Source organism: Haladaptatus ordinarius, from assembly GCF_054177595.1.
This window is the reverse complement of sequence record NZ_JBPEHH010000024.1, coordinates 1-54,034: the sequence shown is the minus strand read 5'-3', so window position 1 is coordinate 54,034 and position 54,034 is coordinate 1. Positions and strand designations below refer to the sequence as shown.

Below are 54,034 nucleotides of genomic sequence, written 5' to 3'. Positions count from 1 at the left end.
CCGCGATGTGCGAGAGGTCGAGCGGTAACTGCACTGCGGCGGCGAACCCGAGCAGGATGGCGACCTCGGAGAGCGCGGTGACGATCATCGGCAGTGCGACTTCCCGCTTGCCGTAGCGGACGAAGACGGTGCCACTCATTGCGAACACGGCCGCAAGACCCGCGACGAGCGAGTAGGTCTTGAACTCGGTCGCGAGACTCGGCGCGAGGTAGGTCGTCGTTCCCGCCTGCGTGTCGAGAGCCGCCGGAAGCGCACCGGCGCGCAGGTTAATCTGGAGGCGGCGGGCCTCGGACATGTTCGTCGTCAGCATCCTGAACGTCGGTTGCTGTTTGAACTGACCGTTCGCTATCTGCGGGGCCAGGTCCGAACCCATCGACGCACCGTAGACGACGCGACCGTCGACGACGGTGTACAGACAGTAACCGCCCTCGCTCGCGTTCGTTTGCGGGTACTGACAAGCCTGTATCCCCTCGTCGCTCGTGAATCCCTTCTCGTTCATCACGCGGACGAATCTGTCAGCGGCCGAGTCGGTGAGCGTCACGGAGACGGACGTCTGACCGTTGGGGTCTTGCTGTGCTTGCCCGACGGTGGTAAACGACTGCTGGGTGAGTATCGTCGTGTTCTCGTACGACCCGTTGCCGGTCGGATAGTGGGCGAGGACGGTCACCTGGCCGCGTTCAGTGACCAGTTGTTGCATCTCGGACTGGTTCGCGTTCGGCATCTCGACCTGGATGAAGTGCTGGCCGGTCGCGGTCTCGACCTGCTGGACGCGCCCGCCGGCGAGTCCTGCCCTCGAAATCTTGTCGCTGAGCGTGCGAACGATTTCGGTGCGGGTCTGTGCGGTCACACCCTCCCGGACGGTGTCGTAGTCGATTCCGACCGTGTCGAGCGCCGATTGCAACTGGTTCGTCGTCACGTTCTCCGCGAACACCTCGATGGTCGTCCCCGACTGGCTCCGGCGAATCATCACGTCCTGTTGTGCGACCCCGGAGACGTTTCCGGCGACGGCCTTCTGGACGCTGGCGTCGCCCATGCCGCGCGGGACGGTCACCTTCTCTGCAGTGACGCCCTCGATGGGGGCGCGGATGCGCGTCCCGCCTGCGAGTTCGAGCCCGTATTTCAAGTTCGTCGGCCCGTCGCTCGTGGTGAGGGTGCCGTTGTCCGGACTTCCGCCCACGGTTCCCTGCGGGACGAACAGAGCGAACGTGCTCCCGATGAGGAGGAGAACGAGGAGGCCGACGCGCCACTGGTCTCGGACGTTCATCGTGCCACCCCCTCGAACTTGTACCAGCGGAGGAGACTCAGATTGAGCATGTACGTGTTCATCAGGTCGGTCGCCAGTCCCATCACGAGCACGATACCGATGGACGTGAGCAGGTCGACGCCGAAGATGAACGCCACGAGAGCCATCACCGACATCGCGGAGAGGGACGTGAGCGTCATCGTCACACCGGTCCGCATCGCACGATACGTGCTCTCGTAGAAACCACCCGACCGTCGCAGGACGTGGTTGTTGAGCAGGATGTCGGAGTCCACGCTGTAACCGATGAGCATCAGGAGGGCGGCCACCGTTCCCAGCGAGAGTTTGATACCGAAGACGTTCATCAGCGCGAGTGGAATCACGATGTCACTGAACGCCGAGATGACGACGGCGATGGAGGGGACGAAGGTCCGGAACATGAGGAAAACGAGGATGCTCATGCCCGCGAACGCGGCGACGAGGCCGTACAGTGCGAGTTGCTGGGAATCGTCACCGAAGCTCGGAGACGTACTCTGCACCGAGAGGACGTCGTAGCCCGCCTGTTGGGCCTGCGATTCGAGCGCATTCGTTTGCGTCTCCTGGAACGTCACGATGTAGACGTTCTCGGCAGACTGCGCGGGGGTGACCGAGACGGGGTCGAGCGTCGACTCGATCTGAGATTGTGGTGCGGTCGTCTGGATTCGCATCTCGGTTCCGCCCGTGAACTCGATACCGGGCGTCACTGGCGCGCCAGTGGTCAACCACCATCCCGCGAGGACGAGGAGGGCCAACACGAGGACCACGAGCGGCACCGCCGCGAGTTGCCGGTTCGAGTACCGGGTGTAATCGACCTCCGGTACTTCAAACTCTACCATGGTCGTTGGGTGCGTGATGCCCCTGAATAAGCCTTCTTAATTACTGTGGCCCAACGTGTCGTTCGAAACCGCGCGGGAATACATAAACGGCTCGCGTCCCTACCGGTAACTATGGCGACCGAAGAAGCCGTCACAGAGGGCCAAGCCGCGACCCGCGTCGTCGTCTCGTATCCCGAAGACCTGAGCGACTGGGGACGATTCCAGGTAGAGGGAAGCCCGTTCAGGGCGTACCTCCGAAAGACGAGGGGACGCGTCCGCGAGGGAGAACAGTGGGAAGAGTTCGTCGGCGTCGGCTGCTGTGGCAGTACGCTGGACGTCCCGCTCCGCATCGAGCGCGTCGAAGGCGGCGACCGGATGGGGCCGGACACCGAGATAGTCTACGAAGTGCGCGAGGCCTGTGGTATCAGAGGCGGATGGCAGGTCCAGAGCGCCGACGGCCCGAACGAAGTTTAAAACTGGTCGTCGAGAAACGCCTCGACTTGCTCCCGAGTCGGTGCGCTACGCGCTCCAACCGCCATCGACGCCAGCGCGCCACAGGCGTTGGCGAACTCCAGTGCGCGTTCGTAATCGGTCGTTTCGAGGATGGTGGCGATGAATCCGGCGGCGAAAGCGTCACCTGCCCCGGTCGAGTCCACCGATTCGACGCCGAATCCCGGATGCGTGTACGCGCCCGTCTTCGTGTCCACGCGTGCACCGTTACGTCCGTGTTTGATGACGACGACGCGGCCGTGTAGTTCCGAACACGGGTGTTCTAGATCCTCGTCTAGGAGCGTCGCGGCCTCGCGGTCGTTCAGGAAGACGATGTCGGAGTAGGCGAGCGCCTGCGAGAAGTTTCGCTCCGCGAGGCGGCGACCGGGGTCGAAACTGACCGTCGTCCCCGCTTCGGTCGCGACCTCCGCGAGTTTCGCCGCCGTGTCGGGGCGCTGGCTGGTGAGGTGGAGGTGGTCTGCCCGCGTTACGTACTCGCCGTCCACGTCGTCCGGCGTGACGGCCTCGTTCGCCCCTTCGTTCCCGAGCACCATCACCTCGCCTCGTTCGTCCACGATGAGGTACTTCGTCGTCGTCTCGACGCTCTCGACTTCGATGACGTGGCTACAGTCGACCCCCTCGGTGTCCAGTTCTCGCTGGACGAGTAACCCCTGTTCGTCCGCGCCGACGCTTCCGACGAGACCCGTCTGCACGTCCATTCGAGCGAGGGCGACGGAGACGTTCGCGGCGCTTCCGCCGCCGGACCGTCGCTGAGACGTGATACGCGCCTCACCGTCGGGGTCCGGCAAGGAGTCCACGCGGAGGGTCACGTCCCAGTTGACGTGTCCGGCGGTTACGACTCGGACCATAGCAGTCTCCCAGAGCGGTTCGCGGGCGGCATACCGCTGCAGTAAGTTACCGGCGATAAAAAGTCCTGAGGAATCAGCCCGTGATGGCGAACAACAGGAGGTTGTGTGCGCCCGGCCCCAATCCGACGGCGGCGACCACACCGAGCAGGAAGTAGCCCTCCGCCGGTTCGGTGGCGACGTAATCGGCGAACAACAGGACGACGAACTCCGCGATGGCGAGTTTCACGAGCACGAACAACCAGCCGACGCCGATGACGTCGGCCGTCGGAAGCACCTCGGCGAATTCGAGGATGGCCCGCGAGATAGGTGTTCGTTCGCCGAAGTTTAGAACGTCGATGCCGACGGCAGTCGAGACCGAATCGAGCGCGTGACCGAACAGAGTGAGTGCCCCGACTGCACCGGTGATGACCGCTGCGTCCGGGGAGAAATACTGCGTCGCAATCCAGAGGACGCCGGTCAGCAAAACCGCCACGACGAGTGCCACGAACGGCCAGAAAAGCCGGAGACTGTCGTTTTGGATGCCGTATCCGAACGCCACGAGAACCACGAGTGCGACGCCGACGGAACCCACGCCGGCGAGGACTCGTGGACTCGGTGCCCGAAGTCGGTAGAGTGCGAGCAACCAGACGACGCCAGCGACGACGAACGTCGTGAGATACACCGAGGGCGTTCCGAACAAGGGAGCCACGCTCTCGGGAATCGTTCGAACCTGGTAGAGTGCGTGCAGTCCGGCACCGACGACCATCCACGGTGCCAGCGCGACCACGGTGCGTTCCGAGATGGCCGGTTCAGCACGCCAAAGCAACCACCCGACGAGACCGACCGCCAGTAAAAGTGGAAGAAGATAGGCCAAAGACGGGAGTGTGAACCCTTCCGGCAGTACCATACCACGACACGCGAACGGAAGTGTCGAAAGGTTTGCGGTCTACCCGCTGTCGGCGTGCGACCCGGTGTCGCGCCTACTCCCGACTGTGTACCATCCAGACCAGCGGTTCGGGTTCGCCGTCCGGGTGGTCGACCGCCTGGTCCGCCACGTCGAACCCACAGGTCTCGTAGAAGGGAACCAGCCCTTCGCGGGCCAACAACGACGGGGAGACCTCCTGCAAGCGAGGGTGCTCGCGGACGGCGGTCAGGAGCTCCTGTCCGATTCCCTGACCACGATGGTCAGCCGCGACGATGACGTCGTAGACCATCGCGTAGTAGACGTAGTCGGTGAGAATCCGGGCGGCGGCGATAGGTTCGCCTACACCGTCTTCGTGTCCGTCACGGAGGAGGACGACCTCGTCCGTGTTTCGAAGGGCGCGGCGAACGTCGGACTCGTCGCGGTCTGCCCACCACTCGTACTCCCGGTACAGCTCGAGCAACTCCTCGGCAGTCGCCCCGTACTCGACGGCAGTCATGTGTCAACGTTCGAATAGGATAGCCAAGAAGGTTCGGACGGAGGGTGCGTCGCGTGAGGTCAGGGCGGTAACCTGAAGCGACCAATTCGACGGGAGAATCCGAGTCAGTTCCCCGGGCCGGCCGTCCTCACGCCACCTTCTCGTCCCACGGTTCGCCGCCCTGCTGGTCGCCGAACAGTTCACGCATCAGGGTAACGATGCTCTCGGGCGGGAACTGCCCTCGTTCGGTGACGATGGCGTCGACGTACCGTGGCGGGGTCACGTCGAACGCCGGATTCTCGACGGTCACGTCGCCCACTTCCGAGCGTTCTTCGTCCGGCAGTATCTCGCGTTCGTCGCGCATCTCTATCTCGACGGTGTGGCCCGTCATCGTCCCGGGATGGAGTTTCAGGGTCTGTGCCGCGACCATGATGGGGACGCCGCGTTCGCGGGCGTTGACCGCCAGGCCGGAGGTTCCGATTTTGTTAATGACGCTCCCGTCAGCGGCGATGGAGTCCGCACCGACGAGCACGTGGTCCGCGTCGTTGAGGTATCGGCGGGCCGCGTTGTCCACGACGAGCGTGACGGGAACGCCCCACTCGCGCAGTTGTCTGGCAGTGATGTGTCCCTGCTTTCGAGGGCGGGTCTCCTTGACGATGGCATTGATATCCTTGCCGTCGTCCAGCGCGTGACGAACGCAGGAGAGTGCATCCGTCGAGTGACAGTGGGTCATGATGGTGTCGCCGTCGCGGAGACGGTTCGCGCCGATCTGTCCGAGGTTGGCTTGCGCCTGGCCGAGTTCACGACGGAACTCCTCAACGCTCGCCAAGACGCTCTCGCGGAGTTCGTCGACGCTGTTGCCCGCCATCCCTCGGAGAACGTACCGGAGTGCGTTCGGGAGGCTCACCGCAGTCGGGCGGGTTTCGTGAAGTTTTCGGGCGGCAGCGCGAATCTCGGCCCGGAAGGCCTCCGGCGATTCGGCGTCGCTCGCCGTCGCTTGTTCCCCGAGGGCCGCCGCTGCGGCGTCCGCGATGGTCGCCGCGCCGCGAATCTCCATCTCTGCGATGTCCGCCGAGACGTCGGTGATCGCGGGGTGGAGGTCTGGTCGTTCCATACACCACGATAGACGGGAAGCGGTAAAAATAGTCGTGGGGTGAGGGGGTCGGGACGCACGGCGACACTCGAAAGACGGGGCGGACGAAGATATACCGACGAGATACGATAGAAATATGTCAACCAGAGTGAATTATATCGTCGATGACCGTCGAACGAAACACCAGCGTCCGATACCCCGGCGGGAAAAAGAGCCTCTGGGGTGCTGGCGCGTACCTCGTGGGATACGTGCTCACGCTTCCGTTCGCTGCGACGCGGCTCACGAATGCGACGGCGGCGACGGAGATTCCACTGCTCGTGAGTAAATCGACGACGCTCGCGGAACTGCTGGAGGGGGCGGCAGTGCCGACCTGGAAAGGGGCTGGCCGGCTGTTCCACAACGCCCACCTCGTTCCGGTGACCGTTCCATGCGAGATAGCACGACTACCACCGGTGTCGCGCAACGTCGTGGGGGCTGCCGATGGGGCACTGTCCATCCTCTTTCTCGTTCCACCGGTGCTGTTGGTACTCGCGGGGAGACTCGCGGTCGGGGAAGGCTAACCACGGACGACCGGCCAGTGGATGCTCTCGGAGAGCACCATCGCGCTGGGTTACTTCCCGCTCATGGTCGTCGGGTCGATGCTTTTCTCCGTGCGTCTGTCGGGAGTCGCACTCGCGCCCGACGTGCTGCTGAGCAGTTTCGTCGGCGGACTCGTCTACCCGGTCGCGTTCGGCGCACTCGGCGCACTCCACGCCCGGCGAGGAACCGAGGCTTCCGAACCGGTGCGGACGTTCGGCGAGGAGTGACAGCGAAGAGCGGTCGAAAACCGGCGGAACTTCTACGTTCGTCGCGGTTGCACGACTCCTATGGACTTCGACGCCCCAGTGGCGTACTCGGAGTTGGTGATGCGCGGCGCCGAACTCGTCGCCGCCTTCCTCCTGGTCGGACTGTTCATCGTCGGTCTCGTCGATTTCGGCGTCCTCGCGGTCGACCTCGTTCGGTCTGGCCAAATCACTGACCCCCGAACGCTCATCCAACTCCTCGACGTCTTTCTGCTTTTGCTCATCGTCGCCGAAATCTTTCGAACGGTCATCGCATACGTAGAATCGGAAGGTGAGGTGCAAGTCGTCAGGGCGGTCGTGTACGCCGCAATCATCGCACTCGTTCGGAAAGCCATCACGTTCCGAACCGACGACTTCCCGACGTACGTCGACGCCTTCCTCGCGGCCTCGGCCTACGCGGTCTTGCTCGTCGGTCTGGCGCTCGTCTTGCTGGTCTCGTCGCGTCGATAGCGGGGATTTTTACCCGGTGACGACATCTGCCCCCTATGAACGACGCAGAACTCGCCGGAAAAATCGACCACACGGTGCTCGGGCCGGAGACGACGCCATCCGACGTACGACATGTGCTGGACGAAGCCGCCGAGTACGGGATGAACGCCTGCATCCCACCGTGCTACGTTTCGGAGGCAAGCAAGCACGCACCCGACGTGACGCTCGCCACGGTGGTCGGCTTCCCGCACGGCCAGCACGCGACCGACGCCAAACACGAAGAAGCGGTCGGTGCCTGGGACGACGGTGCGGACGAACTGGACATGGTCATCAACGTCGGGCGGCTGAAGGCGGGCGAACACAACGCGGTCCGAGCGGACATCGAAGAGGTCGTCGCCGCCGTTCCGATTCCCGTGAAAGTCATCGTTGAGACCGCACTGCTGACCGACGACGAGAAACACGATGCGTGCCGACTGGCGAAGGAAGCGGACGCCGCGTTCGTCAAGACTTCCACCGGGTTCGCCGACGGCGGTGCCGAAATCGAAGACGTCGAACTGATGGCCGAGTATCTCCCGGTCAAGGCCAGCGGTGGCATCGGAGACTACGAGACGGCGAAAGCGATGCTCGACGCTGGTGCGGAGCGAATAGGGGCGAGTAGCGGCGTGGAAATCGTGGACGATTTCAACGGATAGCCGCCTTCAGGTGGTCGTCTCCACCGTTAGTCGTCGTCACCCGGTTGCGGACTCGGCGTTCCCTCACGGGCACTGCTCATCCAGCCGTCGATGTGGCCAGCCACGTAGTCTCTGCCACCCCATCCGAAGGCGACACCGACGCCGATAGCGATGGCGGCGGCGAGGCCCCACGCGAGCGCCCTCGCGAAGACGAACAGTATACCCACCTCGATGCCCATCGTGTCGAGACCGATGACGAGGGCGGTGAAGTAGAGGAAAAAGCGCGTCCCGGTGGCGAACCACGACGTGTACGCCGTCTGGGTCGCGGCACGAGTCCGTTCGATGGCGTCGCCGATGAAGTCGGCGACGACGAAGCCGAGGACGATGACGAGCAGTCCGGCGACGAACGCCGGGAGGTACGAGACGGCGGTGGCAACCCACTCGGAGAGAGTCGGAATCGCCAGCACGTTCGCCGCTGCGAGGATGGCGAGTGCGTAGACGAACCACCCTCCGAGTTTGCCGAAGGCGTTCGATACCGCACTCTCAGTCCCGCCGAGCATTCGTCCGAGTGGTGTGTCGAGCACCATTCTGTCGAGTTCGACCCGGTCGGCGACTCGACGGACGACCGCCGCGACACCCCGTCCGATAACCCACCCGATGAGCAGGATGACGACCGCGCCGACCAGTCGGGGCAAGAGCGCGACGAGCCCCGCGATGGGGTCTTGAAGCCACTGTGGAAGTCCTCCGCCTAGCTGTAGTACTGTTTGCGTGTATGTCATAGTCGTTCTCCTCCGGGCGTGAGCCACCCGGGGTTCTTGGGAAAAAGGGACTACAGCTAGTTTGTTGTTGACCCCCTGAATCGGGCCGGCGACGCGGTAACGAAGGATGAACGACGTGACAATAAGAATATAGTTTCTGCGTCGGCAACAGAGAAAAACCGACTGAATTTGCGGCGAAAAGTTCGTGTACAAACTCCACAGCGGGTGATTTCCCGAAATCGACACGAACGATTAACTCCCCAAATCAGCTACCGTTTCACAGGGGCTTCGAGCGCGTACAGCATCGACGACTCCTCTAGCGGTTCGCAGAGCGAACAGCGTCTCAGCCACTACCGTGAGACTCTCTCGACCGCACGCCAATGCCGTCCTCCGCACCGAAAGCGGGTCCGTCACCGAGTACAACCGTCGCCCTTTTTGCCGCGTAGCCGAAACTCCCGCACGAATGGCCCGGTATCACATCGAGACGTACGGGTGTACCTCGAACCGCGGCGAGAGCCGTCAGATAGAGTCCGCGCTCCGCGACGCGGGCCACTACCCTGTCGAGACACTCAAGCAGGCGGACGTCGCCATCATGAACACCTGCACCGTCGTCGAGAAGACGGAGCGCAACATGGTTCACCGGGCCAAAGAACTCGAAACGGAGACGGCAGACCTCATCATCACGGGGTGTATGGCACTCGCGCAGGGCGATGAGTTCCAGAGCGAGGGCATCGACGCTCAGATTCTCCACTGGGACGACGTTCCGACGGCAGTGACGAACGGTGAGTGTCCGACGCCGGGGCCGGGCGTCGAACCCGTCCTGGACGGAGTGGTCGGTATCCTCCCCATCGCTCGCGGTTGTATGTCCGATTGCTCGTACTGCATCACAAAGCACGCGACGGGGAAAATCGACTCCCCCTCGGTGGAAGAGAACGTCGAGAAGGCTCGCGCGTTAGTCCACGCGGGCGCGAAAGAGCTCCGAATCACGGGACAGGACACGGGCGTCTACGGGTGGGACACGGGCGAACGAAAACTCCACGTCCTGTTGGATCGCATCTGCAACGAAATCGACGGCGAGTTCCGCGTTCGCGTCGGGATGGCGAATCCGAAGGGCGTCCACGGCATCCGTGACGAACTGGCACGGGTGTTCGCCGAAAACGACGAACTCTACAACTTCATCCACGCGCCGGTACAATCGGGGTCGAACGACGTGCTCGGCGACATGCGCAGACAGCATCAGGTGGACGAGTACGTGGACATCGTCGAGACGTTCAACGAGCATCTCGACTACTGGACGCTCTCGACCGACTTCATCGTCGGCTTTCCCACCGAAACCGACGAGGACCACGAACGGAGCATGGCGCTCCTGCGCGAGACCCGCCCCGAGAAGATAAACGTCACCCGGTTCTCGAAGCGCCCGAACACGGACGCCGCGAAGATGAAGGGATTGAACGGCACGGTGAAAAAAGAACGCTCGAAGGCGATGTCCGAGTTGAAGATGGACGTCGTCGGTGCCGCTTACGAGGCGATGGTCGGAACCGAAAAGCGGGTGATGGTCGTCGAAGAGGGAACCGGCGATTCGGTCAAGTGCCGCGACGAGGCGTACCGACAGGTCATCGTGCAGAACGCCTCCGACCACGGCATCGAACCCGGCGACTTCCTCGACGTCGAAGTGACGAGCCATCAGACGGTATACGCATTCGGCGAACCGGTCTGACGGAGAAAGCTATCTCCCCCGTCGAGACGACAGATGACCGCGAAAGCTCGACGAACCGCTACCCAGTCACCAGATTCCTTGCTCTCTGTCGAGGAGCGTTACGACGACGACGTGCGGGAGCGTCAGTCCTGCGATAAAGACGAGATAGAGACCGACCGCTTCCGGCACCGTCTCCGGCGGGACGGGTACCACCACTGCGACTCCTGCCAGTAGCACCAGTGCGCCGACGGTCAACGGTGTTGCGTCGTAGACGAATCGCCGTAGTGGTGACCGCACGTTGCCGTCGGCGAGGTCCCGAACGCTCGCCTCGTCCAGACAGACGATGCGAGCGATGTGCCGAAGCGAGTGCCAAACGCAGAAGTAGACGCCGATCGCGAGAATCGGCGGCACGGCCGCGAAGTAGACCGCGAGCAGCGTGGTTTCGATGGCGTCGAGTCGCCACAGTCGTCGATTTCGTCGCCAATCGAGAACAAGCGTTGCGAACACGAACAGAAGAAATCCGACGCCGAGAACGAGTCGCGTTCCCGGTCGAAACAGCCAGTCGACGTGGGCGACGCCCCCCGTTCGGAAGTTTCCGACGAGGAGCGTTGCGACGTGCCGATAGATTCGAGGAAACGCGAGCAGTGGGACGAGCATCGGGAGGCCGCCACGAACCACGACCAGAAGGACACGATGGACGGGGGACAATCGGACGTCCGGTGTCATCGCGGACAGAACGTAGAGGTCGCCTTGTCCCCAGTGGAACCACGTGAGGAGAACGAACGCGACGAACGACCAGACGGGGACGGCGAACCACGCTGCGACGAACGCGCCGCCGAGGACGAGATAGAGTGTCCCGACGCCAGCGAGTGACCGCGGCGTCGCTGGGCGATGGTTGGCGCGAGGAATCGCCAGGTGGTCGATAGCACCGTGTGGTAGACCGAACAACAGGACGCTCGCGAGCAACGGTACGTATCGCCACCGAGCAGGTACCGAAACACCGACGGTCGTGACGAGTGTGAGCGACCCGAGAACCAGCCACGAGGGTCGCACGACGCGTGCGAGTGCGGCCCGAACTGCGGGGGAAATCTCCATCGACGTTATCGCCATCGGTCAGTCACCCTCAAAAACAGGACGAACCCCTGTACCAGGAGGAGGTTCGTCAGGAGGAAGAACGCCCCCTCCTCGATCGGGAGTCCGCCGACTGCCACGCCCGTCGTGAGCGACGGTGAAATGTGCCAGATGCCGAGTTCGATCGCGATTCGGTCCGAGATGCAGAGATAGAGCGTCGGAGCGAGAACACCGAGGGTCCAGCGTCGTTTCGTCGCCCAGAGGTAGCCACCACCGTAGGCCCACTGCACTGCGAGCACCGGCGCGGCCCACAGCAAAATTGCACCGAGATAGTATCCGCGGGGATACTGGAGCGAGAGTGCCCCCGCGAGTGCGACGAGAATCCACGCCCCTGCGCCCGGAACGTGGGCACGAACGTCGTACTCGTCGTCTTCTGGGTTTGCGAAGCGCGAAACCCAGAGCCCCGTCAGCAGGGATTGGAGCAGGATGAAAAGATACTCCTCGACGGGGGCGTTCCAAATTCGGAACCGGACTGTCTGTTCGCCATACCACCAGACGTCCTGTCCGACGAGATAGTTGTCCCACGGGACGGTGTAGCCGAGCGCGACGAGTGCGAGAATCGTGATTCCGACACCAGCGATTCGTCCACGACCTGCGAGTGGTCTCGGCGTCGTGATGGCCACGACGACGAGGAGCGGGACGACGAACACCGACAGGAACTGGAAGTACGTAAGTGGGACACTCATCGATGATTGCTGCCGAAACGCGGTTCGAACAGGGGGATCAGGCGGGTGCCCGTTCGGGTAGTTCGGTCGGTTCGCGAGCCGCGGCGAGGACGCTTCGGCTCCGGAGGAGGATGAATCCGAAGCCGACCTTCGCACCCAGGTCGAGAACCATGAACGCTGCAGTCTCCCAGTATAGCGGGAGGAGCGAGAGTGTGCTCTCGGTGCCGACGACCCACACGATGGGGTACAACACCCACAGGCCGATGGTCAGGTTCCGAAGCCGCCAGAACAGACTGCTGACGGACTCGTCCTGAGTCGCCGCCTGTGACGTGAGCGTTCCGACGAGGAAGTAAAGAAGCACCAACAACGCCCCGGAACTAACCCCCCACCAGAGGAGACGGAACGAAGCCACGGTCGTCAGTGCCGCTATGAGTCCGGTGGCAATCATGAACACGTCGATTCCGATGAGCGTCCCGGTCGTGTTTCGGTCGGCACGCGCGAGGAGCGCGAGGTCGAGTAGCAACAGTGGCGTGGTGATGAGCCAATCGGCGTATCGCGCCCAGTAGATGTCGAGGGTTCGGCCATCGACCGTCACCTCAGTGAGACCGAATCCCGTCGCCATCGCCAGATACGACGCGAAGGCCGTCGTGGTAATGAATCCGGTGACGATGAAGAACGCCTGCTGTTCTTTCTCCCTGACACCCCACCCCCGTGCGATGAAGTAGATCGTCCCGAGTGCCATTCCGATAGTTCCAATCCAGAGCCAGATGGCTTCTTGACCTGGTTGCGACATAACATCTGTGAGTTACGATGCGACACACTTATAGCATTCTTATCATATCTGGCTAACAATTTCTTGATTTAGCCCCACTAGTATCGGCCTTTTTGCTCAATTCGACGACACTCGACTCTCGGCTCGTGGAACTCCAGCGTCAGTTCCCGTCGCCGTCTCTGAATGGTGTTTCGGCCAGTCTGTCGGCTTCGGCGTCGGGTTTCCACTCGCCGAGTTCCTTCGGGTCGACGTGGACGAACACGTCGTCTACCTCTGGGATGTCACGAATCGACTCGATGACCTCGGTTTCGATGTCGTGTGCTTCGATGAGCGTTCTATCACCTTCGACCTCGATGTGCATGCTCACGTCGATTTCCGGGCCGACGTAGTGGGCGATGACGTCGTGAACGCCCTCGACCTCCGGGTGAGCGAGCGCACGCTGGACGATGTTCGCTCGGAGGTCTTCCGGGGGGGCTCGACCGACGAGGTAGTCCACGTTGTCCTCGACGATTTCCCAGCCAGTGTAGAGGATGCCGAGCGAGACGACGCCCGCCGCGATAGGGTCGAGTACTGGAGCGCCGAACCGAGCGCCGAGTACGCCGACGAGGGCCGCGCTCGCAGTGAGGATGTCGTTGCGGTTGTCCAGCGCCGTCGCAACTACTGCCGGGGAGTGGTACTCCGCGCCGACGCGGAGACAGTAGCGGTAGAGACCGTACTTGACGATGGCAGTGCCGACGAGTACGCCGACCGCCAACGGACTCGTCGTCACCGAGATGTCGCCGGAGAGAATCGAAGTCGTCGCGCGCCAGAGCACCAGCGCGCCCGCCGCGAACACGCCGAGAGCGACGAACAGCGAGACGAACGGTTCGATTCGTTCGTGACCGTGCGGATGTTCGAAGTCCGGCGGTCGCGTCGTCAGGTAGAGTCCGGTGAGGACGACGATACTGTACACCGCGTCCGAGAGACTGTTGACGGCCTCGGAGCCGACCGCGAGACTTCCCGTCTGGAGCCAGACGAACCCCTTGGCGAACACCAACACGACGTTCGCCAGAAGGACGATGATGCCTGCTGCGCGGACGGCGCGAGACCGGTTCATCACGCTCGAATTGGGAGGCCTGCGGTATGGAGATGTCGGTTAGTCTGTTCGACGGAGACCGCACCCACCGGGAACACCTACTCGGACGCCGACTCGAACGAGACTGCGCCACTCGCGCCCGCGGCGTCAGCGTCAGAGGCGCCCTCGTCGGAAACCGTCGCACCTTCTTGATCGGCGAACGCTGCGTGAACTCGGTCGTAGGTGTCTTCGAGTCCTTCGACGATGACTTTCGTATCGGCGATGACGGGCATGAAGTTCGTATCGCCCGTCCAACGCGGGACGACGTGGGTGTGTAGGTGGTCGATTGAGCCACCGCTCCCCTCGCCGACATTCAAACCGGCGTTGAACCCATTCGGCGAGAGGGCGGTTTCGAGCGCGTCGAAGGTTCGCTGTTTGAGTCGGGCGTGACCCAACAACACCTCCTCGCCCAGTTCGCGGTAGTCGGCCGTGTGCTGGTCGGGGATGACCATGACGTGACCCGGATTGTAGGGGTAGTTGTTCAACATCACCACGGCGTGGTCGTTACGTGCGACGACGAGATGTTCGCGGTCGGCACCGCGATGGGGGAGTTCGCAGAAGACACAGTCTCCGTCTCCGTCCCCTTTCTCCCGTTCAACCCACTCGATTCGCCACGGCGCGAAGACCTCTTGCATGGACGGGTATGTGCGTGGACAGGGCTTTATGTTTTCAGTCTACTCGCCAGAAGGGCGCGTAGTCGTCGTAAACAAACGTGAACGACTGCACGGAATCACACGCCCGCACAGCGCACGCGAGCAGGACCGTCTTCCGGTGAACGACCGTAGGGAAGAGGTTGGGAGGACGAGGTGCGGTTGCGGTACTGTCTGGGTGGACTGAAATGTGTCGGGGAGAAATCACCCACAGATACACGCCGACGAGCAGTCGTTCACGGACACGGAAATCCCGTGTCGAATCCAGTATCGGCGGTTAGAGCGTGTTTAACGACTCCATAACCGTGAACGACTCGAATCTCAGTCGTGATAGCGACGGGCCTCGTCGTCCCTTTCCGACGGTTCACACGACACGTTTCGACGTTCGCACAACAGTATCTTTTCAAATGCTGGCTTCGGACAGGGGGGTAACGAATGTACCTCATCATCGTCGGCGCGGGCGACATCGGTTCGCAACTCATCAGCATTGCGACCCAGAACGACAACGACGTGGTGGTCATCGAGAAAGACGCGGAGCGCGCCGAGCGCGCTTCGATGCAGTTCGACTGTCTCGTCCTGAACGACGACGCGACGATTATCGACACGCTCGAAGAGGCGGGTGCAGACCGGGCCGACGCGCTCATCAGCACGACCGACCAGGACGCGACGAACATCATGGTCTGTCTCCTCGGACAGGAACTCGAGGTACCGTCGCTGGTGTCGGTCGTCCACAACCCAGAGCACATGAACATCTTCCGGCAGATCGGCGTGAACGTCATCGAGAACCCCCAGCGCCTCATCGCGGAGTACCTGTATCGCGCCGTGAAACGTCCCTCGATCAAGGACTACATGAAGATCGGCGACGAGGCGGAAGTGTTCGAGATCACGGTCGATTCCTACGCTCCAGTCGCCGGTCACACGCTTGCCGAGGCGGCGGACGAAGGCCTATTCGACGACGGCATCCTCGTGGTCGCGCTCGAGCGCGACCACGAGGTCGTCACCCCGCGTGGGAACACGACGATAAAGGGTGGTGACCTCGTCACGGTCTTCTCCGAACGGGGTGCGACGCCAGAGATGACCGACATCTTCGGTCACTACGAGGACCACGACTGACATGGTTCGGCGCACGACGGTCGCCGGAGTTCCGGTAGACCTCGCTATCATCCTGCGAGACATCGGCGCGCTCGTGCTGATGCAGGCCGCGTTGATGGGGTTCACCGTCCTCCTCGCGCTCGCCTTCCGCGAGTTCTACGTAGCGCTCGCCTTTCTCGTGGCGGGGGTCATCACCGCAACGGTCGGCGAGGTGGCCCGCAGAGCGTTCGAAGACGCGCCGAATCCAGTGATGAAACACGGGATGGTCATCGCCGCCGGTGGGTGGTTCGCCACCGCCATCGTCGGGTCGATTCCGTTCTTGCTCGCGGCGCATCTGACGCCCGTCTCGGTGATGAACTCGTACGTGCCCGCCGGAGCGAGCTACGAACCGATTCGCGTCGGGGGCGTGACGACGATGTCGAGTCTGGCGTACTTCCAGCATCCGCTGCACGCGCTGTTCGAGAGCATGTCCGGGTGGACCGGGAGCGGGTTGACGATGGCCGTCCACGAACCGTCGCTCCCGCGAGCGATTCAGTGGTGGCGGTCGCTCATCCAGTGGGTCGGCGGCGTGGGCGTCATCGTCCTCACGACGGCCATCCTCGCACGTCCCGGAAGCGGGAGCTACGCCCTCTACCGGGCGGAGACGCGCGAGGAGCGAATCCACCCGAGCATCATCCACACGGTACAGACGGTGTGGCGCATCTTCCTCCTCTACACCGCGCTCGCGGTTCTCGCGTTGTTCGTGGCTATTCGCTGGAGCGAACCGCGGTTGAGCCTCTTCGAGACGTTCTGGCAGGCGTTGAACCACGCCATGACCGCCCTCTCGACCGGTGGGTTCAGCGTCACCGACAACTCCATCCAGTCGTACGACTCGCCGCTCATCGAGGGCGTGCTCCTCCCCATCATGACGCTCGGAGCTATCGCGTTCCCGATTCACTACGCGTTGCTCCACGACCGAGACGTAGACGCGTTGCGCTCGGACCTCCAGACCCACTGGCTGTTCGTCCTCCTGGTTGGCGGTGCCATCGTACTGTCCCTGCAGAACATCTTCGCGCTCCCCGTGGCGAGCGGCGCGTTCACCGACACCGGCTGGGTCGGCCTCCAGACCCTCGGACTGTCACCGTTGTCTGGCGATGCAGCCCGTGATTCGACGTTCCAGTTCGTGAGCGCACTCACCTGCACCGGGTTCCAGTCGTCAGACATGGGTGCGTGGAGTCCGGGCGGCAAACTCATCGTCAGCGGAGCGATGGTGCTCGGCGGGGCGGCGGGGAGCACCGTCGGCGGTATCAAAATCATCCGCGGATACATGATCAGTAAGGGTATCCAGTGGGAGTTCTCGCGGGTGTTCCTCCCCTCGTCGGCGGTCGTCAACACCCGAATCGGGAATCGCGTCCTCGACCGCACTCAGATGTTCGAGGAGTTCGGCGAGGCGGCCATCGTGAGCATGCTCTGGATTATCCTGCTCATCACGGGGAGCGTCGTCCTCGTGAACGTCGCCCCCGACTTCGGCTACGCGGACGCGCTGTTCGAAGTCGCCAGCGCACAGGGGAACGTCGGTCTCTCGACCGGAATCACCGGACCGTCGATGTCGCCGCTCGCAGAGGGAATGCTCGTCCTGAACATGTGGATCGGCCGGCTCGAAATTATTCCCGTCCTCGTATTTTTCCGCTCGATGCTGTTCGGCCTCAATCCCTGACCACCTATATAATGTATTCGGCTGTTGTAGAGCGTTGCGCCCTCATTAACGGTTCTCAATCCACGATAAACGAAATGGGACACTCTCGTGGCCCGAAAGGAGTAAATCGCAAGACTGCGGTCGAATAAACGGTTCGAACGCCCTCCAACAGAGAGGGGTTTTTATGCTCTTGTCAGGGGAAGAAAGGACTGAACAGGAAGTCACCATGGCAACAAAAAATCAGGGGTTCCAGGCAATCGTCGAACTGTGCGAAAACTGCGGACGTGAAACCTCACACGAGGTTTCGGTCGAAATACGGACGGAAAGCAAGAAAAAGGAGAACGCCGAGTTCTCACGCGAACCATACCGCGTCACGAAGTGCGAGACGTGTGGCGAGTCGAAGAGCCAGCGGATGAACAACGCTTGAACGGGCACGTACCTAGTCGATATTCCACGAACGAGTTTTCAGCGAGAAATCGCAGCCCGTCGACGGCAAGCTACCAACTGGATGTGATTGACAACGCAGTGTACTATTGTGTGAACACTTCGCATCCATCGTCGGTGACGATGACCGAGTGCTCTTTCTGACTGACGAGACGGCCCTCCTCTTCTTTGAGCACCGGGTACCCGTGGACAACGTTTTGCATCTTCAACCGCCGAAGCGCCATCTCGGGTCGAGAGACGTCGAGCCACCGAGTGGCGAACGGGAGCGTGCGGAACTCGTCCGTAATCTGGTCGAGGGCCTGACGAGCGCTGCGGTCACGAACTGACGCCTCGTGTTCGAGTGCGAAGATTTCTTCCTCAGCGCCCTCGCCGACCTTTCCACTGCCGTCCGTGGCGAACGGTTCGATGGCCACCACGTCACCGACCTGCAACTCGGCGCTCTGTGGCACGGCACGGTTCGGAATGTTCGGTTCGGTGTGCTGTTCGTAGTGGGCGAGACCGTGGCCCGAGAGATTGACGACGGGATTGTAGCCGTAGCCCTCGATGACGGACTCGATTTCGGCTCCGATTTCGCCCGTCTCGACGCCGGGACCGACGACTTCGAGGGCGGCGTCGAGCGCCTCCGCGCTTGCTTCGACGAGGTCGTCGTGACCCGAGAGGTCGACCGTGATAGCGGTGTCCGCGAGCCAACCGTCGACGTGGACGCCGATGTCGAGGTTGACCATATCCTCGCCGAACGTACTGTCGTCGTCGATGCCGGGTGTCGCGTGGGCCGCTTCCTCGTCGATACTGATGTTCACAGGGAACGCCGGTTTACCGCCGAGTTCGCGGATTCGGTCCTCCGCGAATTCGGCGATTTCGAGGTGGCTCACACCGACTTCGACTCGGTCTGCGGTCTCTTTCCGCACCTGTGCGAGAATCTCACCGGCCTCCCGGTGTTTTTCGTACTTCTCCGTCGAGAGGTCGATATCCACTTCGCTCATGGCACATACTTTGCCCGAATACCGGAAAGAGTTTGCGTTACACGAAGCCGCTAAGTCGAGATTGACGACCGTCCACCGACGGTAATCGTCGTGAAACACAGGAAACACGTCATCGAAGTCTCGAACAGTCGACTCGGTTTATCACCCTCAGTAGGGACATAGCCTCTGTCTATGCGGAGAGAAATCGGTGCCGTGCTCGCAACGACACTCCTGGTGTTCGCCAGCCTCACGCTGGGAATGCCGGGGAGTGCGGGGACAACGACAGACGAAGGGGTACTGTTAGAGAACGTCACGGTCGAGGAACTCGAACTGGCGAACGTCACGGTCGAGAATGCGACTATCGAATCGATGAGTGTGGATACGGTCGAAATACGGGACCGCGACCGAACGTTCCGGAACGCGAGACTCCAGAATGTCGAACTGGAGCGACTCGCGGTCGAAGGCGTCAACGCCACGAACGTAGAGAGCAGAGAGCTGGATAGACTCGACGAGGAGAACGTCCCGTCGAGCGCCACTATCGAAACCGTCACCATCCGGGAGATGGCGGTCGATACACTCGTCGTCGAGAATCTCTCAGTCGAGGGAGAGGGTGAGACGGCGACCACGACAGAGACGACGATGGAAGAGACGACCACGGCAACCGGTGCAAGCAGCCAGGGGTCGTTAGGAAGTATCGTCGTCGAGTTCGTCAACGTTGATACGATGACCATCGGGTCGCTCACCGTCGAGAGCATCTCTGTCGGTGCCGTAGAGACGACGACAGCAGCGGAAGAGACCACGCCGACAGAGACGACGATGGAAGAGACGACGGTCGCCGCCGAAGGAACGACCACCGAGGAGACAACTGCTGCCGAAACGACTGCAACAGACGGTGAGACGACCACGGCCAACGAGACGACTGCGGTCGAGGAAACTGCCGAAACGACCGCAGCAGACGGTGAGACGACTACGGCCAACGAGACGACAGCCGCCTCCCTGGGACTTCAAGAGATGCTCGTCATCGACGGAATCGCAGCAGAGAACGTGACAATCGATACGGCGACGGTCGGCGCTGCCAGCGCGGAGAACGCAATCGCCGCGGAATCGGCGACCACCACCACCGAGGAGACGACAACGGAAGAGACCACGACTGCGGCCGAGGGCACCGAGACCACCACGACCACCGAGACGACCACCACGACCGAGGCGTAGCATCCTCGACCCGAGCGACCGTCTCTGCAATCGACCCGGAATCGCTACCGACTCACAGCGATCTGCATGGCGTCGCTGTTGAACGCGCTTCCCGCGTTACCGTCGCGGTCGAGGACGATGACGCCCGCACTCGACCCGGTGAGTTCGGCGAACTCCTCGATGGCGCGGTCGGCGGCCGCCTGTGCATCGAATCCGGATTCGAGGTGGCGCACCGCTCGTCGGGTGAGCGTTGCTTTGGCGATGTCTTCGCCTGCACCCGTCGAACTGGCCGCACCCGCAGGGGCGGCGTAGAAGCCGCTGCCGATTTGTGGCACGTCGCCGACTCGGCCGGCGAGTGCGAGCCATCGTCCGCCGGTCGACGTGGCCGCCGCGAACTCCGCTCCGTCGAACGCGACCGCACCCACCGTGTCCGCCCCACCGAACTTCTCGCGGAGCCAGGTGAGATGCTCGCCCGGCGTTCCCTCGGGCGCATTGAGGTCGTTCCAGCGCTCGTGGTTCTTTTCGGTCCAGAGGTCGACGTCGGTCTCGACGCCATAGTCGGCCGCGAGCGAGACGGCGTGCTCACCGCTGACGAGGACGTGTGGCGTCTCCTCCATCACCACGCGCGCCGCGCTGACGGCGTGTTCGACGCCGGCCATCGAGCAGACCGCACCTGCTTTGCGGTCGCTCGTCATGATTCCCGCGTCGGTTCGAATCTCGCCGTCGCTCTGGACCGCGCCACCGACACCAGCGTTGAATCGGGGCGACGATTCGAGGACGTGAACCGCCGTCTCGACGGCCTCGACGACCGTCTCCGCCGTTGTGCCAGTTTCTGCGGCTTCGTCGAGTACCGCCTGCCGAGGGGTCGGTTCGTCCGGTTCGCTGCCAGCACCGCCGTGTACGATGAGTATCATGCAGAATGCTTTCGGATGTGACGGCTTAAGTTCCCGTCAAACGGCAGTCTGGACGGAGAACGATGCTCGGGTCCCGTCGGGAGTTCGACTGCCATCGTCACACGGTCTTCGAGCACGGGTGAAACAGTCCCCACCGAGCACGACTCGAACGCAAGACCCCGGTGGTTCCGCCGACGAGACCGACGAGTCGAACGACCGTTACGCGCACTGCCACCGGGTCCGCTCTATTATTTAAGGGTGTACTAGGACCATACGGGGGACAAACGGCAGGTCTTATATTCACGTCGAAACGAAGTTCGAACGTTCATGAGCTACGATTTCGACAAGGTAGACGTACCTGAAGACGGTGAGAAAATCACGTACGACGAGGAGACGGGGGAGCTTCGCGTCCCGGACAATCCCATCATCCCCATCATTCACGGGGACGGCATCGGGACGGACGTCGGCCCAGCAGCCCAGAAAGTGCTGGACGCCGCGGCCAAAGCGACGGGGCGTGAAATCAACTGGATGCGCGTTTTCGCGGGTGCGAGTGCACGCGAGAAGTACGACGAGAACCTGCCGGACGACACCGTAGAAGCCATCAAGGAGTTCAACATCGCTATCAAGGGCCCGCTCACGACGCCGGTCGGTGCCGGATTCCGCAGTCTGAACGTCGCGCTCCGCCAGAAACTCGACCTGTACGCGAACGTTCGCCCGACGTACTACATCGATGGCGTCCCGTCCCCGGTCAAGAACCCGGAGGCGATGGATATGGTCACTTTCCGTGAGAACACGGAAGACGTGTACGCCGGCATCGAGTGGGAAGCCGGAACCGACGAAGTTCAGAAGGTCAAGGAGTTCGTCGAAGACGAGATGGGTGCCACGGGCGTCATTCACGACGGTCCGGTCGGCATCGGTGTCAAACCCATTACGGAGTTCGGAACCAAGCGTCTCGTCCGCGAAGCTATCGAGTACGCCCTCGAGAACGACCGCGATTCGGTCACGCTCGTTCACAAGGGCAACATCATGAAGTTCACCGAAGGTGCGTTCCGAGACTGGGGCTACGAACTCGCCGAAGAGGAGTTCGGCGACGTCATCATCACCGAAGACGAACTGTGGGACGAGTACGACGGCGAACAGCCCGACGACAAACTCGTCATCAAAGACCGTATCGCCGACAACATGCTCCAGCAGATTCTCACTCGGACGGGCGACTACGACGTCGTCGCCACGATGAATCTGAACGGCGACTACATGTCCGACTCCGCCGGCGCACAGATCGGTGGTCTCGGCATCGCACCGGGTGCGAACTTCGGTGCCCACCGCTGTCTCGCCGAACCGGTTCACGGGTCGGCACCGAAGCACGCGGGCAAAGACAAGGTCAACCCGACCGCGATGATTCTCTCGGGTCGCCTCATGCTCGAGTACATGGGCTGGAAAGACGCCGGTCAGCTCGTCCGTGACGCCGTCGAAGAGACGATTTCGTCCGGTGCGGTCACGTACGACCTCGAACGCCAGATCGAGGGCGGCAAGAAACTGGCGACTAGCGAGTTCGCCGACGCCATCGTGGAGAACATCGAGAAACTCGCGTAAGACGACCCTTCTCGGCGACCGACAGGAGAGCCCGCTTCTCCGGTCCCGTCCTCAGTTCGACCTCGACTCTTCGAGTCCGTCCGAAAAGGTTCGGTGGACCGCCGGATCCCCCGAACGGACGGTGTTCACGACCCATCCGATACGTTCTCGAAAACCGCTCAGCCGAAACGAACGTTGCGAACGCGGGTTGCGCTCGGTGGCCGAATCGCGGTTCGCGATTACTCCTCCCACGGCACGTCGAGTCGCGGGGGACTGAACACGTCGATACCACGGACTGGCGTGTCGGTTCGGTTCTCGGCGGCGTGTGGTTCGTTCCCCGGAATCGCGTAGGAATCCTGCTCTTCGATGACCCGCTCTTCGCCATCGACGACGAACGTCAACGCGCCGCTGTAGACGAATCCCGTCTGTTCGTGGTCGTGGCTGTGTTCCGGTACGGTCGCACCGGGTTCGATGTGGAAATGCTGGACGCTCATCCGTTCTCCGGCGGCGAGTTGCGTCAAGAAAACGCCATCTGTCGCTTCCGCTACGTCACGGTCCGAGAGTGCAATCGACTCCATGCCATCTTCTTGCATGCAGAGACCGTAAACGTCGGGGTGGAAGTTTAAATACGAAGACGAGACCAACGTCGATGCGATGGGACTCGAATGGCTCTGTGTAGCGGTCGTCGCGTTCTCCTTCGCAGACCCGAAACTGGTCGGAGGGCAGTGGAATCCACTCGACCTGAAACCCGCTATCGACGTCACCCAGCGTCCGAACACCATCCTCACATCGGGGGTGCGAGCGACCGCCCGACCGAAACCGCCGCCCGAGCGCAGGGTTGAACATGGATGCCAACGGAGATCTCTGTATGTACAGCGTCGTCGGGTGTAACGCGTGTAGTAACCTGTGGATAGTCGACGGACGCCCGGAGACGACGCAGTGTTCGCGCTGTGGGAAACGACGCACGTTCCGGAAGTTGAAGAAGTTCGTCGAGACGGACGACGAAGACCACGCGCGAGAGGTCCGTGCCTCGATGCTCGCCAACCGACAGGGACACGGCGACGCCTTCGCCGAACTCGACTCGTTCGCCGAGATGGATTCACGGGTCGAAGACGCCGGAATAGACGAAGAAGAGTTCCTCGACCGTTCCGGCATCGACACCGAAGAAGTGGCCGCCGCCAGCGACCGCTCCCGGCGAACCGAGAGCAAGAGCAGAAAGCAGGTCGTGCTAGATGCACTCTCTACGCTCGACAGGCCCGACGAGAGCGACGTCGTCGCGTACGCACGCGAGCGAGGCGTCTCCCGGGAATACGTGGACCGAACACTGGAGAAACTCGTTCGACGCGGCGAGGTCAGCGAAAATCGCGGACGCTATCGGCGCCTCTAAAAATCGGGGGGAGGGGTCGATTCCCGCGTCAGGGAACGACACCGTTCAGTCCCTTCCATACGGCGACGACCAGCGTGACGACGGTGAGCAACAGCTTGAGGAACTTGAGGACGTGGTACGCCTGGGAATCGGTTATCGGTGCGTCCCCGTCGGAGGTGGATGCAGCCATCAGAGGTCACCATCGGACGGCACAGTACGAGGAATCCAACCCTCGAACGTGCCAGTTGCTTATCCTACGGCACCAGTAATAAATTACTAGAATTGTTTCTATAATATATCTTCCTCAAGGGGTGATTACCGACCGAGTTCCGCGTGGGCACTGGAGAGATGACGCGACGCCAGCGCTGCGAGAAGCGAGAGTTCACCCGCCAGTGCACCGACCGCGATGACCTCTGCGAGCGCGTCAGCGTTGCTTCCAGCGGGGTTGCCACCGCCGCGGAGCCCAAGCACGTCGAGTGCCTCCGCCTGGGTGGGGAGTTTGGTTCCGCCGCCGACGGTGCCGACTTCCAGACTGGCGAGACTGACGCTGGCGTACAGTTCGTCGTCACGGGCCTCGACGGTCGTGATCGCGTTACTCCCCTCGACCACTTGCGCGGCGTCCTGCCCGGTGGCGAGATACGCGGCAGCGACGACGTTCGCGGCGTGGGCGTTGAAACCGAGGCTTCCGGCTTTCGCGCTTCCGACGAGGTTCTTTCGAGTGTTCGCCTCCTCGATGGCCTCCGGCGTCGTGTGGAGACGGTCTTCGACCGTCTCGCGTGGGATTCGAACGTCCGCCGTGACGCTTCGCCCGCGACCTTCGACGGCGTTGATGGCGGCGGGCTTCTTGTCGGTACAGAGGTTGCCCGAGAGTGCGACAAGGCTCGCGGGGGTTTCTTCTTCGACCAGCGAGGCAGCTTCGCCCGTCGCGATGGTCGCCATGTTCATCCCCATCGCGTCCTTCGTGTCGTAGACGAACCGCAGGAAGACGGAGTCGCCGACGACGTAGGACGTCACGTCGAGAAGTTCGCCGTGGCTGGTCGTCGATTCCGCGGCTTCGGCGAGTCGCTCGCGGTTGTCTCTGACCCAGTTTACGACCGCTTCGGCCTCGGCGACGCCCGCCACGCGGAAGACGGGAGCGCGGGTCATCCCAGTCTTCGTGACGCGCGCGTCCGCACCCCCGGCAGTGCTGATGACCGAACAGCCGCGGTTGACGCTCGCCAGCAGGGCACCCTCGGTGGTCGCCAGCGGGAGGTAGTACTCACCCTCGGCAGCCCCACCGTCGACGCTCACCGGTCCCGCGACCCCCAGCGGAATCTGGGCGGCCCCGACCATGTTCTCGATGTTGGATTCGGCCAGTTCGGCGTCGAAGGCGTACTCACCGACGGTGTCGAGGTCCACGTCCGTTTCCGATTCGAGGAGGGTTCGGCGGGCCTTCGCCGCGGTGTCGTGGTCTGCGTGGTCTTCGAGTTCGTGCAAGCGCAGGTCGCCCGCCCGAACCTGCTCTGCGAGTTCGTCTGCGTCGGTCATGGTTCGGAGGTTTCGCTCCCACCCCCTAACAGTTGCCTATTCGGAGTAACCATCAAGGATATATCGTCCCTGCGTCAATATCGACCATGGAAACGAGACGCGCAACGGCGACCGATATCCCAGCGATTCGTCGCGTCTCACACGAGACGCTCGATGCGGCGTACGATTTTTTCTCCGAAAGAGAACGCGAGGCGACGGTGAGAAACCGGTTCAGCGACGAGCGTCTCGGGACGGCACTGTCGGACGACGACGCGATACTCATCGCCGCAGAAGACGGCGGCGAACTCGTCGGCTGTGCGCACGTCGATACGAGCACTCACGTCGACGCCATTGGTGAGGCGGTTCTCCGAGAACTCTTCGTCGAGCCGACCCACTGGGAGGAGGGTATCGGAACCGCCCTTCTCGAGGCGGTCGAGAGTGCGATTCGAGAACGTGGATTGACGCGACTATCGGCCCCAGTCGTCGTCGACAACGAGCGAGGAAGGCGGTTCTTCGAGGCGCAAGGCTTCGAACGCGTAGAAGAGCGAGTCGAAGACCTGTTCACGGGGGGAACCGCACATCAACTGGTCTACTATCACGATTTCGCGTAGGAACCGATTTCACCGACTCGTGACGTTCTGCCGGTGGACGGCCTCCCCGTCGTGGACGACCGTCAGCGTGAACTCGCGGTTCGGGCCGCCCCGTGGAACCTCGATGGTCGCGGTGTAGTTCGCCACCGCCGCACAGCCTCGTTTCGGTTTTTTCGTCGCTCGGTGACTGGACACGCGAAGGGTGTAGTTTCGGACTCCGGTTTGTTCGAGTTTCGAGACGTCGAGCACGTAGGCGGCGTCCGGAACGCTCACGTCGCCCGAAACGACGAGATACCGACTCCCATCTTCGTCTTTCGTCTCGACTTCGACGTGGTGTTCGGTCGACTGGACACAGTTGCCGCCGGTGCTCGACGACCCGACGAGCGTCGGTTCGGCGGGCGTCTCCTCGGAGACGACGTCCGTCTTCTGTCCGAGAAATCCGGCGTCGGTGCAACCGGCGACGAGGACGGAAAGGGCGAGGAGGACGACGGGGAGCTTCGAGCGCATTAGCACAGTGGTGTCTCCGGGGCGGTAAATCCTTTCTGCCGGACCCCGAACAGTTATCGCCGTCGGAACACACCACGAAACCATGACAGCGCCAGCGGACCTGATTCTCACCAACGGGGAGGTTCACACCCTCACGAACCCCGACGAGACGGCGGAGGCGGTGGCCGTCCGCGACGAAACTATCGTTCGCGTGGACAGGGCCTACGAAATCGAGTTTCTGAACGGTGTCGACACCGAGGTGGTGGACCTCGACGGGCGCGTCCTCCTGCCGGGGTTCGTCGACGCGCACACCCACATGGCGACGGTCGGAAGCTACCTCGTCAACGCCGACCTCTCGATCGCCGACTCCCCTGCCGACTGCGTGGAACTGCTCGCCGACCTGGACGACGACCGCGAGTGGCTGCTGGGCTACGGCTTCGACGAGAGCACGTGGGACGACTCGCGCTACCTGACCCGGGAGGACCTCGATGCGGTGAGCGAGACCCATCCGGTCGTCGCCTTCCGCGAGGACATGCACATCGCGGCCGTCAACGGGGAGGTCCTCGAACGACTCGGGGACGAGATGCCGGACGAGGACGTGAAGAGAGAAGGCGGCGAACCGACCGGTATCATCGTCGAGGACGCCATCGACGTCGTCCACGAGGCCATCGAACCAGACGCCGAGACGATGCGAGAACTCCTGCTCGCCGCACAGCGAGACGCACACGAGAAGGGCGTCACCGGCGTCCACGACATGGTTCGGCGGTCTCGCGCACCCGAAGTCTACCGACAACTCGAACTCGACGGCGACCTCGAACTCCGAGTGCGCATCAACTACTGGAGCGACCACGTCGAAGCGGTCGAGGAAGTCGGCCTGCGGACGAACCACGGCAGCGAGTTCGTTAGGACGGGTGCGATAAAGACGTTCACCGACGGGAGTTTCGGCGGGCGAACCGCGAAGGTCGCAGCCCCCTACGAAGACGGGGAGGGGACCGGCCAGTGGGTCGTCCTACCCGAGGAACTGGACGACCTCGTTTCCCGCGCCGACGACGCCGGGTTGCAGGTCACGGCCCACGCCATCGGCGACGAAGCCATCGACGCCGCGCTGGACGCCTTCGAGGCGACCGACGACCCCGAGGCGATGCGCCACCGGGTCGAACACGTCGAACTCGTCACCGACGAGCACGTCGAACGGTTCGCCGAGTCGGGCGTCGTCGCCTCCGTCCAGCCGAACTTCCTGAAGTGGGCGCAACCGGACGGCCTCTACGATTCTCGACTCGGCGAAGAGCGCAGAGAACAGACGAATCGGTACCGAACCCTGCTCGATTCGGGCGCACACGTCGCGTTCGGGAGCGACTGTATGCCCCTCGACCCGCTGCTCGGAGTGCACCTCACGGTCAACGCACCCGTCGACGCACAGCGTCTCTCCGTGACCGAGGCGCTCCGCGCGTACACCCACGGGGCGGCCTACGCCGGATTCGACGAGCAGCGCCTCGGAACCGTCGAGGCGGGCAAGAAGGCGGATTTCGTCGTTCTCAACCGCTCGCCGTGGGAACACACGGACGACATCCAGGACATCGACGTGACGTTGACGGTCGTCGACGGCGACGTCGTGTTCGACGGACGGAACGATTAAGCACCGACCCACTCGATATTCTGTCATGTTCTAGCCCCTCGCCGCCGGAGAATTCGGCTTCGCGTTCGTGCTGTTTCTCGCGTTCGCCGTCGGTGCGCCGCTCGTACTCTGGTCGCTCATCGACTCCGAGAGCGACCGGGAACGGACCGAACACGACGGATGGGCGAGCGCCGAACGCGCCGCCCGCCGTGACACCGACGAGGACCGACGATAACCGACCACGACCGAAACCGACGAAGACCGTTCTTCGCTCCGGCCGCTGTGTGCTGTCGATCTGCCCGGCGGGGGCCGACCGCTCCCTCGGAACCGTCGAACCGGGGCAGATTTCACCCCCGAGTGAAACAAACAGATATGGACTCGTTCGTGGAGACCGCGGTGGAAGCGTGTCGAGTCGCGGGCGAGTATCTCGTGCGGGAGTTCGAACGCGAGTCACATGACGCCGACCACGGGCCGGACGACGTGAAGGCGGTCGCCGACAGCGGGGCGGAACGGCGAATCCTCGACGTGCTCACGGCTGCCTACCCCGACCACGCCATCCTCGCCGAGGAGTCCGGCGAGCGGTCGGGCGAGAGTGCGTATCGCTGGGTCGTCGACCCGCTGGACGGGACGAACAACTTCTGTTCGGGGATTCCGTACTTCGGGAGCGCGGTGGCACTACTCCACGAAGGCGACCCCGTGCTGTCGGTCGTCCACGAACCGCTGCACGACCACACCTACGTCGCCCGATGCGACGGGCGGACCACCCTCGACGGCGAGCCGATTCGCGCCGAGAGCGAGGTGTCGAGCGACCACGCGACGGTGTCGTTCGTCCTCGGACTCGACGTGCTCCGGGACGACGACCTGCGGGCGCAGGCCGACAAACTCGACGCGGCGCTCGGAGACCACTGCAAACGCGTCTGGAAGAGTTGGGCACCCGCCCTCGACTGGGGACTGCTCGCCCGCGGGAAGCTCGAAGCGGTGGTCTGTTTCCACCCGGACGAGGTCGAACAACACGCCGGTTGGCTGCTCGCGGAAACGAGCGGCGCGCGGTTGGCGAACGAAGACGACCTGTTTCTCGCGGCGGCGAGCGACGAGGTGTACCGGGAGCTTCGCGAGACGTTATTCTGACCCCAGTTTTCGAGCGTCGGGTGTGAAAGGTCGACGAGCGACCGGCGTCGTCTCCAATCTGCGCTACGAATGATTGAACAATCGTTACAATTATTGTGTGGCAATACATAGCATACAACATGGCAGTCAATTCGAGCCGGTCTCCGTTCGTCAAGCTGCGCAAGCACTACGAGGAGACGGCACGACGGTGTCGGAAGTGTGGCTTCGTGGACGAGGAGGGCGAGTGGCGAGTCACGGCACGCGGCGGGTCGATTCACTACCAGCACATCTGCCCGCGCTGTGACGCCATCGATACGCGAGTGCTACGGTACCAGCCCTAAAGGAGCGATTCGCCGGTCATCGCGTCCGGTTTTTCCACGTCGATGACCGACAGGAGCGTCGGCGCGAGGTCACAGAGCGATCCGCCCGCCCGGAATTCTCTGCCACCGTCGTCACCCTCCGGCGAGAGATAGACGAGCGGGACGAGATTGTAGGTGTGGGCGGTGTGTGGGTTCTCCGGCGTCCCCATGTCGTCGGCGTTGCCGTGGTCCGCCGTGATGAAGACGTGTGCTCCGTGTTTCTGGAGCGTCTCGACGAGTCGTCCGAGCTGTTCGTCCACCGCCTCGACGGCGGCGACGGCGGCGTCGAAGTCGCCGGTGTGACCGACCATGTCCGGGTTCGCGTAGTTCAACACGAGCACGTCGGGGTCGTCCGATTCGACGACCGAGATGGCCGTGTCGGTCACCTCCTCGGCACTCATCTCGGGTCGCTGGTCGTAGGTCGGCACGTCCGGGCTCTCCACGATTCGTCGAATCTCGCCGTCGAACTCCACCTCGCGCCCGCCGTTCAGGAAGTAGGTGACGTGGGCGTACTTCTCGGACTCGGCGATGCGGAGTTGGGTCTGTCCGTGGTCCGCGAGCACCTCGCCCAGCGTGTCCTCGGGTTGGTCCGGCGGGAAGGCGACGGGGAGGTCGAACTCCTTGTCGTACTGGGTCAACATCACGAACTCCACGGCCGGTGGGTTCGTCTCGAACTCCCACACCGGGTCGATGTCGGCGATCATCCGCGTGAGTTGTCGCGCTCGGTCGGAACGGAAGTTGAAGAAGACGACCGAATCGCCGTCGTCGAGGACAGGGCCATCGGCGATGAGCGTCGGTTCGACGAACTCGTCGGTGTCGCCGCGGTCGTAGGACTCGCGGATCGCATCCACCGCGGTTTCGGCCTCGTGTGCCGCCTCGCGGTTCACGATGGCGTCGTATGCGCGCTTCGTTCGCTCCCAGTTCTGGTCGCGGTCCATCGCGTAGTAGCGTCCAGAGACCGTGGCTACCTCGCCCGTTCCTCGCTGGTCGATGACCCCTTGCAGGTCGCCGAGGAAATCCGCCCCGCTCTTTGGGGGCGTATCGCGTCCGTCGGTAAAGGCGTGTGTGACGGCCTCGACACCGCGCTCTGCGGCGAGTTCGACGAGCGCGTAGAGGTGTTTCTGGTCGGAGTGGACGCCGCCCTCGCTGACGAGACCCATGAAGTGGACGCACCCGTCGTGTTCGTCTGCGTACTCGAACGCCCCGTCGATGGCCGCGTTCTCGCCGAGTTCACCCGCCTCGATGGCGTCGCTGATGCGGGTGTACTCCTGTTTCACGACCCGGCCCGCACCGATGTTGAGGTGGCCGACCTCGCTGTTTCCCATCTGGCCTTTCGGGAGGCCGACCCTGCGACCCGTCACGTTGAGCGTCTCGTACGCGCCTGCGCGTGCGAACCGGTCGAAGTTCGGCGTATCGGCGGCCTCGATGGCGTTTCGACCGCCGTCCTCGCTTCCGAGTCCCCACCCGTCGAGTACGATGAGTCCCGCTTTCATGCGCCAATCGTGGTCGGCGGGAGGTAACTAAGCTTCGTTCGAAGGGCGGGGTTTTTCGGGGTGGGGTGGGATGAAGCCTCCATGACACTCGACCCCGTTCACTTCGATGGCATCGCCCAGTTGGCCGATAGAATCGACTACGAAGGGGAAGAGCGCAACCATCAGGAACTCGCTCGAAACGTGTGGGAGAACTACCTCAACCCGCTCTATCACGATGGAACGAAGGTTCTCGAACCGATTGGCGAGTTATCGCGGCGGTGTGCAGACATCGAGGAGATCGCCCTCGAAGAAGACCGATTTGCGACGATCCACGGTCTCGACTCGGGCAGCATCAACCCGAAGGTGTTCAAAAACGGGCTCGTGGTCGACGTCGCTCACGCCGCGATGAGTTCTTCGCCCTCGAATCTCGACCTCCACGATTCGCGGACGGTCGTTAAAGCGATTCATACGAATGACGTGTCACGCGATTTCGGAACCGATTGGGAGTCCTACAGCGAGGGGAGCAAACGCCGTATCGTTCACGCACCACGTCGAGACGAACACGAACAGGAGATCGTCCACGCACTCGCACTGTATCGTGCCGAAAGTCGGCACGCACTCGACCACGCGAGCGACGTGTCGGATTTTCTGCTGTTGGACGGACCGGTGTATCCCAAGGGAATCGTCCGGTGGCGCGACCGCGGGTCGGTGCTTCCCGACCTCTTCGAAGAGTCCGACGAGATACGAACGATTCTCGAAAACTACGTCCGACTGGTCGAGGAATTCGCCGAGCGTGAGGTTCCACTCGCTGGATTCGTCAAGAACATCTCCGCGAAGTCGATAATCCGAACCCTTCGAGACAAAGAGATGAACACACCGTGGGCACACGACGCCGCGTTCTTCTCCCAGGTGCTCGAACGCGGTGAGTACGTGAATGGGAGCGGTAGCGACCGCAGGTACGAGCGACTAACCGACGACCTGACGTTCACGAACTGGTTCGTCTCCCGTGCCGGGTCGGACGCCTTCTTCGGGAGCGACGAAGCGGACCGCTACGTGGAGCGGAAGTTCGATCCGAAGCAGTACGAAGTGACCTTCTGCGTCGTCTACGACCCTCGTGGTGACTTGCTGTACAAAGTTGAAGCGCCGCGTATTTTCACGAGTGACGAAACCAATCGGCGGCGGATCGAACGCCAGATATTGAAGGAGATCGCCGTCTCTCGGGGACCACCACTGGTTATCTCGAAGGCCGATTCACTCGCCAGAATCGGACGGAACAGCATGCAGTCGCTGATAAAAAGTTTCGAACGATCCTTCGACAGCGAACTCGACGAGAATTACAACGCCGTCCGGTGGGGTCTTCACTACTGAAGTTCGCCCTTCTCTATCGTTATCTCCACTGCTTCGGCATCGACACCGATGCGTGCAAACTGGGTCCGGATGTGGTCTTCCGCGGCGACTATGGCCTGTCCGCGGGTGTCGAACCCTCGCGGCATCGGTGTCTCGAACGCGACGTTGACCTCCTCGCCGGAGACCATCTGGGCGGTGCCCCCGCTCTCGACCTGATAGAACTCGTCACAGACCCAGACGTACGGAGCGTCCTCGTCCGGCGCTCCCTTGAACGTGGGCGCGTGTTCGCCCCGTTCGTACAACGTCCCCGTCAGAGTCGTCCCCCCCGCCTCACCGCGAACGAGTAACATAGGTGCGGATAGGACGCGGAGTGGTAAAAGGGGTGCGACAGAGTGGCGGTCGAAACGCGTATACTGCACGACTGCCGGAGGCAAAAAACGACGAGAGTCGTCAGCAGACGGCGGTCTGCGCTTGCTGAACTCGTTTGTTCCCTTGGAGTTTGTACGCAGTGAGAATCGCGTCACCACCGCCTTGGAAAGTGAACGTAATCTCCGTGGTACTACTCTCGCCGGTCGAGTTCACCAACTGACTACCGAGAACCTGTCCACTTCCTTTCTTCGTCAGTTCGAAGAGGCACTTACCTTTCGCCTGGACGACTGCGGTCACTGTTGTAGTCCCCCGTTTTTGTGTGCACGAAGTGCTCACGATTTCACACTGGCCCTCCGGGTCTGCACTACCAGTCGCGGAAAACGACGTGCCGACGAGCGCGCCCATCGCGGTCGTTTTCAGAACTTTGCGTCTCGTTGTTTTTACTCGGTCGTTCATAGATTCTCCTAACTGACTCGGTGTCAGTCGTAGAACTTCCCAACGACACCAAGATTAAACGGGAAGTATCGTTTATTTTGTTCGTGTGGCTGAACGACGTTCATCGACCAGTGGACGACGTCACATTCTCGAAAAGATATCGGCTCTCACTCGGACGGGTCGACTACACGTCTCCATCGTGTCTCCGAAAAAGATGAACACCTGCGAAGATATCGTATCTGGTGGACGCGATGGGACGATGAGTCTTCGGCACCGTTCATTCCAGAAGGGGTGCGAACGATAGGAACCGCGGCGTGAAACAGCCGATTGAATTTCAGTGGTATCACCAGGTCGATGAGTGACTGATTCAGGACAGTGACGTCTCTTTCGGGGACTGCGTCTCGTTGCCGTTCGTTCGAGAGTCGGACGTGTGGAAATCGTCGTGTGAGTGACCACAGATCGGCCGAGTCTGTGCGAAACATGTTTCACGCACGACCGAGATGGCAGGCGCATGAGCGATTTAAGTAACTTCGAAGACTTCGGAAACGATTCCGGCGACGAAGGGAAACCAGACGCGCCGGAGACCGAAGTAAAAGACGAAGGGGAGGGAGACGACTTCGAGCGCGTCGACCTCGACCCGGTGGGTGACGACCGCGGCATCGGAACCCTCGCCGTGTCGGAAGGTTTGTCAATCGGCGAGGAGCGCGACGACACCTGCCTCCGGGCGTACGTGACCGCGCCGAACCGGGCCGACGTGCGAATCGGGAAGTATCTACTCGTCCCCTATCCGGACGGCGAGAAACTGTTCTGTCGCATCACGACGCTGGAGTACGCCCAGGAGTTCCACAGCGACGACGCCACCGAAATTCACGCCCGTCGGGCGATGCGAAACGAGTCGATAGACGAGACCGACTACAAGTTCATGGCGACGCTGGAACCGATCGCCGTGCTCTTTGGGGAGAGCGAGGCGCCACGCGCCTCGGAACGGTCGAGCGGTGGTGAACCGCGAGACGGGAGAGAGCTGAAACGGCGGATGACCGACCGCGTGCCGAAACCCGAGACGGTCGTCCGGCAGGCCCGCGACAAACGGGAGATAAAGACCGGATTGAAGATTCCCGAAGAAGGGGTGTTCCTCGGTCACCTCTCGGTCGGTGGCGAGAAGGTGCGAACTGCGGCAGCGCCGCCGACCATCGACTATCGTGTGAAAGACGATTACGACTCGGGCGACCCGCTCGTCTTCCGGCACACCCTCGTCGCCGGCGGGACCGGGTCGGGGAAAACCCATGGCGCGAAGAACATCCTCCGGCAGTATCTCTCCGAAGAGCGCACCTACCCGATGGACGACGGACGCGACGCCCGGATGGCGGTCGTCCAGTTCGACCCGCAGGACGAGTACGCCCAGATGCACGACGACAATCCCGACGTGACCCACGAGGACGAGCGTGCGTGGGAACGCGAGGGCGTCGCACACGGCGGCCACGACGAGACGGTGGCGTTCGTCCCCAAAGTCGGTGGGGTCACCTATTCGGCGGACCACCACCGGGCGGAGCAGGTGGAGTTCACGATACCGTTCTCGATGGTCGAGGACAACCCGTGGCTCGTCGCGGGCGCGAAGTTAAACGACAACCAGTACGGCGCGCTCACGTTCCTGCTCGGTCGATTCTTCCGCAACTACGGCGACGGTAGCACGTACGAGGAGTTCCTGTCGTACCTCGACGACCCGGCACTGCGCGAGGAGTTAGACGAGAGCGGTCGCGTCCACGAAGCGACGTTCGACGCCGTAAAACGCCGCGTTCGGTCGATTCCGGGTGGAGTGTTCGACCAGTCTGCGGACTCCATCACCGACCTCGTCCCGCAGTTCGTCCGGTCGGGTCGCCTGTCTGTCGTCCCGACGTACCACCTGCCGACGAGTCGGGCGAAAGAGATGGTGGTGCTCGCCGTCTCGAGCCTGCTCATCGACGAAAAGCTCTCGAACGCGCCGACGTTCGACCGCATCAAGGAGACGCCGCTCGTCGTCGGAATGGACGAGGCGCACAACTTCCTCTCGGACGCGGAAAGCGTGCAGGCCCAGAAAGTCATCGGGAAGTTCACGGAGGCGGCGAAACAGGGTCGCAAAGAACGACTCGGGCTGTTTCTCATCACGCAAGACCCACAGGACGTCGCCAAGTCCGTCTTCAAGCAGATCAACACGACAGTCGTGTTGAACCTCGGTGACGAGGACGCCATAAAGAGCGTGAACATCCCACCGAATCTCGAGAAAAAGGTGCCCTACATGGAGAAAGGACAGATGGTCGTCTACTCGCCAGACAACTCCGAACCGGTCGAACTCGTCGGGCTTTCGAACTGTGTGACCCGGCACGGCCGCGATTGAAACCGTTGGGCTGCATCGCATCACGTTGTGGACAAAACACTATATCAGGTGCGTTCGTCCCCCTAGGTATGAAAAAGCGAATCCTCGTTCCGATAGACGGCTCCGAGCAGTCTGATGAGGCCCTAGAACACGTCCTGACGGAGTTTCAAGACGCCGACGTGACGATCATCAACGTCATCGACCCCATCGACGTCGGGTACACGTCGACGGTCGGGATGCCCGGCCACTCCGAGGAGTGGTACGAGGAGTCAAAGGCGAACGCCGAGTCGCTGTTCGAGAGCGCACAGGAAATCGCCGACGAGTACGGCGTCACCCTCACGACGACGACCGAACTCGGACGGCCGTCGCAAACCATCGTGGAGTTCGCCGAAGAGAACGACTTCGACCACATCGTGATGGGCAGTCACGGACGGTCGGGCGTCTCGCGCATCCTGCTTGGCAGCGTCGCGGAGACGGTCGTTCGCAGGTCGCCGATGCCGGTGACGGTCGTTCGGTAGGCGAGTTCAGCACGATTTCTAGTCGAAGGCGAGTTCGGACAGCGAACGTCGAACGCGAGCGAGGCGAGCGGTTCGACGTGAGATAGGCCATCGACGCAGCCGCCGGAAACCGCCCGGTGACACGATCGCCAGAAATCAGCAGGTGACACGACCGCCAGAAGCGAAAAACGACACGACCGCCAGAGGGTAGCGCACTCACCGCGAGCGAAGGAGCGTCGCGATTGAGCGAGCGGGCCAAGGAACCCCCGAAGGGGGTGAGGAAGTGACTTCGTGAGCGACGCGAGCGAATGGCTCGGAAGTCGCACGCCCGCGGAGCGTCAGCGAGCAGGAACGTCTTCCGGTGCTTTTGGTCTAGCTTTTACAGGGAGCCGTCAGGAGCGACGACCGCCGTCGCTCCTGACCGCGACCGTCGTAAAAGCTCGTTAGAAAAGATTCGGCTGCTGGTAGACGCTGATGCCCTCGTTCGTGATGTCGTAGGGTTTGATCTCGCGCGAGTGGTTCGCGTCCCGAATCTTCTGAATCTCGATGGCGAGGCGCGTCTCCCGGAAGTCGTCCGCTCCGCGAACGTACTGGAGGACGAACACGGCGTCGGTGAGGTACTCGATGATGCCGTGTCGGGAGGCGTAGGGGTTGTCGTCGCTCACCTCGCTCGTGAGCATCGTCGTCACGCCTGCGTCCTTCAGACTGCGGGTGAAATCGTAGATTTCGTTCCGACGCACCGCACGGTCTTCGTACATCATCTCGAGCAGCGAGACGAAGTCGGAGGACGAGGCGCGTCGCACCGAAATCACGGATGAGTCCGGGGAGTTCGCTCTGGATGCTCGACAGCGAGTTCGCCATCTCGATGGGGTCTACGTCCACCACGGCGAGACGACCGTCCTCGATGTACTCGTCGTACGGCCACCCTTTCTCCGTCGCGCTGTTGACGATTCGCTCGCGGTTTTCCTCTAACGTGATGTACACGGCGCTCTCGCCGCGTGCAAGTGCGTGGTCGAGAAACTGCAAACCGAACGTCGTCTTCCCCGTTCCGGCGTTGCCGATGGCGACCATCAGCGTTCGGGAACCCCGCCCTGAATCATGCTATCTAACCCTTCGATGCCGATGTCGATGCGTGGGATGGCCGACTCGAACTCCTCGTCGTCGAACCCGCCGCTGTCGAACCCGCCGCTATCGAACCCACCGCCGCCGAAGCTACCGCTATCGAACGCGCCGCCCTCGAACGCACCACTGGAACCCGATTCGCCTTCGATTTCTGCTCCCGGTGCGTTCTCGAACGCGGCCTCGAAATCGACCTCGAACAACGAGTCACCGTCGTCCGCAGACGAGTCCGATGTCTCTTGTGAGTCGGTATCGCTCCGTCCGTGGTTCTCGTCTCGCGTTCGGTCGTCTTCCTCACCGTCTCCTTCCCGGTGGAGGGCGAACTCGAACCAGTCGTCCTCGTCGCTCACGCCGCCACCCCCGTCCGTCCCTCCCCGGCGTGGGTCGCGCTCGGCCCACGTGCGCTCGCCGCCGACCGGGAAATTAATCTCATCATCCAGTCACTCGAACTCGGTGCAAATTAATGCTGGTGTCGGCGGCTTTTTGGATACCCGGCGTGAACGCAGTCGTGATGAACGTCGGTATCGTCGCCCAGCGGGGAAACGAGCGGGCCGCGACACTCGCCGGGCAACTGCGGGAGACACTCCGAGACGAGAACGCAACGGTTCACCTCGACGCCGCGACCGCCGAACGACTGGGCATCGACGGCGTGGACGTGAGCCGGATGGCGGAAAACGACCTCGTCGTGAGTATCGGCGGCGACGGAACCTTCCTCTTCGCCGCCAGCGGCGCGAAGGGGACGCCGATACTGGGCGTGAACCTCGGCGAGGTCGGATTTCTCAACGCCGTCGTGCCGGAGGACGCGGTTCGCGAAGTACAGGCAATCGTGGAGACATACCGCGAGTCGGGCGAAATCCCATCCCAGGAGGTTCCCCGACTTCGTGCGACTGGCGAGGGTGAGTGGTCAGTCCACCCTGCGCTGAACGAAATCGTCGTGCAAGGCGCACAGCGCGGGCACGGACAGGGCCTCAACTACGAGGTGTTCGTCGACGGCGTACGGTACAGCGAGGGGCACGCCGACGGGGTATTGGTTTCGACACCGACCGGGAGCACCGCCTACAACCTGAGCGAGGGTGGGCCGCTCGTCCATCCCAGCGTGGAGGGTCTGGTACTGACGGAGATGTGTTCGACCGACCCGATGCCACCGCTGGTGTTCGACCCGGGCTACGAAGTCGAGATTCGCGTCTCGGACGCACCGTTCGCGGTGGTCGGAAGCGACGGAACGCAAGCCCAGATTGACCTTCCTGAAACCGTGACAGTCTCGCTCGCACCGGAACCGGCCCGTATCGCCGGGCCGTCGATGGACTTCTTCGAGGCGCTCTCGAAGTTGGACTGAGTATCGGGTGAGCGAGGCGACTGCTGAGTGCCGGAAGCGGAAGCCTCTAATTCTGTCTCTTACAACAGAGGGATAATGAGAGAACAACTTCCGGACGTGCAGGCGACGGAGCCCGACGTGACGGTCGGGTTGAATCGGGTCGGCGTGACGGGGGTCGAGAAACTGGTCGAGGTCGCCCGACCCGACAAACGCCCCTACGTCCTGACGGCCGAGTTTGACGTACTGGTCGACCTGCCGAGTTGGCGCAAGGGAGCGGACATGAGTCGGAACATGGAAGTCGTCGACGAGGTGTTAGAAGACGCCGTCAGCGAACCGACCTATCGCGTCGAAGACGTCTGTGGCGACGCCGCAGAGCGCCTGCTCGAAAAGCACGACTACACGACGAGAGCCGAGGTCAGCATGGAAGCGGAGTTCATGGTGCGCGATACGACGCCCGAGAGCGAACGCCCGACGCAGGCCATGGTGGACATCCTCGCCAGCGCCACGGCCACCGAAGCGGAGACGAAAGAGGAAATCGGCGCGCGCGTCACGGGTATGACGGTTTGTCCCTGCTCGCAGGGGATGATGAGCGGTCGCGCACGAGAGAAACTCCTTGACCTCGGCGTCGGCGAGCGCGAGGTCAAGGAGTTTCTGCGCGACGTGCCACAGGCGGGTCACTCCCAGCGCGGCCACGCCACCCTCACCGTCGAGAGCGAGGGCGCACCGGAGGTCGACCTCCACGAACTTGTCGAGGTCGCCCGCGATTCGATGAGCGCCCGCATCTACAACCTCGCCAAGCGCCCGGACGAAGACCACATGACCTACCACTCGCACGCCAACGCCAAGTTCGTCGAGGACTGCGTGCGCGACATGGCCCACGGCGTCGTCGAGTCGTTCCCCGACCTGCCGGACGACGCGGTAGTGACGATGAAACAGAGCAACGACGAGTCCATCCACCAGCACAACGCCCACGCAGAGCGCGTGGCCGAGGTCGGGACGCTGCGTGAGGAGGTCGCCGAATCGGAAGGTGAAGAATAGCGGGCGAGTAGTCGGGATTTCGGATCTTTCTCTTGGTGTTGGACTACCGCCCGGAGCGGTGACTGCATCTGCGAGGGCTTCACTCGGTCGCAGTGAGTTCGATGTTGACGGCGTCGAGTTCGGTGCCGATGCGTGAGCAAAGCCACGCCCTCGTTCAGGCGGTCATTCGTGGCTTTGCTCAACAGCAACGAACTCGACCGAACCACACGCAGGCGAGCGTTAGCTCCATCGACACCCCCTCTGTCGAAGATCAGCCACGCAAAACCAGTTAGCGAGAGCTACTTTCCAAATCGCGTGGTCGTAACACGTATTCCACAGCGCACCGAACCAGACGCCCATGATAGGTATCGTCGGTGGAGGAATCGCCGGTTTGGCCGCCGCCTACCGTCTCCAAAACCACGGCTACGATGTACAGGTGTTCGAAGCGAGCGACGACCTCGGCGGGCTCGCCGCGACATACGAGACGAACGGCGACCGCATCGAGAAGTTCTACCACCACCTGTCTGCGTCCGAACAGACCATCATCGACCTCATCGAGGAACTCGGCCTCGGTGACGACCTCCAATGGCCCATCGGGAAGAACGCCTACTACGTCGACGGCGTCGTCCACCCACTCGACAAACCGTGGGAGATTTTGGCGTACCCACACATGAGCGCCTACGACAAGTTCCGCCTCACACTCCTCACGCAGGAGATAGACGTTCGCGGCGGGATTCCGAAGTTCGACACCTACGAACGCCTCGAAGATTTCGAGGACGTACCCATCAAGCAGTTCCTGCTCGACCACACCTCCCGCGGCGTCTACGAGAACTTCTTCGAGCCACTGCTCGACGCCAAGTTCGGGAGCAAAAAAGAAGACGTGAGCGCCGCCTGGCTCCTCGGCCGCATCAAGTTCCGCGGCGAGCGCGACCTCCTGCGCGGTGAACCACTGGGCTACCTCCGCGGCGGGTTCGGTCGCCTCATCGACGCGCTCGTCGAGGAGGTCGGCGAGGAGAACATCACGACCGGCGTGCGCGTGACCGACCTCGACACCGAGGACGGCGCGGTTCGGTCGCTGACTACCGAGACGACCCAGACCGCCGAAGCCACCGCCGCAGACGGCGGCACGACCGAGTCCTACGACGTTGAAAGCGTCATCATCGCGGCGATGCCGAACGTCCTCGAAGACCTCACCGGTTACGAGTGCGACATCGATTTCCAGGGCGCGGTCTGTGCGCTCGTGACGATGGAGGAGTCGCTCACCGACACCTACTGGCTCAACATCGGCCACGACGCACCCTTCGGCGCGCTCATCGAGCACACGAACTACATCCCGCCGGACCGCTACGGCGGCGACCACCTGCTCTACGTCGCCAGCTACATCCAGGATTACGAAGAGGACCTCTGGCAGATGGACGACAACGAGATAGAGGAACTATGGCTCGACCACATCGAGGGGATGTTCCCGCAGTGGACCCGCGACTCGGTGAAACAGTTCCGCCTCGCGCGTAACCCGCGCGCAGCGCCCGTCTACGAGCGTGGCTACCTCGACATGGTCGTCCCCTTCGACCTCGGCGACGACATCGCCGACGGCATCTTCTACGCCGGGATGGCGAGCCGAGCGCAGTACCCGGAACGCAGTCTCAACGGCGGCATCGTCGCGGGCTACGAGTGTGCCGACCGAATCGCCGGGAAGAAGGAAATCGTCAGTCCGAACTAGGCTTCCACGTCCTCGTCGACGCCCGGTGCGTCGCTCACGTTCACGTCGGCGGGTTCGTCCTGCCCGCCGACGCGAATCTCGCCGTCGTCGCCCTGAACGTACACGTCGTCGGCGAACCCTCCCTCGGCGTAGGGGTGTTCGGGGTCGTCCAGTTTCTCGGGGGTCGACGGTGCCTCCGGAACGCCGTCGGCAGGTTCGAACTCGCCGAGGGGGTCGGCGATGGTGATACCGTGGCGCTCGAAGAACGTCTCGTAGCGGTCGTAGTGTTCGCCGAGTTCGTCGCTCGGGAACTCCATCATCTCCGTCCAGCCGTGGTTGAAGAAGTCGAAGTTGGCCTGGATGTGCGTGATTTCGCGTGCCTCCGCCTCGGGTGCACCCGACTGCAGCGCCGTGAGATAGGTGTCCATCGTGGCGTCAAAGAAGGCATCGAGGTGGGCACGGCGTTCGTCGCGATGGTCCGGGTCGGCCTTCTTCAGGAAGATGTCGGTGTGCATGTCCACCAGTTTCCCCTTCACGACGTCGCTGATGACGGGGAGTTCGAGCGCCTTCTTCGAGGCGAAGTGGCGAGCGTTCTGACGGATTTTCATGGTCGAAGGTTGGGACGCGAACTTCTTCAACGTCCCGACTCGTTGCGCTCTCGCGATGTGTCTTGTGACCCGACACCGATTTCCAGATAGCAATCCACTTTAACCCCGACGAAGAAGTTCCAGTATATGAGCGAGTCGTACGTGATTATCGGTGACGGTATCGCGGGCAGTTCCGCAGCGGAGACCATCCGCGAAGCCGAACCCGACGCCGATGTGACCATCATTACCGACGAGGGCGAAGCCCTCTACAACCGCATTCTCATCAAAGAGTTCGCCAAAGGAAAACTCCCCGAAGCACCGATTTCGATTCACGAAGAGGACTGGTACGGAGAGCGCGACATCGACCTCGAACTGAACACGTTCGTCACGAACGTCGACCCGGACGCACACGAGGTCCACACGCACGACAGTGGCACGTTCGAGTACGACAAGTTGCTCGTCGCCACGGGCGGCACGCCGACCCAACTTCCCGTCGACAACAGCGACGCCGACGGCGTCCACCACTTCTGGACGTTCCAAGACGCCCGGAAAATCGCCGAGAACGCCGAGAAATCCGAAACCGGCGTCGTCATCGGTGCGGGTCTGCTCGGCATCGACCTTGCCGCAATCTGTGGGGAACAGGACGTAGACGCCCACTACATCATGCGGGGCAACCGCTGGTGGCGCTACGGTCTGAGCCTCGACGGTGCGGAGATTATCCACGACGCGCTCGAGGAGAAGGGCGTCACCCCCGTCCTCGAAAGCGGTGTGAACGGGTTCGAGACGGACGACGGCGGCACCGTCGTCTCGACCGTCGACGCAGACGGAAACGAGTACGACAGCGAGTTCGTCGGTATCGCCATCGGTCTCAACTTCAACACGGAGTACCTGCAGGGCTCCGGCGTCGAAACCGACAACGGCGTCGTCGTCGACCAGTACATGCAGACCAACGTGGACGACATCTACGCCGCGGGCGACATCACGCGCTTTTACGACGTAATTTTGGACAAGTACACCCAGAACGGGTCGTGGGGCAGTGCGAAACAGCAGGGAGTCATCGCCGCGAAGAACATGGTCGCCGACAGCGAGGAAGAGGAGTTCCGCTGGGTCTCCTCGTACTCCATCACCCACTTCGACTTCCCGTTCCTCTCCTTTGGCTTCCCGACGCTGGGCGACGACGAATGCGAGAAGAAGTACAGCGACACCGAGTGGCGGCGGCTGACCTTCAAGGACGGCAAACTCATCGGTGGCGTCCTCATCGGCGACATCGCCCCACAGGGCAAGTACAAAGACCTCATCCGGAAGGAAGCGGACGTCGCCGACCAGAAGGAAATCCTGCTCGAAAAGGAGTTCGACCCCGAGAAACTGGCGCTCCCGCAGGAGCAGTAACGTCGTCGCGATCTCGAAGCTATTCCTTACGGCGAGAGTCTTTCGAGCCACCCAGTCGTGGTCTCACGGGGCGATACCCTATCCCACACCGAACTCTCGAGATTCGTTCGGAGAGGAATATTTGTAACGATACGAAAGTTTAAGCTGTGTCACGTCATTTGTTATCATAGTTCATTCCAGGACAGGTGGTTTCGTGAACGCGAAGATAACGGTCGAACCAGCGGAGACGATTCCGGACAACGCGCACGTTCGGCACTACGACGAACTCGAACAGGATGCCAAACAGCACCTGCCGACCCTCGTCGAAAGCGGTGAACAGCTCGTCGACGGTGAGACGGCCCTCCAGTTCAGCGACGGTGAGTTTGTGAAGTACACCGGCTACTACCGTATCTTGCTCGCGTAACCGACCTGCTCGTTTTCCGATGAGTTTCGCCGGAAGGTTTAAGATAGACTACGACAATTGGTAACATATATCAATGTCTTCGAACACGACAACTAGTGTTGGGTCTGCAACGCCCGGCGAAACGAGCGGTCTCGTCGTCCGCCGAACCGAAGCGGTGGCCCCCGAGACGCGGGTTCGGCACTTCGACGAACTCTCCGACGACGTCCAGCAGGTGCTGGTGGAGTTCGACGGCGAGAAAGCAATCGTCCCGCCCACGCACGCGATGGCCGACGAGATTACGACGGACACGACGGTAGTGTTCAGCGACTACTACCGCATCGAAGTCGTCTGAGCGAACCGAGAGCAGCGCAACCGAAGCCGTTTTCTCCGGGAGGACGGGAGTTAGGCACATGAACGGAAGCGGCGAGATGACGCTGGCGTTCGAGTTGACGGCACTCAAAGCACTGTCGAGTCCCGGTACGGTGTTCGAGGACGCCCGACGCTGGACACAGTACGTCGGGGTCATCTCCGACCAACCAACCTACGTGGTGACCAACTTCACCCGAAAGAATCGCATTCGACAGGATTTCTTCTCCGGCCCGAAGGGAAAAGCCGAGAGTCTGGATAGCGTGAAAGCCCAGTTCGACACCGACCGCCACGTCTTCGTCGGGATGTCGGAGGACGACGAAAAGCTGGCCGAGGAACACGACTGGGAGTTCCTGCACGTCGAGGACGCCGCTGAGGCGGCCGAGTGGGAGCTCGCCTCTGACGACGACGAAGCCACCGAGACGGTCGAAGAAGACGTGCGCGACGACTGGCCGTAAACACTCGCCGGGCGGTCCGAATCGGCGTCGCGCCGAACCCACCGTCGATAGGGGTCGAACCAGGCGCCGTCCGTTCCAGGAGTGAGCAGTTCCGGACTTCCACACCCCGCGAGTAGTCCACTCACGCGACGGCGAAAAGCACCCCTGGACTTCCGACTCCATGCCCCAAACGCTATAACCTGCGCGGACAATCTATATCACATGTCCGACAAAGAAACCACCGGTTCACTCTTCGGCGTCCCGTACAACTTCGAACGACCCAGCGTCGGGCGAATGCTATCGGCCTACTGGAAGCCCGGCGAAGGAATGTTGGTCGAAAAGCCATTCGGCATCGGCTACACCGTCAACCTCGCCAACTGGCGGTCGTGGGTCGTCCTCGCAGTCGCCGGCGTCCTGCTCTGGCAGGAGCGCAAAGGTCCCGACGCACCCGACGTGGCGGACGAACCCGTGGAAGTCATCGTCGACGACGACTGATTCGACGCCTCTTTTTCCCCGCACCGCCGTGTCTCGCACATGATTCGCTTCGTCACCGGTAACGAGGGGAAAGTCCGCGAGGCGCGCGAGTACCTGGACGACCAGGTTCGCCAGATAGAGTACGACTATACCGAAGTCCAGAGCGACGACCTCGCCGAAATCGCGCTCCACGGTGCGCGCGAGGCGTTCGAGGAGACCGGCGGCGAAGACCCCGTCGTGGTGGACGACGCCGGCCTGTTCATCGACGCGGTGGGCGGCTTTCCGGGTCCCTACTCCGCCTACGTCGAGGACACCCTCGGCGTCGAGCGCGTCTGGCAACTCGCAGAGCAAGAAGAGAATCGCCGCGCACACTTCCGCTGTGTCGTCGCCTACTACGACGGCGAGCAGAGCGAGACGTTCACGGGAGCGGTTCCCGGCACGCTCGTCGCCCCGCGCGGCGAGGGCGGATTCGGCTACGACCCCATCTTCGAACACGAAGGGAAGACGCTGGCCGAGATGAGTACGGAAGAAAAGAATGCCATCTCCCACCGCGGGCGGGCACTGGCGAAGTTCGCGGACTGGCTGGCAGAGCGGTAATCGCACACACGAACTACCGGGACAGGCGTCCCGTCTCCGGTCGCCTCCGTCGCGGTCCAACATCTTTATAGTCGTTTGAAAGATAGCCCACGGCATGCCGTCCGTCACTGATGCAGACGAAACCCCTCCAACCCGGCACAGGCCCGTCCGCAACCGTACCGTTATCTGTTCGGTCGGTCTCGGTCTCGCGTGGTTCGTGACGACGAAATTCGTCGCCCTCACGGTCTCCGGTTCGTCCATCCACGGGTGGGTTCACCCGCTTTTCACCCTGCTGTTCGTCGTCGGGACGAGTGTCGCCCTCTACTCGTTTTTCTCCGCGCTCGGCCACGTCATCGACGACTAACTTCTCGCGTCCCGGTCCGGCCCCGGATACTCGCCACCGACGACCGCCTCGTACAGACTCGCCGCGTCGAACAGTCCGACGAACCCGTCCGGACGCTTGACGCTCACCGAGATTCGTTTCTGTAGCGACGCACCTGTCTTCGCACTCCGCAGACCGTCGTCGTACGAGAGGATGTGCGCCGCGTTTCCGGCGTTCGCGCTGGCGAGTGCGGGGTGGTCACCGGGGGTCTGTTCGACCTCGACCCGAAGGTCGTCGATGTTCTCGCGCCAGTCGCGGGCCAGCTCGTCGTTCGCCAGTTCGCGGACGACCCACTCGGCGTCGGAGAGCAGTTCGTCGCTGGCGATGAGTTCGACCCACGAGTGCTCGCGGACGACGTCCATCGCCTCTCGTGCGTCGCCGCCGACCAGCAGATCCGCCGCCAGTACGTCTGCGTCCGCGACGATTCGGGCGGGATTCGGATTACTCATCGCGTCGCTCCACAAGCGTGTCGCGGACGGTCTCGATGTCGGTTCCGAACGCCTTCGCACGGTCGAACAGGTCGCGCCACGTCATGATTTGGTCTGCGTGCCGGAGGAAGAAAAAGGACTCTCCTTACCAGTATGTAATTGTATTTTGATACTTTGTGGCGTACCACAGCGTTCTAATTACACTCCGTGACCTAATTTATATTATATATAGAAAATAAATTATCACGAGACAGCATAAACGACACAGACCCTCCTCGCGGTCGCGCAGGTGTTGTTAGTCCGTAAAACACCTCTCGCTCGACGTCACCGGCGAGCAGAACGAGAAGAACGCGAAAGCTGATCTGTCGTTCGAGGCCGTGGCCGACAACCAGCAAACCAGCCTCACGTACTACGAATCCGTGAACACGAACGGCCACGTGACGGTGACGGCCGACGCCATCAGTACGAACGGCGAGACCGTGATTGCGTCGTCGATGCCGATAAGCTCGACGAGCGAACTCCGGTACGACCTCCGAAAGACGTCGACCAGCTACGTCTTGAAGGGGGCAAAGAGCGGCCCCGTCAACTACTACACGACGGACAACTGGAACACCAGCGAAGCTGCGAAGTCGTACCTCAAATCGCAGTATGGTAGTATTGCCGAACTGTACGGCGGCTCGGCGACAGTTACGGTCGACCACCACAGTTACGTGGAGAAAGACGGGCAGCCTCGGATCGACGTCGAGTACACCGTCGAGTACTCCGGTCTGGAAGACGCTGTCGCGGAGTCGCTTGCGACAAGCCTCGAACGCTCGCAGGACGTCTCCCTCTCCGAATCGGAAATCGACGCCATCACCGAAGACGCGACGGCGCTCGAAATCGACCACGTAACCTTCGAGATGACACAAGAGTTGGGCGAGACGCGAGTCGACTGGGACGCCAAAGTCAACAACTACGACGAGGCGATGTCCAGCGCGCTCACGGTCGCACAGAACAGCGAACAGGTGAACGTCGACCAGAAAACCATCGACCGGATAAAGACTGGGTTCGAAGCCCAGCGGGCCGCCGACATGAAACAGACCGTCGAGTGGTCCGCCGAGATGACCCAGGAAGTGGGAGGCAACGTCGAAATGACCGCCAACGTCAGCTATCGAACGGAAAACTGGGAGGCGTACGCTAGCGAGATGGAACGACGCGGTGTCGACCTGGGAAGTTCGTCTTTCGAGTTCCACGCCCAGTCCGAAGGTGAAGACGTGACGGCGGAAGCGTCCGTCGAGCTAGAACAGAAGCAGATGCTCTCGCAGATGACCGACGCGATGGTCTCGTCGCTCGACTCCCAGTCGGACGCCGAGGCGCTGGCGATTCTACGCGCGTTCGAACAGAGCGAGTTCCAGACCGCCCGCATGGACGTGAACGTGGGCGAGGGAACGGTCACCGTCGAGGGTGGGGCGAAATTCGACAACCTCTCCTCGCTCAGCACCGCAATGGGTGACTCCTACGGTGGCATGAATGTCGCCAGCGTCGTCGGGCGGACGAACGGTAGTGAGACGACGACCTACGTCCGCGGCGAAGGACTGGTCGGCGAAGACGCCACGGAAGAAGACGTTCGCGCACTGGCCGTCGCCGACGCGGAGACGACCATCTACCTCGCCGGCGAGTGGGACCGGGAGTTCCCGTCGATGGATACGGCGAACGTCTCGTCTTACCTCGGCGTCGAACAGCAGAACGCAGATGCCGACAGCAAGACCGGCGGACAGCCCGGTTTCGGCATCGCAGCAGCAATCGTCGCCCTCACGGGTGTCGCACTGCTCGCTCGCCGCGACTGAATCCGACTGGAACACCGTTTTTCGCCGACAGCGTTCCCGACCCGTCCGATTCGAGTCGACGACAGTCTGCTCTGATAGAACGAATTTTAGTACAATAAGTTATAGAATAGTAGTATGTCTGAACGGTCGCCCACGTCCCGTCGAACGATTCTCTCTGCAAGTGCCGTCTCACTGACCGCGCTTGCCGGTTGCACCGCCTTTGGTTCCAGAAACGAGAAGCGACGCGCGACACTGGACCGCATCGTCGTTCGCTCCGATACGGGAGACGACGAATCGCCGTTTCTCACGCTCGTGTACGCTCCCCGAGACGATTCCACCGAGCGGCCTATCTGGGGCGTCCACGAGGCACCCGCGTCCGGACGGGAACGAGCGATAACGGACTTCGAGGGTTCGCCCGGTTTCTACAGTCTGACCGCGTTCGCGGAGAACCACGACAATCTCGAAATCGCGTCGTTCAATTCGTACGGTGACGCCGTCGGTGACACTCCGCTCCAGTTCGAGGTCGTCGTCGAACAGACCGGTGACGTGTGGACGAACGTCGACGAAGCAGGGGAGAACATCACCCACCCCGGATGAAGCGTTCGAAACGCGCGTTTCAGGCCGTCTCGTTGCCGAGCACGTCGATCGTCATCGTCTTCTCGTATTTCAGCGAGTCGAGCGCGACTTTCTGGGAGTAGCCTCGATACTCGACCACGACGTAGTAAGAGACCGCGAGGGTGCTCTTCTCACCGCGCCGGAGGTGGGTCTTCCACCACGCGCCGAGTTTCGAGTTGTCGAGGGGGACCGTGTCACGAATCGTCCTCTCGCTGTGTGGTGCGATTTCGATGGATTTCGGCTTCGACTCGTCAGAGAGGACCACGTCGTTCATGCCGATGGCGTATCGTAGGTCCACCACGCCCGGCACGCCGACCGAGTTCGGGTTGTTCAACACGATTTCCGTCTGAATCTCCGTCTCGTCTGCGGTCACGACACCCCAGTCGGTCTGGACGCGCTCGACGGTCGGTTGCTCGACCGTCACCTTCCCCGACGTGAACGCGACGCCGAGCACGCCGGTGCTCACGACGAACAGCGACAACACCGCGACGACGACTTTGCCGAACGGGCTACGAACGGCCATCGTCTCCCCTCGATGACGTATATTTTAACTTGTATTTAATTGAGAGATAATTCGTCCGGAACTCCAAGTATCTTTACCTGTAATTATCCACTACGAGTGTCGAGAACGTGCGTGTTATCGTGTGGAAATCCGATACCAATCCGCTCTCCTTCGCTCGGCGGTTCGGTCGCGTACGCATCACATCGCTCCCCGTCGACCGACAGGACGACCCGGAAGCGACCGTCTTCCGGAAGGACGCGCCTGACGTGGGCGTAGCAGTCCGGGGCGGTGGGGTCGAGGTCGACGTGGCCCGGTCGAATCGTCACCGTCCCCTCGGGGCGCGCCAGACAGTTGTTTCCGGTAAACCGCGCGACGAACGGTGACGCCGGACGCTCGAACACAGTCTCGGGAGTGCCGACCTGCTCTATCTTTCCGTCGTGCATCACGGCGATCTCGTCCGCGATGGCGCGCGCAGTCGTCCGATTGTGAGTGACGTACACCGCCGTCTCGTCGGCCAGCAAATCGGCCAGTTCCTCGCGGAGCGACTGGCGAGTCGGAACGTCCAGCGCCGAGAGGGGTTCGTCCAGCAGGAAGGCGTCCGGACGGATGAGAAGTGCCCGCGCCAGCGCGACGCGCTGTTTTTCGCCGCCGGAGAGCGTCTTCGGATAGCGTCCCGCGAGGTCGGACACGCCGAGCGCGGCGAGCAGTTCGTCGGGGTCGCGCGTCTCGGAGTAGTAGGGTTCGCCGAACGCGACGTTCTCGCGGACGGTCAGATGTGGAAAGAGAGCGTACTCCTGAAAGACGAACCCCAGACCCCGCTCTTCCGGCGGACAGTCGGTCAGGTCTCGGCCGTCCAGCGACACGGCTCCCTCGTGGTCGTGGAAACCCGCGATCGCTTCCAGCAGGAGCGACTTCCCGCTGCCGCTCGGACCGAGGACGACGAGGGTCTCGCCCGACCGGACGTCGAGGTCGGCTTCGACGGTGAACGTCGACCCTTCGGCCGAGAACGCCGCCGTCACGTCGAGCGAGAGACTCACGACCAGCCACCTCGGTCGTAGGCCAGCGACCGGACGAACAGGAAGATACCGACACACAGCGCCAGCAGGAGCGTCGCCACCGCGCCGCTCGCCTCCAGTCCCGACGAGAGGAATTCGTTGTAGATGAACACCGGGGCGTGTTGCACCCCGGAGACGTGTTCCATCGCCGGCGGGTAGAACACCGAGACGCTGTAGGCGACGATGGCGACTGCGCCGAACTCCGAGACGGCCCGCGCCCACGCCAGCACGCCACCCGTCAGCACGCTCCGGGCGGCCAGCGGCGCGGTCACGCGCTGGAACGTCTCCCACTCGTTCGCCCCGAGCGTCCGGGCGGCCCGCTCGACGCCCGAATCGACGCCTTCGAAGCCTTCGCGGGCCGCGTTGACCGCGAACGGGGCGCTCACGAACGTCATCGCCAGCACGAGGCCGAACATCGTTCCGGTCACCTGCGTCCGGGGAAAGACGCCGCCTTCGCCGAACGCGAACAACACGGCGAGTCCGGCCACGCTGTGGGGGACGACCAGCGGCAGGTCGACGAGGCTCTCGACGAGCGCCTGTCCGGGGAACCCCCGAGCGAGCACGAGTGCGAGCGGGACGCCCAGCGCGACCGATGCCCCTGCCGCGAGCAGCGGTGCGTACACCGAGAGGAAGAGCGCCTGCTGTACCGCCGGGTCCGTCGCTGCCGACGCGAGCGACCTCGGGTTCTGACGCGCCACGAGCATCAAGAGCGGGAGCGCCAGCGCCACGAGCAAGACCGTCCCGAGCGTCGCGGCGAGGACGCCGAACGTGCCTCGGTCTGCGGAAAACGCGAGCATCGCGGCACTCAGGACGGCGAAAACGGCGTAGGTGCTCGGTCGCCCGACGGCGAACGCGAGTGCGAACGCCACCAGTTGCACCGTGACGACGGCCAGTATCGACGGTCCCCTGCCGAAAGCGAGCGTCGTCCGGTGGGTCGTCTCGGTGCTCACGACCCTCAATAGGAACGTCACGGCCGAAGTGTCTTTCTCTGCGTCGCTTACGGTTCTGCGGCGGCCAGTAGTTCGGTCACCTCTTCGCGGACGGCGTCGCTGGCTGGCTGGTGTGGCCGACGCGGTTCGCCCGCGGGCGCACCGCGCTCTCGCATCGCAACTTTCGCCGCGGGGACGCCGTACTGGGAGGTGATGGCGCGGTTCAACTCGACGAGGTGGGCGTTCACCTGTCGTGCCTGTGCGTCGTGACCGCCTCGGTGGAGTCGGTAGATTTCGCTGGCGCGTTCCGGCGCGACGTTCGCCAGCGCGAGGATACCGCCGTCAGCGCCCGCGTCGAGTGCGGGGGCGTAGATGCTCCCGCTTCCAACGAGCAAGTCGAACTCGGCGTCCTCGGTGCGGGCGCGTTCGCGCTGGAAACGCGTCAGATCGCCGCTGGAGTCTTTCATCCCGGCGACGTTCTCGTGATCGGCGAGGTCGCCGACGAGTTCGGGCGACAGAGCCACGTCAGTGTAGGCCGGAACGCTGTAGAGGTAGACCGGAATCGGACTCTCGTCGGCGACCGTGCGATAGTAGTCGGCCATCGCCGCCTCGTCGTGGCCGAAGTAGAAGGGCGTTACGACGAGCGCGGCGTCGGCGCCCGCCGACGCCGCGCGGTCGGTTTGGCGCATCGTCTCGCGAAGTCCGGGATGGCCGGTTCCGGCGAGTACCGGAACCTCTGCCTCCTGCGTAACGATTTCGGTCACTCGGGCGCGTTCTTCGACGCTCATCAGTTCCGCCTCGCTGTTCGACCCGCAGGGGACGATGAAATCCACGCCGCGAGATTCGACCCAATGGACGAGTTCGCGGAGGTCGTCTTCTCGGAGGTCGCCCTCGCGGTCGAACGGCGTCAACAGTGGCACACCGGTTCCGTGCATACCTGCCTCCTCTCGTTCCGGTAGCATGAATCCGGTGGTGGTCACACGGCTGTCTGACGCGGTTTTAAGTCCTCACCGTTCTCAGTCGAAAATGGGCGCGCACACACCTCTCTCCCATCCTCCCACTCCGCGCGCCCGGCACACCACCCACATCCTCCCTCCCCGCTCTCCCCTCACCTCCGCCGGTTTATTTAGCGCTCGCTCGTTGGTAGTCGACGGTTCTCGCAGACGATAGCCACGTGAACGCCGTAGTGGGCGACGGTCGTGGCTCTGTCCTCCGTCGAGTCGTGGTGAACGAACTGTGGGCACCGTTTTCCAGGCAGTGCCTGTCACCAGGAAACGGGAACCTGATACGTACAAACACTGCCTGACACATTACAAAGAGAACATAACAAAGAGGTGTGCGCTCTTTCGTAGAGGTGCGCCCGACGGCTCGGGCGCGAAGCGTGTCGCAGTCTCGCGGTGGGTGTCCGGCGGGGCCGGGGGCTCTGGCGACGGGTTGGCTTCCCGTTACAGTGTCACCAATCTCCCCACGAAAGTTCTCGTCCCGGACGACCCTAGAACCCCGCGCTGCCCAATCGTTTTTCCTTTACGTCGACCCCTGGAGTTGTTCACGGACCGCCGGGAGCGTATCCTGTGCGGCGATGAGCGCGACGCGGTCGCCAGCCTCGATTTCAGTCCCCGGGAGTGGTATCGTCAGTCGTTCTCGCGAGCGTCCGTGGGCGTAGATGCGCGCGTCTGTCGGGAGTTCGACGGACGTGACGTGCATCCCGATGACCGGCGAGTCGTCCGTAATCGTCATCGTCGTCAGCTGTAACTGTTCCGTTAGATCAGCGATGACGTCGAAGTCACCGCCGAGGAGGGCGGTCTTCGCCCCCGCCGCCCCGAGGCGCTCGGGGTAGATGACCTCGTCTACGTCGTCGGCGAACTTGTGGTAGATGTCCGCACGGTAGTCCTCGTCGATTCGCATGACGGTTCGACAGCCGTGGTGTTTGCCGACCATACAGGCCGCGAAGTTGACGTTCAGGTCACCGGTCAATCCCCCGACCGCGTCGGCCGTCTCGAGGTCCGCGTCCGTCAGTACGTTCTCGTCCGAGCCATCGCCTTCGATGACCTCGAATCCTTCTTTGCGGGCCCGCTTTGCCTTTTCAGCGTCGTTTTCCACGAGTATCACCTCGTGGCCTTCCTCGCCTAACACCCGTGCGGTTCGCAGTCCGACGCGACCAGACCCAACGATAACAAATCGCATGGTCGTCTAATGGTGCAGGTGGGACAAAAGCGTTAGTGGGGGTTGTCGAACGCTCGACATCAGATGGGCACAAAACGGCGAGGTGGACTCACTTCGTCACGAAACGTATCGGAATTCCCGCCACCACGCTAACCACCAGCCAACCGGCGTACATGACGGTGTTAAACGACAGTCCGAACCCCCCTGTACCGTATCGGAACAATGCGACTACGAACGGAAGCACGGCGACCAGCACGACGAGACGTCGATGGCGGGGGTTCGTGCTCACCGAGGCCGGGAGTGTGAGTGTAGTAACGATCCAAGCAAAACGGGTATCCGATGAACGCTCATCTGTAGAAGTCAGTACTTAGGATCTGCTCGAACCAGTCGTCGGTGTTGAGGATCCAGCCCAAGAAGTTTAGATAGCCCTGTAAGTGGTGTTTTGAGACGCCTCGGAACCTTCGCAACCAGTTGCGAAGGAAACTATGGCGGTTCTCACAGCTGTTTGTGTGAGCGTCACCCACAACGTAGTGTTCGTCGTGATTGATGGCTAAATGGCCATCAATCTCGTCGTACTCGTCGATTCCATCGTAGATGCTGTACTGATCAGTACAGAGGATCACAGTCTCATCACCGTACTCGGCAATGTCTTCGTCAACGTCTTCGAGATCATCGCGGACGAGAAACCGAACTCGTCCGTCGGAGCGACGGACGAGTGTCACGACGGGTGGTTTGTCCGACTCGAAAGTTCCGCGTCCTTTTTTGAGAGTCCGCGCGAGCGCGGACTCCCGTCCTCATCTTCGAGTCCCTTCTC

At 62.3% G+C, this 54,034-nt stretch carries 60 protein-coding genes and 3 pseudogenes (1 of these 63 cut by a window edge); 33 read left to right on the top strand and 30 right to left on the bottom strand.

What is annotated here, in order from left to right; all coding sequences use genetic code 11:
* On the bottom strand, positions 1–1,264 hold the 5' portion of the coding sequence (locus ACR3FF_RS10920) for a preprotein translocase subunit SecD (protein WP_458188041.1). 296 nt of this gene lie to the left of the window's left edge; 1,264 of the gene's 1,560 nt are visible here — the first part of the coding sequence; it begins with the start codon at positions 1,262–1,264; the stop codon falls past the left edge of the window.
* A complete protein-coding gene (gene secF, locus ACR3FF_RS10915) occupies positions 1,261–2,115 on the bottom strand; it encodes a protein translocase subunit SecF (protein ID WP_458188040.1) in 855 nt (284 codons plus the stop codon). The genes ACR3FF_RS10920 and secF overlap by 4 nt, the downstream gene beginning before the upstream one ends.
* Before the next feature lie 111 nt (positions 2,116–2,226).
* On the opposite strand from secF, the gene ACR3FF_RS10910 reads away from it, so the two are divergent.
* Complete coding sequence (locus ACR3FF_RS10910; protein ID WP_458188039.1) at positions 2,227–2,568, top strand: DUF7968 family protein; 342 nt, start codon at positions 2,227–2,229, stop codon at positions 2,566–2,568.
* Here the strand turns inward: ACR3FF_RS10910 and ACR3FF_RS10905 are convergent.
* The 4 genes from ACR3FF_RS10905 to ACR3FF_RS10890 form a co-directional block, all read right to left on the bottom strand.
* The gene (locus tag ACR3FF_RS10905) at positions 2,565–3,452 is read right to left on the bottom strand and encodes an ATP-dependent ribose-1-phosphate kinase (protein WP_458188038.1); all 888 of its coding nucleotides are present in this window, start codon (positions 3,450–3,452) and stop codon (positions 2,565–2,567) included. The two genes, ACR3FF_RS10910 and ACR3FF_RS10905, sit on opposite strands and share 4 nt — an antisense overlap.
* A 73-nt stretch (positions 3,453–3,525) precedes the next feature.
* Positions 3,526–4,338 carry a DUF63 family protein gene (locus tag ACR3FF_RS10900; RefSeq protein ID WP_458188037.1) on the bottom strand — a complete coding sequence of 271 codons (813 nt, stop codon included), beginning with the start codon at positions 4,336–4,338 and terminating at the stop codon, positions 3,526–3,528.
* A gap of 73 nt (positions 4,339–4,411) precedes the next feature.
* On the bottom strand, positions 4,412–4,852 hold the full coding sequence (locus ACR3FF_RS10895; RefSeq protein WP_458188036.1) for a GNAT family N-acetyltransferase: 441 nt from the start codon (positions 4,850–4,852) through the stop codon (positions 4,412–4,414).
* 127 nt (positions 4,853–4,979) lie between these two features.
* Positions 4,980–5,945, bottom strand: a complete 966-nt coding sequence (locus ACR3FF_RS10890) for a ribose 1,5-bisphosphate isomerase (protein WP_458188035.1) — start codon at positions 5,943–5,945, stop codon at positions 4,980–4,982.
* A 143-nt stretch (positions 5,946–6,088) separates the two neighbouring features.
* On the opposite strand from ACR3FF_RS10890, the pseudogene ACR3FF_RS27415 reads away from it, so the two are divergent.
* From ACR3FF_RS27415 to deoC, 3 genes and pseudogenes are all read left to right on the top strand, one after another.
* Positions 6,089–6,730: pseudogene (locus ACR3FF_RS27415) on the top strand (DUF7978 family protein).
* Between the two features lie 60 nt (positions 6,731–6,790).
* The gene (locus tag ACR3FF_RS10875; protein ID WP_458188032.1) at positions 6,791–7,216 is read left to right on the top strand and encodes a phosphate-starvation-inducible PsiE family protein; all 426 of its coding nucleotides are present in this window, start codon (positions 6,791–6,793) and stop codon (positions 7,214–7,216) included.
* Positions 7,217–7,251: 35 nt separating this feature from the next.
* On the top strand, positions 7,252–7,887 hold the full coding sequence (gene deoC, locus ACR3FF_RS10870) for a deoxyribose-phosphate aldolase (protein WP_458188031.1): 636 nt from the start codon (positions 7,252–7,254) through the stop codon (positions 7,885–7,887).
* 26 nt (positions 7,888–7,913) lie between these two features.
* On the opposite strand, the gene ACR3FF_RS10865 is transcribed toward deoC, so the two are convergent.
* A complete protein-coding gene (locus ACR3FF_RS10865; protein WP_458188030.1) occupies positions 7,914–8,645 on the bottom strand; it encodes a mechanosensitive ion channel family protein in 732 nt (243 codons plus the stop codon).
* A 442-nt stretch (positions 8,646–9,087) separates the two neighbouring features.
* Between ACR3FF_RS10865 and ACR3FF_RS10860 the strand changes: the two genes are divergently transcribed.
* The gene (locus tag ACR3FF_RS10860; RefSeq protein ID WP_458188029.1) at positions 9,088–10,341 is read left to right on the top strand and encodes a tRNA (N(6)-L-threonylcarbamoyladenosine(37)-C(2))-methylthiotransferase; all 1,254 of its coding nucleotides are present in this window, start codon (positions 9,088–9,090) and stop codon (positions 10,339–10,341) included.
* 66 nt (positions 10,342–10,407) lie between these two features.
* Here the strand turns inward: ACR3FF_RS10860 and ACR3FF_RS10855 are convergent, their stop codons facing one another.
* The 5 genes from ACR3FF_RS10855 to ACR3FF_RS10835 form a co-directional block, all read right to left on the bottom strand.
* Complete coding sequence (locus tag ACR3FF_RS10855) at positions 10,408–11,430, bottom strand: Brp/Blh family beta-carotene 15,15'-dioxygenase (RefSeq protein ID WP_458188028.1); 1,023 nt, start codon at positions 11,428–11,430, stop codon at positions 10,408–10,410.
* Positions 11,421–12,137: a lycopene cyclase domain-containing protein gene (locus tag ACR3FF_RS10850; RefSeq protein WP_458188027.1), complete on the bottom strand. Its 717-nt coding sequence runs from the start codon at positions 12,135–12,137 to the stop codon at positions 11,421–11,423. The genes ACR3FF_RS10855 and ACR3FF_RS10850 overlap by 10 nt, the downstream gene beginning before the upstream one ends.
* Positions 12,138–12,174: 37 nt before the next feature.
* Positions 12,175–12,909, bottom strand: a complete 735-nt coding sequence (locus ACR3FF_RS10845; RefSeq protein WP_458188026.1) for a bacteriorhodopsin — start codon at positions 12,907–12,909, stop codon at positions 12,175–12,177.
* A gap of 139 nt (positions 12,910–13,048) precedes the next feature.
* Positions 13,049–13,984 carry a cation diffusion facilitator family transporter gene (locus tag ACR3FF_RS10840; protein ID WP_458188025.1) on the bottom strand — a complete coding sequence of 312 codons (936 nt, stop codon included), beginning with the start codon at positions 13,982–13,984 and terminating at the stop codon, positions 13,049–13,051.
* Positions 13,985–14,061: 77 nt separating this feature from the next.
* Positions 14,062–14,637, bottom strand: a complete 576-nt coding sequence (locus tag ACR3FF_RS10835) for an HIT family protein (protein ID WP_458188024.1) — start codon at positions 14,635–14,637, stop codon at positions 14,062–14,064.
* Between the two features lie 450 nt (positions 14,638–15,087).
* Here ACR3FF_RS10835 and ACR3FF_RS10830 point away from each other — a divergent pair, with 450 nt between their 5' ends.
* From ACR3FF_RS10830 to ACR3FF_RS10820, 3 genes are all read left to right on the top strand, one after another.
* Positions 15,088–15,765, top strand: coding sequence for a potassium channel family protein (locus tag ACR3FF_RS10830; protein ID WP_458188023.1), 678 nt, complete (start codon positions 15,088–15,090; stop codon positions 15,763–15,765).
* 1 nt (position 15,766) lies between these two features.
* A complete protein-coding gene (locus tag ACR3FF_RS10825) occupies positions 15,767–17,440 on the top strand; it encodes a TrkH family potassium uptake protein (RefSeq protein ID WP_458188022.1) in 1,674 nt (557 codons plus the stop codon).
* Positions 17,441–17,645: 205 nt separating this feature from the next.
* Positions 17,646–17,846 (top strand): DUF7835 family putative zinc beta-ribbon protein, encoded by a 201-nt coding sequence (locus tag ACR3FF_RS10820; protein WP_458188021.1) that lies wholly within the window; start codon positions 17,646–17,648, stop codon positions 17,844–17,846.
* A gap of 103 nt (positions 17,847–17,949) precedes the next feature.
* On the opposite strand, the gene map is transcribed toward ACR3FF_RS10820, so the two are convergent.
* Positions 17,950–18,846, bottom strand: a complete 897-nt coding sequence (gene map, locus ACR3FF_RS10815; protein ID WP_458188020.1) for a type II methionyl aminopeptidase — start codon at positions 18,844–18,846, stop codon at positions 17,950–17,952.
* Between the two features lie 171 nt (positions 18,847–19,017).
* On the opposite strand from map, the gene ACR3FF_RS10810 reads away from it, so the two are divergent.
* Entirely contained in the window at positions 19,018–20,037 is a 1,020-nt protein-coding gene (locus tag ACR3FF_RS10810) for a hypothetical protein (protein ID WP_458188019.1), read from the top strand.
* A gap of 44 nt (positions 20,038–20,081) precedes the next feature.
* Here ACR3FF_RS10810 and ACR3FF_RS10805 read toward each other — a convergent pair whose 3' ends face one another.
* Positions 20,082–20,930 carry an isoaspartyl peptidase/L-asparaginase gene (locus ACR3FF_RS10805; RefSeq protein WP_458188018.1) on the bottom strand — a complete coding sequence of 283 codons (849 nt, stop codon included), beginning with the start codon at positions 20,928–20,930 and terminating at the stop codon, positions 20,082–20,084.
* Positions 20,931–21,236: 306 nt separating this feature from the next.
* On the opposite strand from ACR3FF_RS10805, the gene icd reads away from it, so the two are divergent.
* Entirely contained in the window at positions 21,237–22,502 is a 1,266-nt protein-coding gene (gene icd / locus ACR3FF_RS10800; protein WP_458188017.1) for an isocitrate dehydrogenase (NADP(+)), read from the top strand.
* Between the two features lie 218 nt (positions 22,503–22,720).
* Here the strand turns inward: icd and ACR3FF_RS10795 are convergent, their stop codons facing one another.
* On the bottom strand, positions 22,721–23,059 hold the full coding sequence (locus ACR3FF_RS10795; RefSeq protein WP_458188051.1) for a cupin domain-containing protein: 339 nt from the start codon (positions 23,057–23,059) through the stop codon (positions 22,721–22,723).
* 76 nt (positions 23,060–23,135) lie between these two features.
* Here ACR3FF_RS10795 and ACR3FF_RS10790 point away from each other — a divergent pair, with 76 nt between their 5' ends.
* The gene (locus tag ACR3FF_RS10790) at positions 23,136–23,372 is read left to right on the top strand and encodes a hypothetical protein (RefSeq protein WP_458188016.1); all 237 of its coding nucleotides are present in this window, start codon (positions 23,136–23,138) and stop codon (positions 23,370–23,372) included.
* Positions 23,350–23,868, top strand: coding sequence for a DUF5817 domain-containing protein (locus ACR3FF_RS10785; RefSeq protein WP_458188015.1), 519 nt, complete (start codon positions 23,350–23,352; stop codon positions 23,866–23,868). Before ACR3FF_RS10790 ends, ACR3FF_RS10785 begins: the two co-directional genes overlap by 23 nt.
* Positions 23,869–23,896: 28 nt before the next feature.
* Here the strand turns inward: ACR3FF_RS10785 and ACR3FF_RS10780 are convergent, their stop codons facing one another.
* Positions 23,897–24,037: a hypothetical protein gene (locus tag ACR3FF_RS10780; protein WP_458188014.1), complete on the bottom strand. Its 141-nt coding sequence runs from the start codon at positions 24,035–24,037 to the stop codon at positions 23,897–23,899.
* A gap of 125 nt (positions 24,038–24,162) precedes the next feature.
* Positions 24,163–25,374 (bottom strand): hydroxymethylglutaryl-CoA reductase (NADPH), encoded by a 1,212-nt coding sequence (gene hmgA, locus ACR3FF_RS10775; protein WP_458188013.1) that lies wholly within the window; start codon positions 25,372–25,374, stop codon positions 24,163–24,165.
* Between the two features lie 86 nt (positions 25,375–25,460).
* Here hmgA and ACR3FF_RS10770 point away from each other — a divergent pair, with 86 nt between their 5' ends.
* Complete coding sequence (locus tag ACR3FF_RS10770; RefSeq protein ID WP_458188012.1) at positions 25,461–25,964, top strand: GNAT family N-acetyltransferase; 504 nt, start codon at positions 25,461–25,463, stop codon at positions 25,962–25,964.
* A gap of 9 nt (positions 25,965–25,973) precedes the next feature.
* Here ACR3FF_RS10770 and ACR3FF_RS10765 read toward each other — a convergent pair whose 3' ends face one another.
* On the bottom strand, positions 25,974–26,450 hold the full coding sequence (locus ACR3FF_RS10765) for a hypothetical protein (RefSeq protein WP_458188011.1): 477 nt from the start codon (positions 26,448–26,450) through the stop codon (positions 25,974–25,976).
* Between the two features lie 82 nt (positions 26,451–26,532).
* Here ACR3FF_RS10765 and ACR3FF_RS10760 point away from each other — a divergent pair, with 82 nt between their 5' ends.
* The 4 genes from ACR3FF_RS10760 (at position 26,533) to ACR3FF_RS10745 (ending at position 29,492) form a co-directional block, all read left to right on the top strand.
* Positions 26,533–28,065 (top strand): amidohydrolase, encoded by a 1,533-nt coding sequence (locus tag ACR3FF_RS10760; protein WP_458188010.1) that lies wholly within the window; start codon positions 26,533–26,535, stop codon positions 28,063–28,065.
* 67 nt (positions 28,066–28,132) lie between these two features.
* Positions 28,133–28,279 carry a hypothetical protein gene (locus ACR3FF_RS10755; RefSeq protein ID WP_458188009.1) on the top strand — a complete coding sequence of 49 codons (147 nt, stop codon included), beginning with the start codon at positions 28,133–28,135 and terminating at the stop codon, positions 28,277–28,279.
* 137 nt (positions 28,280–28,416) lie between these two features.
* Positions 28,417–29,172, top strand: a complete 756-nt coding sequence (locus tag ACR3FF_RS10750; RefSeq protein ID WP_458188008.1) for an inositol monophosphatase family protein — start codon at positions 28,417–28,419, stop codon at positions 29,170–29,172.
* A 119-nt stretch (positions 29,173–29,291) separates the two neighbouring features.
* Positions 29,292–29,492 carry an HVO_0649 family zinc finger protein gene (locus ACR3FF_RS10745; RefSeq protein ID WP_458188007.1) on the top strand — a complete coding sequence of 67 codons (201 nt, stop codon included), beginning with the start codon at positions 29,292–29,294 and terminating at the stop codon, positions 29,490–29,492.
* Here ACR3FF_RS10745 and gpmI read toward each other — a convergent pair.
* Positions 29,489–31,003: a 2,3-bisphosphoglycerate-independent phosphoglycerate mutase gene (gene gpmI, locus ACR3FF_RS10740; protein WP_458188006.1), complete on the bottom strand. Its 1,515-nt coding sequence runs from the start codon at positions 31,001–31,003 to the stop codon at positions 29,489–29,491. The genes ACR3FF_RS10745 and gpmI overlap by 4 nt on opposite strands.
* A gap of 81 nt (positions 31,004–31,084) precedes the next feature.
* Between gpmI and ACR3FF_RS10735 the strand changes: the two genes are divergently transcribed.
* Positions 31,085–32,350 (top strand): DNA double-strand break repair nuclease NurA, encoded by a 1,266-nt coding sequence (locus ACR3FF_RS10735; RefSeq protein WP_458188005.1) that lies wholly within the window; start codon positions 31,085–31,087, stop codon positions 32,348–32,350.
* Here ACR3FF_RS10735 and ACR3FF_RS10730 read toward each other — a convergent pair.
* Together ACR3FF_RS10730 and ACR3FF_RS10725 are read right to left on the bottom strand one after the other, a co-directional pair.
* Positions 32,344–32,679, bottom strand: a complete 336-nt coding sequence (locus tag ACR3FF_RS10730; protein ID WP_458188004.1) for a DUF7113 family protein — start codon at positions 32,677–32,679, stop codon at positions 32,344–32,346. The two genes, ACR3FF_RS10735 and ACR3FF_RS10730, sit on opposite strands and share 7 nt — an antisense overlap.
* Positions 32,680–32,779: 100 nt before the next feature.
* Positions 32,780–33,154: a hypothetical protein gene (locus ACR3FF_RS10725; protein WP_458188003.1), complete on the bottom strand. Its 375-nt coding sequence runs from the start codon at positions 33,152–33,154 to the stop codon at positions 32,780–32,782.
* Positions 33,155–33,644: 490 nt separating this feature from the next.
* Here ACR3FF_RS10725 and ACR3FF_RS10720 point away from each other — a divergent pair, with 490 nt between their 5' ends.
* Together ACR3FF_RS10720 and ACR3FF_RS10715 are read left to right on the top strand one after the other, a co-directional pair.
* A complete protein-coding gene (locus tag ACR3FF_RS10720) occupies positions 33,645–35,504 on the top strand; it encodes an ATP-binding protein (RefSeq protein WP_458188002.1) in 1,860 nt (619 codons plus the stop codon).
* 68 nt (positions 35,505–35,572) lie between these two features.
* Positions 35,573–36,001, top strand: coding sequence for a universal stress protein (locus ACR3FF_RS10715; RefSeq protein ID WP_458188001.1), 429 nt, complete (start codon positions 35,573–35,575; stop codon positions 35,999–36,001).
* Positions 36,002–36,423: 422 nt separating this feature from the next.
* Here ACR3FF_RS10715 and ACR3FF_RS10710 read toward each other — a convergent pair.
* Positions 36,424–37,449: pseudogene (locus ACR3FF_RS10710) on the bottom strand (KaiC domain-containing protein).
* Here ACR3FF_RS10710 and ACR3FF_RS10705 point away from each other — a divergent pair.
* The 4 genes from ACR3FF_RS10705 (at position 37,411) to ACR3FF_RS10690 (ending at position 41,151) form a co-directional block, all read left to right on the top strand.
* The gene (locus ACR3FF_RS10705; RefSeq protein WP_458188000.1) at positions 37,411–37,563 is read left to right on the top strand and encodes a hypothetical protein; all 153 of its coding nucleotides are present in this window, start codon (positions 37,411–37,413) and stop codon (positions 37,561–37,563) included. The pseudogene ACR3FF_RS10710 and the gene ACR3FF_RS10705 sit on opposite strands and share 39 nt — an antisense overlap.
* Before the next feature lie 47 nt (positions 37,564–37,610).
* Positions 37,611–38,435, top strand: a complete 825-nt coding sequence (locus ACR3FF_RS10700; protein WP_458187999.1) for an NAD(+)/NADH kinase — start codon at positions 37,611–37,613, stop codon at positions 38,433–38,435.
* 75 nt (positions 38,436–38,510) lie between these two features.
* The gene (mptA, locus tag ACR3FF_RS10695) at positions 38,511–39,452 is read left to right on the top strand and encodes a GTP cyclohydrolase MptA (protein ID WP_458187998.1); all 942 of its coding nucleotides are present in this window, start codon (positions 38,511–38,513) and stop codon (positions 39,450–39,452) included.
* A gap of 337 nt (positions 39,453–39,789) precedes the next feature.
* Positions 39,790–41,151: an NAD(P)/FAD-dependent oxidoreductase gene (locus tag ACR3FF_RS10690; protein WP_458187997.1), complete on the top strand. Its 1,362-nt coding sequence runs from the start codon at positions 39,790–39,792 to the stop codon at positions 41,149–41,151.
* Here ACR3FF_RS10690 and ACR3FF_RS10685 read toward each other — a convergent pair.
* The gene (locus ACR3FF_RS10685) at positions 41,148–41,738 is read right to left on the bottom strand and encodes a DUF6149 family protein (RefSeq protein WP_458187996.1); all 591 of its coding nucleotides are present in this window, start codon (positions 41,736–41,738) and stop codon (positions 41,148–41,150) included. The genes ACR3FF_RS10690 and ACR3FF_RS10685 overlap by 4 nt on opposite strands.
* Positions 41,739–41,864: 126 nt before the next feature.
* On the opposite strand from ACR3FF_RS10685, the gene ACR3FF_RS10680 reads away from it, so the two are divergent.
* From ACR3FF_RS10680 to ACR3FF_RS10650, 7 genes are all read left to right on the top strand, one after another.
* On the top strand, positions 41,865–43,106 hold the full coding sequence (locus tag ACR3FF_RS10680; RefSeq protein WP_458187995.1) for an NAD(P)/FAD-dependent oxidoreductase: 1,242 nt from the start codon (positions 41,865–41,867) through the stop codon (positions 43,104–43,106).
* A 193-nt stretch (positions 43,107–43,299) separates the two neighbouring features.
* Entirely contained in the window at positions 43,300–43,509 is a 210-nt protein-coding gene (locus tag ACR3FF_RS10675) for a DUF7979 domain-containing protein (RefSeq protein WP_458187994.1), read from the top strand.
* A 73-nt stretch (positions 43,510–43,582) separates the two neighbouring features.
* A complete protein-coding gene (locus tag ACR3FF_RS10670; RefSeq protein ID WP_458187993.1) occupies positions 43,583–43,840 on the top strand; it encodes a DUF7979 domain-containing protein in 258 nt (85 codons plus the stop codon).
* Positions 43,841–43,898: 58 nt separating this feature from the next.
* Positions 43,899–44,312 (top strand): DUF7124 domain-containing protein, encoded by a 414-nt coding sequence (locus tag ACR3FF_RS10665; RefSeq protein ID WP_458187992.1) that lies wholly within the window; start codon positions 43,899–43,901, stop codon positions 44,310–44,312.
* A gap of 201 nt (positions 44,313–44,513) precedes the next feature.
* On the top strand, positions 44,514–44,786 hold the full coding sequence (locus ACR3FF_RS10660; protein WP_458187991.1) for a DUF5808 domain-containing protein: 273 nt from the start codon (positions 44,514–44,516) through the stop codon (positions 44,784–44,786).
* Between the two features lie 39 nt (positions 44,787–44,825).
* Entirely contained in the window at positions 44,826–45,362 is a 537-nt protein-coding gene (locus ACR3FF_RS10655) for an XTP/dITP diphosphatase (RefSeq protein WP_458187990.1), read from the top strand.
* Between the two features lie 94 nt (positions 45,363–45,456).
* Positions 45,457–45,705, top strand: a complete 249-nt coding sequence (locus ACR3FF_RS10650; protein WP_458187989.1) for a hypothetical protein — start codon at positions 45,457–45,459, stop codon at positions 45,703–45,705.
* Here the strand turns inward: ACR3FF_RS10650 and ACR3FF_RS10645 are convergent.
* A complete protein-coding gene (locus ACR3FF_RS10645; RefSeq protein WP_458187988.1) occupies positions 45,702–46,172 on the bottom strand; it encodes a DUF7384 family protein in 471 nt (156 codons plus the stop codon). The two genes, ACR3FF_RS10650 and ACR3FF_RS10645, sit on opposite strands and share 4 nt — an antisense overlap.
* A 356-nt stretch (positions 46,173–46,528) precedes the next feature.
* On the opposite strand from ACR3FF_RS10645, the gene ACR3FF_RS10640 reads away from it, so the two are divergent.
* Together ACR3FF_RS10640 and ACR3FF_RS10635 are read left to right on the top strand one after the other, a co-directional pair.
* On the top strand, positions 46,529–47,977 hold the full coding sequence (locus ACR3FF_RS10640) for a PGF-CTERM sorting domain-containing protein (protein WP_458187987.1): 1,449 nt from the start codon (positions 46,529–46,531) through the stop codon (positions 47,975–47,977).
* Positions 47,978–48,091: 114 nt separating this feature from the next.
* A complete protein-coding gene (locus tag ACR3FF_RS10635) occupies positions 48,092–48,553 on the top strand; it encodes a hypothetical protein (RefSeq protein WP_458187986.1) in 462 nt (153 codons plus the stop codon).
* A 19-nt stretch (positions 48,554–48,572) separates the two neighbouring features.
* Here ACR3FF_RS10635 and ACR3FF_RS10630 read toward each other — a convergent pair whose 3' ends face one another.
* From ACR3FF_RS10630 to ACR3FF_RS10605, 6 genes and pseudogenes are all read right to left on the bottom strand, one after another.
* Entirely contained in the window at positions 48,573–49,094 is a 522-nt protein-coding gene (locus tag ACR3FF_RS10630) for an LEA/WHy family protein (protein WP_458187985.1), read from the bottom strand.
* Between the two features lie 83 nt (positions 49,095–49,177).
* Positions 49,178–50,110, bottom strand: a complete 933-nt coding sequence (locus ACR3FF_RS10625; RefSeq protein WP_458187984.1) for an ABC transporter ATP-binding protein — start codon at positions 50,108–50,110, stop codon at positions 49,178–49,180.
* Complete coding sequence (locus ACR3FF_RS10620) at positions 50,107–51,078, bottom strand: ABC transporter permease (protein ID WP_458187983.1); 972 nt, start codon at positions 51,076–51,078, stop codon at positions 50,107–50,109. The genes ACR3FF_RS10625 and ACR3FF_RS10620 overlap by 4 nt, the downstream gene beginning before the upstream one ends.
* Before the next feature lie 47 nt (positions 51,079–51,125).
* Positions 51,126–51,992, bottom strand: coding sequence for a dihydrodipicolinate synthase family protein (locus tag ACR3FF_RS10615; RefSeq protein WP_458188050.1), 867 nt, complete (start codon positions 51,990–51,992; stop codon positions 51,126–51,128).
* A gap of 589 nt (positions 51,993–52,581) precedes the next feature.
* Positions 52,582–53,241 carry a potassium channel family protein gene (locus ACR3FF_RS10610; protein ID WP_458187982.1) on the bottom strand — a complete coding sequence of 220 codons (660 nt, stop codon included), beginning with the start codon at positions 53,239–53,241 and terminating at the stop codon, positions 52,582–52,584.
* 326 nt (positions 53,242–53,567) lie between these two features.
* A pseudogene (locus tag ACR3FF_RS10605) lies at positions 53,568–54,034 on the bottom strand (IS1595 family transposase); the annotation flags it as partial.

Excerpts from the sequence above, each read along its gene's own strand:
- ACR3FF_RS10665 (WP_458187992.1), top strand. The coding sequence starts at position 43,899 with ATGAACGGAAGCGGCGAGATGACGCTGGCGTTCGAGTTGACGGCACTC.
- ACR3FF_RS10635 (WP_458187986.1), top strand. The coding sequence starts at position 48,092 with ATGTCTGAACGGTCGCCCACGTCCCGTCGAACGATTCTCTCTGCAAGT.
- ACR3FF_RS10715 (WP_458188001.1), top strand. The coding sequence starts at position 35,573 with ATGAAAAAGCGAATCCTCGTTCCGATAGACGGCTCCGAGCAGTCTGAT.
- ACR3FF_RS10615 (WP_458188050.1), bottom strand. The coding sequence starts at position 51,992 with ATGCACGGAACCGGTGTGCCACTGTTGACGCCGTTCGACCGCGAGGGC.
- map (WP_458188020.1), bottom strand. The coding sequence starts at position 18,846 with ATGAGCGAAGTGGATATCGACCTCTCGACGGAGAAGTACGAAAAACAC.
- ACR3FF_RS10655 (WP_458187990.1), top strand. The coding sequence starts at position 44,826 with ATGATTCGCTTCGTCACCGGTAACGAGGGGAAAGTCCGCGAGGCGCGC.
- ACR3FF_RS10835 (WP_458188024.1), bottom strand. The coding sequence starts at position 14,637 with ATGCAAGAGGTCTTCGCGCCGTGGCGAATCGAGTGGGTTGAACGGGAG.
- ACR3FF_RS10750 (WP_458188008.1), top strand. The coding sequence starts at position 28,417 with ATGGACTCGTTCGTGGAGACCGCGGTGGAAGCGTGTCGAGTCGCGGGC.
- ACR3FF_RS10840 (WP_458188025.1), bottom strand. The coding sequence starts at position 13,984 with ATGAACCGGTCTCGCGCCGTCCGCGCAGCAGGCATCATCGTCCTTCTG.
- ACR3FF_RS10890 (WP_458188035.1), bottom strand. The coding sequence starts at position 5,945 with ATGGAACGACCAGACCTCCACCCCGCGATCACCGACGTCTCGGCGGAC.
- ACR3FF_RS10680 (WP_458187995.1), top strand. The coding sequence starts at position 41,865 with ATGAGCGAGTCGTACGTGATTATCGGTGACGGTATCGCGGGCAGTTCC.
- ACR3FF_RS10720 (WP_458188002.1), top strand. The coding sequence starts at position 33,645 with ATGAGCGATTTAAGTAACTTCGAAGACTTCGGAAACGATTCCGGCGAC.
- ACR3FF_RS10725 (WP_458188003.1), bottom strand. The coding sequence starts at position 33,154 with ATGAACGACCGAGTAAAAACAACGAGACGCAAAGTTCTGAAAACGACC.
- ACR3FF_RS10685 (WP_458187996.1), bottom strand. The coding sequence starts at position 41,738 with ATGAAAATCCGTCAGAACGCTCGCCACTTCGCCTCGAAGAAGGCGCTC.
- ACR3FF_RS10770 (WP_458188012.1), top strand. The coding sequence starts at position 25,461 with ATGGAAACGAGACGCGCAACGGCGACCGATATCCCAGCGATTCGTCGC.
- ACR3FF_RS10805 (WP_458188018.1), bottom strand. The coding sequence starts at position 20,930 with ATGATACTCATCGTACACGGCGGTGCTGGCAGCGAACCGGACGAACCG.
- secF (WP_458188040.1), bottom strand. The coding sequence starts at position 2,115 with ATGGTAGAGTTTGAAGTACCGGAGGTCGATTACACCCGGTACTCGAAC.
- ACR3FF_RS10910 (WP_458188039.1), top strand. The coding sequence starts at position 2,227 with ATGGCGACCGAAGAAGCCGTCACAGAGGGCCAAGCCGCGACCCGCGTC.
- ACR3FF_RS10730 (WP_458188004.1), bottom strand. The coding sequence starts at position 32,679 with ATGTTACTCGTTCGCGGTGAGGCGGGGGGGACGACTCTGACGGGGACG.
- ACR3FF_RS10855 (WP_458188028.1), bottom strand. The coding sequence starts at position 11,430 with ATGGCGATAACGTCGATGGAGATTTCCCCCGCAGTTCGGGCCGCACTC.
- ACR3FF_RS10905 (WP_458188038.1), bottom strand. The coding sequence starts at position 3,452 with ATGGTCCGAGTCGTAACCGCCGGACACGTCAACTGGGACGTGACCCTC.
- ACR3FF_RS10790 (WP_458188016.1), top strand. The coding sequence starts at position 23,136 with ATGGGACTCGAATGGCTCTGTGTAGCGGTCGTCGCGTTCTCCTTCGCA.
- ACR3FF_RS10845 (WP_458188026.1), bottom strand. The coding sequence starts at position 12,909 with ATGTCGCAACCAGGTCAAGAAGCCATCTGGCTCTGGATTGGAACTATC.
- ACR3FF_RS10810 (WP_458188019.1), top strand. The coding sequence starts at position 19,018 with ATGCGGAGAGAAATCGGTGCCGTGCTCGCAACGACACTCCTGGTGTTC.
- ACR3FF_RS10745 (WP_458188007.1), top strand. The coding sequence starts at position 29,292 with ATGGCAGTCAATTCGAGCCGGTCTCCGTTCGTCAAGCTGCGCAAGCAC.
- ACR3FF_RS10660 (WP_458187991.1), top strand. The coding sequence starts at position 44,514 with ATGTCCGACAAAGAAACCACCGGTTCACTCTTCGGCGTCCCGTACAAC.
- ACR3FF_RS10820 (WP_458188021.1), top strand. The coding sequence starts at position 17,646 with ATGGCAACAAAAAATCAGGGGTTCCAGGCAATCGTCGAACTGTGCGAA.
- ACR3FF_RS10650 (WP_458187989.1), top strand. The coding sequence starts at position 45,457 with ATGCCGTCCGTCACTGATGCAGACGAAACCCCTCCAACCCGGCACAGG.
- ACR3FF_RS10875 (WP_458188032.1), top strand. The coding sequence starts at position 6,791 with ATGGACTTCGACGCCCCAGTGGCGTACTCGGAGTTGGTGATGCGCGGC.
- ACR3FF_RS10670 (WP_458187993.1), top strand. The coding sequence starts at position 43,583 with ATGTCTTCGAACACGACAACTAGTGTTGGGTCTGCAACGCCCGGCGAA.
- ACR3FF_RS10825 (WP_458188022.1), top strand. The coding sequence starts at position 15,767 with ATGGTTCGGCGCACGACGGTCGCCGGAGTTCCGGTAGACCTCGCTATC.
- ACR3FF_RS10765 (WP_458188011.1), bottom strand. The coding sequence starts at position 26,450 with ATGCGCTCGAAGCTCCCCGTCGTCCTCCTCGCCCTTTCCGTCCTCGTC.
- icd (WP_458188017.1), top strand. The coding sequence starts at position 21,237 with ATGAGCTACGATTTCGACAAGGTAGACGTACCTGAAGACGGTGAGAAA.
- ACR3FF_RS10895 (WP_458188036.1), bottom strand. The coding sequence starts at position 4,852 with ATGACTGCCGTCGAGTACGGGGCGACTGCCGAGGAGTTGCTCGAGCTG.
- ACR3FF_RS10785 (WP_458188015.1), top strand. The coding sequence starts at position 23,350 with ATGTACAGCGTCGTCGGGTGTAACGCGTGTAGTAACCTGTGGATAGTC.
- ACR3FF_RS10700 (WP_458187999.1), top strand. The coding sequence starts at position 37,611 with ATGAACGTCGGTATCGTCGCCCAGCGGGGAAACGAGCGGGCCGCGACA.
- mptA (WP_458187998.1), top strand. The coding sequence starts at position 38,511 with ATGAGAGAACAACTTCCGGACGTGCAGGCGACGGAGCCCGACGTGACG.
- ACR3FF_RS10850 (WP_458188027.1), bottom strand. The coding sequence starts at position 12,137 with ATGAGTGTCCCACTTACGTACTTCCAGTTCCTGTCGGTGTTCGTCGTC.
- hmgA (WP_458188013.1), bottom strand. The coding sequence starts at position 25,374 with ATGACCGACGCAGACGAACTCGCAGAGCAGGTTCGGGCGGGCGACCTG.
- ACR3FF_RS10830 (WP_458188023.1), top strand. The coding sequence starts at position 15,088 with ATGTACCTCATCATCGTCGGCGCGGGCGACATCGGTTCGCAACTCATC.
- ACR3FF_RS10645 (WP_458187988.1), bottom strand. The coding sequence starts at position 46,172 with ATGAGTAATCCGAATCCCGCCCGAATCGTCGCGGACGCAGACGTACTG.
- gpmI (WP_458188006.1), bottom strand. The coding sequence starts at position 31,003 with ATGAAAGCGGGACTCATCGTACTCGACGGGTGGGGACTCGGAAGCGAG.
- ACR3FF_RS10860 (WP_458188029.1), top strand. The coding sequence starts at position 9,088 with ATGGCCCGGTATCACATCGAGACGTACGGGTGTACCTCGAACCGCGGC.
- ACR3FF_RS10735 (WP_458188005.1), top strand. The coding sequence starts at position 31,085 with ATGACACTCGACCCCGTTCACTTCGATGGCATCGCCCAGTTGGCCGAT.
- deoC (WP_458188031.1), top strand. The coding sequence starts at position 7,252 with ATGAACGACGCAGAACTCGCCGGAAAAATCGACCACACGGTGCTCGGG.
- ACR3FF_RS10900 (WP_458188037.1), bottom strand. The coding sequence starts at position 4,338 with ATGGTACTGCCGGAAGGGTTCACACTCCCGTCTTTGGCCTATCTTCTT.
- ACR3FF_RS10760 (WP_458188010.1), top strand. The coding sequence starts at position 26,533 with ATGACAGCGCCAGCGGACCTGATTCTCACCAACGGGGAGGTTCACACC.
- ACR3FF_RS10865 (WP_458188030.1), bottom strand. The coding sequence starts at position 8,645 with ATGACATACACGCAAACAGTACTACAGCTAGGCGGAGGACTTCCACAG.
- ACR3FF_RS10795 (WP_458188051.1), bottom strand. The coding sequence starts at position 23,059 with ATGGAGTCGATTGCACTCTCGGACCGTGACGTAGCGGAAGCGACAGAT.
- ACR3FF_RS10630 (WP_458187985.1), bottom strand. The coding sequence starts at position 49,094 with ATGGCCGTTCGTAGCCCGTTCGGCAAAGTCGTCGTCGCGGTGTTGTCG.
- ACR3FF_RS10780 (WP_458188014.1), bottom strand. The coding sequence starts at position 24,037 with ATGGCTGCATCCACCTCCGACGGGGACGCACCGATAACCGATTCCCAG.
- ACR3FF_RS10610 (WP_458187982.1), bottom strand. The coding sequence starts at position 53,241 with ATGCGATTTGTTATCGTTGGGTCTGGTCGCGTCGGACTGCGAACCGCA.
- ACR3FF_RS10690 (WP_458187997.1), top strand. The coding sequence starts at position 39,790 with ATGATAGGTATCGTCGGTGGAGGAATCGCCGGTTTGGCCGCCGCCTAC.